The sequence below is a fragment of the Chryseobacterium herbae genome (assembly GCF_025154075.1).
Classification (GTDB): domain Bacteria; phylum Bacteroidota; class Bacteroidia; order Flavobacteriales; family Weeksellaceae; genus Chryseobacterium; species Chryseobacterium herbae.
Map to the genome: position 1 here is coordinate 1 of NZ_JAOAMU010000009.1, position 57,671 is coordinate 57,671.

46 protein-coding genes (1 of these 46 running past the window's edge) are annotated in these 57,671 nt (G+C 38.0%); 21 read left to right on the forward strand and 25 right to left on the reverse strand.

Going from position 1 to position 57,671, the window contains the following annotated elements; translation table 11 throughout:
* Positions 1 to 214: 214 nt before the first annotated feature.
* The 5 genes from N0B48_RS21950 to N0B48_RS21970 all read right to left on the reverse strand — a co-directional run bounded on the left by N0B48_RS21950 (position 215) and on the right by N0B48_RS21970 (position 6,142).
* Positions 215 to 733, reverse strand: coding sequence for a thioredoxin family protein (locus N0B48_RS21950; RefSeq protein WP_259841572.1), 519 nt, complete (start codon positions 731 to 733; stop codon positions 215 to 217).
* 200 nt (positions 734 to 933) lie between these two features.
* Positions 934 to 1,266: a hypothetical protein gene (locus tag N0B48_RS21955; RefSeq protein WP_259841573.1), complete on the reverse strand. Its 333-nt coding sequence runs from the start codon at positions 1,264 to 1,266 to the stop codon at positions 934 to 936.
* A gap of 153 nt (positions 1,267 to 1,419) precedes the next feature.
* On the reverse strand, positions 1,420 to 2,532 hold the full coding sequence (locus N0B48_RS21960) for a heparan-alpha-glucosaminide N-acetyltransferase domain-containing protein (protein WP_259841574.1): 1,113 nt from the start codon (positions 2,530 to 2,532) through the stop codon (positions 1,420 to 1,422).
* 326 nt (positions 2,533 to 2,858) lie between these two features.
* A complete protein-coding gene (gene dnaK / locus N0B48_RS21965) occupies positions 2,859 to 4,763 on the reverse strand; it encodes a molecular chaperone DnaK (RefSeq protein ID WP_259841575.1) in 1,905 nt (634 codons plus the stop codon).
* A 152-nt stretch (positions 4,764 to 4,915) separates the two neighbouring features.
* Positions 4,916 to 6,142, reverse strand: a complete 1,227-nt coding sequence (locus N0B48_RS21970; protein ID WP_259841576.1) for a T9SS type A sorting domain-containing protein — start codon at positions 6,140 to 6,142, stop codon at positions 4,916 to 4,918.
* Positions 6,143 to 6,440: 298 nt separating this feature from the next.
* Here N0B48_RS21970 and ppk1 point away from each other — a divergent pair, with 298 nt between their 5' ends.
* The 7 genes from ppk1 to N0B48_RS22005 all read left to right on the forward strand — a co-directional run bounded on the left by ppk1 (position 6,441) and on the right by N0B48_RS22005 (position 15,441).
* Positions 6,441 to 8,513: a polyphosphate kinase 1 gene (gene ppk1, locus N0B48_RS21975; RefSeq protein WP_259841577.1), complete on the forward strand. Its 2,073-nt coding sequence runs from the start codon at positions 6,441 to 6,443 to the stop codon at positions 8,511 to 8,513.
* A complete protein-coding gene (locus tag N0B48_RS21980; protein WP_047449612.1) occupies positions 8,510 to 9,394 on the forward strand; it encodes a Ppx/GppA phosphatase family protein in 885 nt (294 codons plus the stop codon). The genes ppk1 and N0B48_RS21980 overlap by 4 nt, the downstream gene beginning before the upstream one ends.
* A gap of 162 nt (positions 9,395 to 9,556) precedes the next feature.
* Complete coding sequence (locus N0B48_RS21985; RefSeq protein WP_259841578.1) at positions 9,557 to 10,210, forward strand: NAD-dependent epimerase/dehydratase family protein; 654 nt, start codon at positions 9,557 to 9,559, stop codon at positions 10,208 to 10,210.
* Positions 10,207 to 10,362 carry a hypothetical protein gene (locus N0B48_RS21990; protein WP_259841580.1) on the forward strand — a complete coding sequence of 52 codons (156 nt, stop codon included), beginning with the start codon at positions 10,207 to 10,209 and terminating at the stop codon, positions 10,360 to 10,362. Before N0B48_RS21985 ends, N0B48_RS21990 begins: the two co-directional genes overlap by 4 nt.
* A gap of 142 nt (positions 10,363 to 10,504) precedes the next feature.
* The gene (locus N0B48_RS21995; RefSeq protein ID WP_259841582.1) at positions 10,505 to 13,537 is read left to right on the forward strand and encodes a choice-of-anchor I family protein; all 3,033 of its coding nucleotides are present in this window, start codon (positions 10,505 to 10,507) and stop codon (positions 13,535 to 13,537) included.
* Positions 13,538 to 13,904: 367 nt separating this feature from the next.
* Positions 13,905 to 14,732, forward strand: a complete 828-nt coding sequence (locus tag N0B48_RS22000) for an SIR2 family NAD-dependent protein deacylase (protein ID WP_259841583.1) — start codon at positions 13,905 to 13,907, stop codon at positions 14,730 to 14,732.
* Between the two features lies 1 nt (position 14,733).
* Positions 14,734 to 15,441 carry a barstar family protein gene (locus tag N0B48_RS22005; RefSeq protein ID WP_259841585.1) on the forward strand — a complete coding sequence of 236 codons (708 nt, stop codon included), beginning with the start codon at positions 14,734 to 14,736 and terminating at the stop codon, positions 15,439 to 15,441.
* 61 nt (positions 15,442 to 15,502) lie between these two features.
* Here the strand turns inward: N0B48_RS22005 and N0B48_RS22010 are convergent, their stop codons facing one another.
* Both N0B48_RS22010 and N0B48_RS22015 read right to left on the reverse strand, forming a co-directional pair.
* Positions 15,503 to 17,071 carry a flotillin family protein gene (locus tag N0B48_RS22010; RefSeq protein ID WP_259841586.1) on the reverse strand — a complete coding sequence of 523 codons (1,569 nt, stop codon included), beginning with the start codon at positions 17,069 to 17,071 and terminating at the stop codon, positions 15,503 to 15,505.
* Positions 17,072 to 17,102: 31 nt separating this feature from the next.
* On the reverse strand, positions 17,103 to 17,669 hold the full coding sequence (locus N0B48_RS22015; RefSeq protein ID WP_259841588.1) for an NfeD family protein: 567 nt from the start codon (positions 17,667 to 17,669) through the stop codon (positions 17,103 to 17,105).
* A gap of 199 nt (positions 17,670 to 17,868) precedes the next feature.
* Between N0B48_RS22015 and N0B48_RS22020 the strand changes: the two genes are divergently transcribed.
* The 5 genes from N0B48_RS22020 to N0B48_RS22040 all read left to right on the forward strand — a co-directional run bounded on the left by N0B48_RS22020 (position 17,869) and on the right by N0B48_RS22040 (position 24,434).
* The gene (locus N0B48_RS22020; RefSeq protein WP_259841590.1) at positions 17,869 to 18,273 is read left to right on the forward strand and encodes an HYC_CC_PP family protein; all 405 of its coding nucleotides are present in this window, start codon (positions 17,869 to 17,871) and stop codon (positions 18,271 to 18,273) included.
* A gap of 67 nt (positions 18,274 to 18,340) precedes the next feature.
* Positions 18,341 to 19,726, forward strand: a complete 1,386-nt coding sequence (locus N0B48_RS22025; RefSeq protein WP_259841592.1) for a TolC family protein — start codon at positions 18,341 to 18,343, stop codon at positions 19,724 to 19,726.
* A 15-nt stretch (positions 19,727 to 19,741) separates the two neighbouring features.
* A complete protein-coding gene (locus tag N0B48_RS22030) occupies positions 19,742 to 22,894 on the forward strand; it encodes an efflux RND transporter permease subunit (RefSeq protein WP_259841594.1) in 3,153 nt (1,050 codons plus the stop codon).
* 11 nt (positions 22,895 to 22,905) lie between these two features.
* The gene (locus N0B48_RS22035) at positions 22,906 to 23,991 is read left to right on the forward strand and encodes an efflux RND transporter periplasmic adaptor subunit (RefSeq protein ID WP_259841596.1); all 1,086 of its coding nucleotides are present in this window, start codon (positions 22,906 to 22,908) and stop codon (positions 23,989 to 23,991) included.
* Positions 23,992 to 23,999: 8 nt separating this feature from the next.
* The gene (locus N0B48_RS22040; RefSeq protein ID WP_259841598.1) at positions 24,000 to 24,434 is read left to right on the forward strand and encodes a hypothetical protein; all 435 of its coding nucleotides are present in this window, start codon (positions 24,000 to 24,002) and stop codon (positions 24,432 to 24,434) included.
* A gap of 462 nt (positions 24,435 to 24,896) precedes the next feature.
* Here the strand turns inward: N0B48_RS22040 and N0B48_RS22045 are convergent, their stop codons facing one another.
* Both N0B48_RS22045 and N0B48_RS22050 read right to left on the reverse strand, forming a co-directional pair.
* Positions 24,897 to 25,145 (reverse strand): NifU family protein, encoded by a 249-nt coding sequence (locus N0B48_RS22045; protein WP_051890476.1) that lies wholly within the window; start codon positions 25,143 to 25,145, stop codon positions 24,897 to 24,899.
* Between the two features lie 46 nt (positions 25,146 to 25,191).
* Positions 25,192 to 26,301 carry an Mrp/NBP35 family ATP-binding protein gene (locus N0B48_RS22050; RefSeq protein ID WP_259841603.1) on the reverse strand — a complete coding sequence of 370 codons (1,110 nt, stop codon included), beginning with the start codon at positions 26,299 to 26,301 and terminating at the stop codon, positions 25,192 to 25,194.
* 159 nt (positions 26,302 to 26,460) lie between these two features.
* On the opposite strand from N0B48_RS22050, the gene N0B48_RS22055 reads away from it, so the two are divergent.
* Entirely contained in the window at positions 26,461 to 26,916 is a 456-nt protein-coding gene (locus N0B48_RS22055) for a hypothetical protein (RefSeq protein ID WP_259841604.1), read from the forward strand.
* Positions 26,917 to 27,221: 305 nt separating this feature from the next.
* Here the strand turns inward: N0B48_RS22055 and N0B48_RS22060 are convergent, their stop codons facing one another.
* Positions 27,222 to 29,564, reverse strand: coding sequence for a TonB-dependent receptor family protein (locus N0B48_RS22060; RefSeq protein WP_259841605.1), 2,343 nt, complete (start codon positions 29,562 to 29,564; stop codon positions 27,222 to 27,224).
* Between the two features lie 102 nt (positions 29,565 to 29,666).
* Here N0B48_RS22060 and N0B48_RS22065 point away from each other — a divergent pair, with 102 nt between their 5' ends.
* Both N0B48_RS22065 and N0B48_RS22070 read left to right on the forward strand, forming a co-directional pair.
* Positions 29,667 to 32,468 carry a GH92 family glycosyl hydrolase gene (locus tag N0B48_RS22065; protein WP_259841606.1) on the forward strand — a complete coding sequence of 934 codons (2,802 nt, stop codon included), beginning with the start codon at positions 29,667 to 29,669 and terminating at the stop codon, positions 32,466 to 32,468.
* A gap of 14 nt (positions 32,469 to 32,482) precedes the next feature.
* Positions 32,483 to 33,256: a hypothetical protein gene (locus N0B48_RS22070; protein ID WP_259841607.1), complete on the forward strand. Its 774-nt coding sequence runs from the start codon at positions 32,483 to 32,485 to the stop codon at positions 33,254 to 33,256.
* A gap of 57 nt (positions 33,257 to 33,313) precedes the next feature.
* Here the strand turns inward: N0B48_RS22070 and N0B48_RS22075 are convergent, their stop codons facing one another.
* Genes N0B48_RS22075 through N0B48_RS22085 form a run of 3 tightly spaced genes read right to left on the reverse strand, consistent with a single transcriptional unit; the run spans position 33,314 to position 35,900 of the window.
* Positions 33,314 to 33,907, reverse strand: coding sequence for a hypothetical protein (locus N0B48_RS22075; RefSeq protein WP_259841608.1), 594 nt, complete (start codon positions 33,905 to 33,907; stop codon positions 33,314 to 33,316).
* 14 nt (positions 33,908 to 33,921) lie between these two features.
* Entirely contained in the window at positions 33,922 to 34,644 is a 723-nt protein-coding gene (locus N0B48_RS22080) for a phytanoyl-CoA dioxygenase family protein (RefSeq protein ID WP_259841609.1), read from the reverse strand.
* A 5-nt stretch (positions 34,645 to 34,649) separates the two neighbouring features.
* Entirely contained in the window at positions 34,650 to 35,900 is a 1,251-nt protein-coding gene (locus tag N0B48_RS22085; RefSeq protein WP_259841610.1) for a dicarboxylate/amino acid:cation symporter, read from the reverse strand.
* A gap of 222 nt (positions 35,901 to 36,122) precedes the next feature.
* Here N0B48_RS22085 and N0B48_RS22090 point away from each other — a divergent pair, with 222 nt between their 5' ends.
* The 4 genes from N0B48_RS22090 to N0B48_RS22105 all read left to right on the forward strand — a co-directional run bounded on the left by N0B48_RS22090 (position 36,123) and on the right by N0B48_RS22105 (position 41,900).
* Complete coding sequence (locus tag N0B48_RS22090) at positions 36,123 to 36,611, forward strand: BON domain-containing protein (protein WP_259841611.1); 489 nt, start codon at positions 36,123 to 36,125, stop codon at positions 36,609 to 36,611.
* A 7-nt stretch (positions 36,612 to 36,618) separates the two neighbouring features.
* Entirely contained in the window at positions 36,619 to 37,038 is a 420-nt protein-coding gene (locus N0B48_RS22095; RefSeq protein ID WP_259841613.1) for an SH3 domain-containing protein, read from the forward strand.
* A 94-nt stretch (positions 37,039 to 37,132) separates the two neighbouring features.
* Complete coding sequence (locus N0B48_RS22100) at positions 37,133 to 39,862, forward strand: TonB-dependent receptor (RefSeq protein ID WP_259841615.1); 2,730 nt, start codon at positions 37,133 to 37,135, stop codon at positions 39,860 to 39,862.
* Between the two features lie 178 nt (positions 39,863 to 40,040).
* The gene (locus tag N0B48_RS22105) at positions 40,041 to 41,900 is read left to right on the forward strand and encodes a CocE/NonD family hydrolase (RefSeq protein WP_259841617.1); all 1,860 of its coding nucleotides are present in this window, start codon (positions 40,041 to 40,043) and stop codon (positions 41,898 to 41,900) included.
* 229 nt (positions 41,901 to 42,129) lie between these two features.
* On the opposite strand, the gene N0B48_RS22110 is transcribed toward N0B48_RS22105, so the two are convergent.
* The 4 genes from N0B48_RS22110 to N0B48_RS22125 all read right to left on the reverse strand — a co-directional run bounded on the left by N0B48_RS22110 (position 42,130) and on the right by N0B48_RS22125 (position 46,566).
* Complete coding sequence (locus N0B48_RS22110) at positions 42,130 to 42,741, reverse strand: alpha-ketoglutarate-dependent dioxygenase AlkB family protein (RefSeq protein ID WP_259841619.1); 612 nt, start codon at positions 42,739 to 42,741, stop codon at positions 42,130 to 42,132.
* A gap of 285 nt (positions 42,742 to 43,026) precedes the next feature.
* Complete coding sequence (locus N0B48_RS22115; RefSeq protein WP_259841621.1) at positions 43,027 to 43,887, reverse strand: bifunctional helix-turn-helix domain-containing protein/methylated-DNA--[protein]-cysteine S-methyltransferase; 861 nt, start codon at positions 43,885 to 43,887, stop codon at positions 43,027 to 43,029.
* Positions 43,888 to 43,956: 69 nt separating this feature from the next.
* Complete coding sequence (speB, locus tag N0B48_RS22120) at positions 43,957 to 44,814, reverse strand: agmatinase (protein ID WP_259841623.1); 858 nt, start codon at positions 44,812 to 44,814, stop codon at positions 43,957 to 43,959.
* Between the two features lie 66 nt (positions 44,815 to 44,880).
* The gene (locus N0B48_RS22125) at positions 44,881 to 46,566 is read right to left on the reverse strand and encodes a T9SS type A sorting domain-containing protein (protein ID WP_259841625.1); all 1,686 of its coding nucleotides are present in this window, start codon (positions 46,564 to 46,566) and stop codon (positions 44,881 to 44,883) included.
* Positions 46,567 to 46,893: 327 nt separating this feature from the next.
* On the opposite strand from N0B48_RS22125, the gene N0B48_RS22130 reads away from it, so the two are divergent.
* Positions 46,894 to 47,553 carry an HAD family hydrolase gene (locus N0B48_RS22130; RefSeq protein ID WP_259841626.1) on the forward strand — a complete coding sequence of 220 codons (660 nt, stop codon included), beginning with the start codon at positions 46,894 to 46,896 and terminating at the stop codon, positions 47,551 to 47,553.
* 165 nt (positions 47,554 to 47,718) lie between these two features.
* Here N0B48_RS22130 and N0B48_RS22135 read toward each other — a convergent pair whose 3' ends face one another.
* From N0B48_RS22135 to N0B48_RS22160, 6 genes are all read right to left on the reverse strand, one after another.
* Complete coding sequence (locus tag N0B48_RS22135) at positions 47,719 to 49,113, reverse strand: type III PLP-dependent enzyme domain-containing protein (RefSeq protein ID WP_034731926.1); 1,395 nt, start codon at positions 49,111 to 49,113, stop codon at positions 47,719 to 47,721.
* Between the two features lie 110 nt (positions 49,114 to 49,223).
* Complete coding sequence (locus tag N0B48_RS22140) at positions 49,224 to 50,099, reverse strand: tyrosine-protein phosphatase (protein ID WP_259841628.1); 876 nt, start codon at positions 50,097 to 50,099, stop codon at positions 49,224 to 49,226.
* Positions 50,096 to 50,743 (reverse strand): thiamine diphosphokinase, encoded by a 648-nt coding sequence (locus tag N0B48_RS22145; protein ID WP_259841630.1) that lies wholly within the window; start codon positions 50,741 to 50,743, stop codon positions 50,096 to 50,098. The genes N0B48_RS22140 and N0B48_RS22145 overlap by 4 nt, the downstream gene beginning before the upstream one ends.
* On the reverse strand, positions 50,733 to 51,302 hold the full coding sequence (locus tag N0B48_RS22150) for a cob(I)yrinic acid a,c-diamide adenosyltransferase (protein WP_034731935.1): 570 nt from the start codon (positions 51,300 to 51,302) through the stop codon (positions 50,733 to 50,735). Before N0B48_RS22150 ends, N0B48_RS22145 begins: the two co-directional genes overlap by 11 nt.
* Positions 51,303 to 51,495: 193 nt before the next feature.
* Positions 51,496 to 53,916, reverse strand: a complete 2,421-nt coding sequence (locus tag N0B48_RS22155; protein ID WP_259841631.1) for a TonB-dependent receptor plug domain-containing protein — start codon at positions 53,914 to 53,916, stop codon at positions 51,496 to 51,498.
* A 331-nt stretch (positions 53,917 to 54,247) separates the two neighbouring features.
* Positions 54,248 to 54,832: a hypothetical protein gene (locus N0B48_RS22160; protein ID WP_259841632.1), complete on the reverse strand. Its 585-nt coding sequence runs from the start codon at positions 54,830 to 54,832 to the stop codon at positions 54,248 to 54,250.
* A gap of 184 nt (positions 54,833 to 55,016) precedes the next feature.
* Here N0B48_RS22160 and N0B48_RS22165 point away from each other — a divergent pair, with 184 nt between their 5' ends.
* A complete protein-coding gene (locus N0B48_RS22165; protein ID WP_259841633.1) occupies positions 55,017 to 55,508 on the forward strand; it encodes a DinB family protein in 492 nt (163 codons plus the stop codon).
* Between the two features lie 228 nt (positions 55,509 to 55,736).
* Here the strand turns inward: N0B48_RS22165 and N0B48_RS22170 are convergent, their stop codons facing one another.
* Positions 55,737 to 56,837, reverse strand: a complete 1,101-nt coding sequence (locus N0B48_RS22170; RefSeq protein WP_259841634.1) for a linear amide C-N hydrolase — start codon at positions 56,835 to 56,837, stop codon at positions 55,737 to 55,739.
* 171 nt (positions 56,838 to 57,008) lie between these two features.
* Positions 57,009 to 57,671, reverse strand: partial view of a helix-turn-helix transcriptional regulator gene (locus tag N0B48_RS22175; RefSeq protein WP_259841635.1) — the 3' portion only. Its footprint extends 291 nt past the window's final position; the window shows 663 of its 954 coding nt (coding positions 292–954); its start codon lies off the right edge, out of view; the stop codon is at positions 57,009 to 57,011.

Below are 57,671 nucleotides of genomic sequence, written 5' to 3' on the forward strand. Positions count from 1 at the left end.
CCTCTTCCAATCAACTGCGAAATATTACGAATTATTTTGCTAAAAAACACCAACTATTTTTGACCACATTACCTTTTAAAAACGACTTCAATACATTTAAAAGGAATGGTTAAATACTTACTGGCCAATAGTAACTTCCATCCTCCAGCTTCCAATCTTTTAACCTTTTCATCTGAATAAAAACTCCCCGGACATCATATCCGGGGAGTTTCTTTTATTTATCTTTTTTCACAAATACTTTCTGAATGGTCAGAAGTTCTTCTTTATTCATTTTTGAGCTTTTCTCCAGCTTGGCCATGAATGTAGACACTTCATCAGGGGTTGCGGGAGATCCCAGATTATCACCTTTGCTATCGAAAGAATCGGCGAGCACCTCTCCTTTTGGATTTAGGATCAGCCAGAAAGGAAGTCCGGCATTTTCTCCTTTGTATTTATTCATCAGTTCCTGTCCGCCCGGATTTTCAAGTTTTTTCTTTTCTCCTCTTTCCTGCACATCGATGTAAGTGGTTACGAATTTCTTATCGAAGATCGGTTTTGTTTCAGGAAGGTTCATATTTTTCTCCATCAGTTTGCACCAGCCGCACCATGAAGCATGGAATACGAGCAAAACATTTTTCTTTTGAGCTTTAGCTTCTGTAAGCGCTTTGTTCAGTTCTGTATCTGCCTTTTCCTGCGCTGCATTCAGCTGAAACAGAAATAAAGAGGCAACAAGGATTACTTTAAAAAATTTCATTTAAATTTTGTTTTGGATTTACTGATACGAATTTAGCTATTTTTCTTGTGATATCTTTTACTTATCCTTCAATGTCTTACTCTTTTAAAGTACATAAAAGATATAAATCTCATGTCATTCTATTATTAATACTTTGAGCCTTTGTATAAAAAAAAACGACTTCTTTTGTTGAAGTCGTTTTTTATATTTTTCCTGAAAAATTATTTTTTCAAATCTGCTTTTACATCTTTATAACCATCTGCAACTGCATCTGCACCTTTTACAGCGGTCTTTTTAACGCTTTTCGCACCTTTGGTTGCTGTTTTACCAACCCATTTTGTGCCTTTTTTAACCCCTTTTTTTGTAGCTGTTGCTCCTTTTTTAGTTTTGTCTCCAACCCATTCTGCCCCATTTTTAACTCCTTTTTCTGTTGCTTTTGCCCCTTTTTCAATGGCAGTACCTACATTTTTTGCTTCCTGTTTTACCGTTTCCTGAGCATGAACAGCTGTTGCAAATAAACCGAACGCTAATAAGGTCAATACATTCTTTTTCATATTGTCTTTTTTTTTAAGTTAGTTTGATAAATATAACATAAAACAAGCCAAACCTGTATGACATGAAAATAATTTAATCCAATTGAAGAAAAACTATAACCTCGTTTTCCATTCCTTCTTTCTTTATCATCTCCTTCAATATGTTCAAATTGATCACTTCAGGACAGTTTCATCTACTAAAATAGGCTGTTCAAGAACGATCACCGGTTTTTTCTTTTTTAAGAGATCCAGTAATTTCTGAACTGAGAATGTAAGAATCATGTAAAGTAGGATCAACAGTAATACGGATCCGATGCCATGCTGTCTGTATCCGAAAATCCCTTTTCCCCATGAAATTAAGATCCACTGGATCATGTACATTGAAGTTAGATTTCTGCTGCAGTATTTTAAAAGACTTGTGAACTTATTATCTTTCATTTTTGCGGTGATTCTGAAAATAATCCATAGGAAAATCAATGTCCATCCGGCAAAGTAGATAACACCTCCGGGACCCATATGATAAAAACCATTGTAATTATAGGCATCAAATCCAAAAACCAAAGGAGCCCCAATAGCTACGAATATCAGTCCTACATACAGCATATTCCTGAATAACTTCCTGCTGTCATGATTAAGTTCCAGAAACCATTTTCCAAAAAACATCCCGATGATAATAAAAGACATCCACGGAAATACCGGAAAATAGATGTAAGCAGGATAATCATTGCTGAAAAAAAGATCTGTGATATAGTTGATAACGGGATAATCAATTATAGTTCCGCTGACTTCTCTGGATACCAATGCGATCAGCAATCCGATAGCCAGAATAGCATATTTATTTTTCACATATTCGCGGATAAAGCCTACAAACAGTAAAGAAATTCCGGCCAATTGTAAGATATCTCCCAGCATGACCAGATACATATACTGCTGTTCTATCGGGCCGTGCCATCCATATTTCTGAATAAAATTATCGGGAGCGAAACCCAGAACTGCAGGAACAATAAACTTCATAAAGTTCATGAAGAAAGCAGCTAATAAAAGTAAACCGCCCCGTTTAATTGAGCTTTTAAGACTCTGATGACTTGACGTCATAAAGGTGATCCCCATACAGATCAGGAAAATAGAAGTTCCTCTTCCCAGAAAGACAATAAAGCTACCGATAACGGTCTCCGACTGCGACTTTACGTTCGCATAAATAAGTAAAGTGTGAATGATAATCATGCCGATTACACTCATTCCTTTGATTAAATCCAGTGCTGCAATTCTTTTGCTAAGCTTTTCCATAGTTTTTTAAGTTTTTAATAAGGGCTACAAAACGGGTCGTGATTAATTGATTGAGATTATACGATTCCCGTTTTATAGTGTATACATTTTAATTATTAATTTCAATATTTATTTATTCTAAATAAAAACAAATATACATATTTAAAGTAAATTATAATTTATTCATTCTTAAATTATCATGAATATTTATTAATAATAATCAAACTATCATTCTATTACTCCCTATATATTCAGCTCAAATGACTAATATATTTCACAACAAAAAACCGCAGTAAACCAGGTTTACTGCGGTTGTATAATTAAAAGTAAGGTTTACTTACACTTATTTACTTTACTTCTTCGAAGTCTGCATCCTGTACATCATCTGCACTTCCTGCGTTAGCTCCAGCATTTTGAGCACCTGCTCCGGCGTCTCCACCCTGAGCTTGCTGTCCAGCTGCATACATTTCTTCTGAAGCGGCCATCCATGCTGCATCTAAAGCTTCTGTTTTAGCTTTTACATCGTCAACATTTTTAATTTCGAAAGCTGCTTTCAATTCTGTGTGAGCTGCTTCTACTGCTGCTTTTTTGTCAGCAGAAAGTTTATCACCGAATTCTTTCAACTGCTTTTCAGTCTGGAAGATCAATCCGTCAGCTTTGTTTAAGATTTCAACTTCTTCTTTTCTCTTAGCATCAGCTACGGAGTTTTCCTGAGCTTCTTTCTTCATTCTTTCGATTTCTTCGTCAGAAAGACCTGAAGAAGCCTGAATCTTGATCGTTTGCTCTTTTCCGGTTCCTTTATCTTTAGCAGAAACGTTCAAGATACCGTTAGCATCAATATCGAAAGTTACTTCGATCTGAGGAACTCCTCTTGGTGCAGGTGGAATATCAGAAAGATCAAATCTTCCGATTTCTTTGTTATCGTTGAACATTGCTCTTTCTCCCTGTCCTACTCTGATGCTTACAGCCGGCTGGTTGTCAGAAGCTGTAGAGAATACTTCAGATTTTTTAGTTGGGATCGTCGTGTTGGCATCAATCAATTTAGTAAATACTGAACCCATTGTTTCGATACCTAAAGAAAGCGGTGTAACGTCAAGAAGTAATACATCTGTTACGTCTCCTGTCAATACTCCTCCCTGAATAGCAGCTCCTACAGCAACTACCTCATCCGGGTTAACCCCTTTTGAAGGTTTTTTACCGAAGAATTTTTCTACTTCTTCCTGAATGATTGGAATTCTTGTAGAACCTCCTACCAATAATACTTCGTCGATATCAGAAGTGGAAAGACCTGCATCTTTCAACGCTTTTGCTACCGGCTCCATAGATCTTCTTACAAGATCAGCAGCTAACTGCTCGAATTTAGCTTTAGTTAAAGTCTTCACTAAGTGTTTAGGACCTGTAGCTGTAGCTGTGATATAAGGTAAGTTAATCTCAGTCTGAGGAGAAGAAGATAACTCGATTTTTGCTTTTTCAGCAGCTTCTTTTAATCTCTGAAGAGCAATAGCATCAGTTTTTAATTCTACCCCTTCTTCAGCTTTGAATTCATCTGCCATCCAGTTGATGATCACATCATCAAAGTCATCACCTCCTAAGTGGGTATCACCATTTGTAGACAATACTTCGAATACACCGTCTCCTAAATCAAGGATAGAGATATCGAAAGTACCACCTCCAAGGTCATAAACAGCGATCTTCTGATCTTTGTGGCTTTTATCCAAACCGTAAGCTAAAGCTGCAGCGGTAGGTTCGTTGATGATTCTTTCTACTATAAGACCTGCAATTTCTCCAGCTTCTTTAGTAGCTTGTCTCTGTGCATCGTTGAAATAAGCGGGAACAGTGATTACTGCTCTTGTTACTTCCTGACCAAGGTAATCTTCAGCAGTTTTCTTCATTTTCTGAAGTGTCATTGCAGAAATTTCCTGTGGTGTATATTCTCTGTCGTCGATTTTTACTTTTACGGTATCATTGGGTCCTGCTACTACTTCATAAGGTACTCTTGAAATTTCTTTAGCATCTTCCTTAAAATGAGTACCGATAAATCTCTTGATAGAGTATACAGTTTTCTTTGGATTCGTTACAGCCTGTCTTTTTGCAGGATCCCCTACTTTTCTTTCACCATCTTCTGTAAATGCTACAATAGACGGAGTTGTTCTTTTACCTTCAGCGTTAGGGATAACAACAGGGTCTTTCCCCTCCATTACAGCAACACAAGAGTTGGTTGTTCCTAAGTCAATTCCAATTATTTTACTCATAATATTTATATTTTTTCTATTTTTATATTTAATTTACAATCTCAATTTCTCAATATCTGTACCATCTCCTATTTTGTGACAAAATGACATATTAAAAATTAAACCCCGACTGAATCGGGGTTTAATTGAACTAATATTGGAAATATTTTCACTTATTTTTTGATAAACTTCATCGATTTGACAAAATCTTTTCCGTTGTAGGTTCTGACATAATATACTCCGCTGGCAAAATCTTTTACATCAATTTTATCAGTTTCGTTTTTAATGACCGCTTTTTTCATCAATCGTCCTTCAGCGTTGAAAATTTCAACTTCATTGATTTTTGCCAAAGGTGATGCTATCGAAATATACTGTGTAGTAGGGTTCGGGAATAAATTGATAGAATTTGCCTTTTCCACTTCATTCACCGCTAAAAATGCACATCCGTTTGAATTCAGAAGACTTGCTCGCGGGCCAGACATGGTATTGGTTTTAATTGTTTTCTGATCATTGCTGAAAAGTGCCATCTCTGTATCTGTAACATAATCCATAAAATTCATAAACATAGCACCATTATCTGAAGGTGTACATGTATTGGTATTGTCCGGGAAAACATTCCCCCCGAAATAAGGATTATTGGTAGCAGGAGTGTCCGCACATCCGTCATTATTATCAGCTGTTCCGCAAAGACTGTCGTCTTCCCCCCAAGGGTGCAGAAGTCCAAAATAATGACCTATTTCATGAGTCGCAGTTCTTCCTCCATTATATGGAAACTGTGCAGCACCGGTAGTTCCAAAATATTTGTACCCAATAGCTAAACCATCTTCAGGATATCCGGCAGCATCCGGCAAATAAGCCCATCCTAAATACGGATTTGGCATATCTCCTACCCATATATTCAGATATTTTGTAGGATCCCAGGCGGTAAGTCCCGAAGCCTGATAATAATTATCAGCAAAATTAAAATTGGAAGCCACAGATTTTCTTTCAATTCCGTTGGTAGAATTTCCGCTCGGATCTTTTGTAGCCATACAGAACGCAAGCTCCATATCTGCTGCCATAGGCTGAAATACGGCTGGAACTACCGTGTTAAAATCAGCATTCAGTTTTCTGAAGTCATTATTAAGTACGGCGATCTGTGATGCAATCTGAGCTTCAGAAATATTCTGTGTGCCATTTTTATACAAAACGTGCACTACAATAGGAATAGTAATAACGTTCTGTACATTCTTCCCTGTTGTATTTTTACTCGTCAGATAATTTCTCAGGTCCTGTTTCTTTGCCAGAGCCTGTGGATTTCTTGCAAAGAATTCATTCATCTTTTCGGTGGTTCCACATTCCCGCTGTCCGTACACATTAGCCATCAATAAGCCAACTGACAATAGTAAAAGTTTTTTCATGATTATTTAAATTTATATGAAACAAATATAAATATATTATTAAATCTGAATTCGAAATTTTTTCCCTTTTATGTGACTACTAAAGGTAAAACAACAGATTTCATATATGTTTATTGATAATTTTATAAAATTCAAATTTCGATGAAATATTAATAAAAAATTAACAATTAAAAATGACAATATCTTCATTAAAATACATTTTTTGATGATTCCGTTAAAAAATTAATCAAAGTTTAACCTTGAAAATAGAGACCGGAACTTCATGAATTGCTATTTTTGATAAAATATACACTTTAGAATGTCAGTACACTTTAATCCGCGAGATATTACATGGCTTGCTTTCAATGAAAGGGTTTTACAGGAAGCCATGGACGAAAATGTTCCTTTACATTTAAGAATACGTTTCCTTGGAATTTTCTCCAACAATTTAGATGAGTTTTTCAGGGTGCGTGTAGCCGGATTAAAGCGGGCAATGGATTTTAAAGAAAAAGTAATTGCAGAATCTTTCTATCAGCCACCTTCCAAAATTCTTCAGCGGATCAACGAAATCGTGATCAGACAGCAGCAGAATTTCGACAAGACCTGGAAAAACATTCAGGTTGAAATGGCCAGCCTTAAAGTGTCTATTAAAAATGCTAAAAACCTCACTGCCAAGCAAAAGGAATTTGTAAGACAGTATTTTGATGAAGTGGTAGAATCCAATGTGATTCCTATTCTGCTTCATGAAAATACACCGATGCCTTATTTAAGAGATAAAAGTCTCTACCTGGGAGTTGCCATGAGAAAAAAGGACTGGCAGTATTCCAGTAATTATGCGATTATTGAAATTCCATCCCGTTTTGTGGGAAGATTTGTCCTGTTGCCAACGGAAGATCCGGAAGAAAAAAATGTGATGCTGCTGGAAGATGTCATTACGTTCAACCTTCCGCATATTTTCTCCTATTTCGGCTATGACGAATTTGCCGCCAATGCTTTCAAAGTAACCAAAGATGCCGAACTGGAACTGGACAATGACATCCGGACCAACTTCGCAGAAAAAATAGAAAAAGGACTTAAAAACAGAAGAAAGGGAAAACCTACCCGTTTCGTTTTTGATAAAGATATGGATAAAGCTCTGCTGGAACTTCTTATCCGAAAATTAAATTTAACGAAAAAAGACAGTATCATTCCAGGCGGAAAAATCCACAATTTCAAACATTTTATGGATTTCCCGGACGTGTTCGAAACCTACGCAAGACCTGTGGAGAGATCTTCTTTTACCCATCAGGCTTTTGAACACGGCGAAAGAGTGACGGATGTTATCTTAAAACAAGACGTTCTCCTGTCCTTCCCTTACCATAAATACAATCCTGTGATTGATCTTCTCCGTGAAGCAGCCATGGATCCTGATGTAAAATCAATCCAAATTACAGCGTACCGTCTTGCCGGCAACTCAAAGATCAGTAATGCCCTGATTTACGCTGCAAGAAATGGTAAGGAAGTAACGGTTATGCTGGAACTTCAGGCAAGATTTGACGAAGAATCCAATCTGAAGTGGAAAGAAATGTTTGAACCTGAAGGAATTAATGTTCTTGTAGGTTTGCCGAATAAAAAAGTACACGCCAAACTTTGTATCATTAAAAAAAGAGCTCACAATAAAACGCTCCAATATGGTTTTGTAAGTACCGGAAACTTTAACGAAAAAACCGCAAGAATCTACGGCGACCATTTATTGATGACAGCCGACCGTGGCATCATGGCAGATATCAATAAAGTATTTAATGTCCTGAAAAAATCGAAAGAAGATTTTCTACCGGTTTTGAAAACCTGCAAAAACCTGATGATCTGTCCGCAATTTATGCGTGAAAAGATTGTTCACCACATCGATAAGGAGATTGAAGAAGCCAAAGCGGGAAGAAAAGCTGAGATCATCATCAAGGCCAATTCTATGAGTGACAGAGCCCTGATAGAAAAGCTTTACGAAGCTGCCTATGCCGGAGTCATTACAAAAACCATTGTAAGAGGAATCTATTGCCCGGTGAATCAAAAAGAATTTAAAGAAAAAATAAAAGCGATCAGCATCGTGGACGAATACCTGGAACACGCCAGGGTAATGTATTTCTACAATAAAGGCGCAGAAGACATGTACATCTCATCTGCCGACTGGATGACCCGAAATCTGGACTACAGAATTGAGGCTGCCGCGAGGATCACAGACAAGGAACTGAAGAAGGAATTGAAAGATATTCTGGACATTCAGTTGAGAGATAACGTAAAAGCTCGTATTTTAGACAAAAAATTGAGCAACGAGTATGTCAGGAATGATAAAAAGGAATGCCGTTCTCAAATAGAAACCTACAAATATTTAAAAGCTAAAACAAGCAAAAAATGAAGATCGCAGCGATAGATATAGGAAGCAACGCCGCCAGACTTCTGATCAATGAAGTAAAGATCAGCAACAGAAAACCTGAATTTATAAAACTTAATCTTTTAAGAATCCCTCTGAGACTGGGCATGGATGTATTTACCATGGGCATGATCGGTGAGGAAAGGGAAAAAATGGTCATCGATTCGATGAAAATTTTCAGCGACCTTATGAAGATTTATAAAGTGGAGCATTACCGTGCCTGTGCCACCAGCGCCATGCGAGATGCCTCGAACGGAAATGAAATCATCCGACAGGTTAAGGAAACCTCAGGAATCAATATAGAGATCATCTCCGGTGACGAAGAAGCAACACTGATCTATGAAAACCATGTAGCAGAAGGCCTTGATAAAGAATTCGCCTATTTATACATTGACGTTGGAGGAGGTTCTACAGAGCTTACTTTTTACGAAAACGGAAAGATGGTGTACGAAAAATCTTTCAATATCGGAACCATCCGACTTCTGAATAATCTCGTAACTCCTGAAAACTGGCAGGAAATGAAGGATGAGATTAAAGATAATATCGTCAGCAAAAGACCCATCGTGGCTATCGGTTCTGGAGGGAATATCAATAAGGTATTCTCGATGAGCAAAACCAAAGACGGAAAACCGATGACACTTGCCCATCTTAAAAAGGTCTACAAAGAATTCAATGAGCTTTCTGTAGAAGAAAGAATGACCAAGCATAACCTCAGAGAAGACAGGGCGGATGTTCTTGTTCACGCTTTGAGAATTTTCAATAATGTGATGTCATGGTCGGATATCAACAGGATTTTTGTTCCTAAAATCTCCGTAGCAGATGGATTGATCCACAATATTTTCAGTCAGCTGCACGAAAAAAAATAAATTTCTTACACAGTATATTCTAAAAACCGGTCATCATTTGGCTGGTTTTTGCTTTATGTAAAAAACTGTGCTTCAATATATCTTTTAAAATGTAATTTTTTTTCTGTAAATTTAAAGTAATACTATATCTTAGTACGTCTTGCATAATATCAACAATAGAAAATGAATCCGATCAAAATAATTCTTACAGGAGCAACCGGTATGGTAGGTGAAGGTGTTTTAATGGAATGCCTTGAAAATCCTAATGTTTCAGAAATATTAAGCGTAAGCAGAAAACCTTCCGGAAAAACACATCCAAAGCTCAAAGAATATTTAGTTCCTGATTTCCTCACGATAGATCTCAACGATGAAAACCTGAAAGGCTATGATGCCTGCTTTTTCTGTGCAGGAATCAGCAGTGTGGGAATGAGTGAAGAAGATTACACGAAGATCACTTACGATACCACCGTGTATTTTGCGAAGGCCGTTCTGAACCAGAATCCGGACATGGTTTTCAATTATGTCTCAGGAGCTCATACAGACAGTACCGAAAGCGGAAAACAGATGTGGGCAAGGGTAAAAGGCAGAACTGAAAATGCATTGAAAAAATTAGGCTTCAGAAATGCATTTAATTTCCGTCCGGGATTCATGAAACCCGTTGAAGGTCAAATACATGTAAAATGGTTCTTCAAACCCATTATTTGGATTTTTCCTGTTTTTTTACCGTCAAAATCATTAACTTTACACGAAGTGGGCAGAGCAATGATCAATGGCGTGCACAAAGGTTACCCCACATCAGTTTTGGAAATCAGGGACATTAAAAATTTAGCAATATGAGAGATATGGTAAAAAGAATTGTTCTGGTCGTTTTTGTACTTCTGGTCCTGACCGCGGTTTCAGGCTATTTTTATATGCAGAAACATCCGCTAGACGAAAAAACATCTGTAAATAAAACAATGAATATCACGGGAAGCAAAGTCAGCAAGTAAATTAACGAAAGGACGAGTTTTGCTGTTTTTCTTTTTGTTTCAACAGCAACCGTTACCTGTTTGTTAAACATTTATTAAAATTCCATTAAAATACTTGCGGGGTATAAAGTTCATTTTTGCATAAATCTAATGCAAGTAAAAAATGACCAACAACTATCTATTAAAAGGATCTGTCATCGCCGCATTCTTCCTTCAGGGCGGGCTTTTCGGACAGACACTGATCCATTACTGGAATTTTAACACCAATACATCAGCAGCATCCATCACGACACCCTCTTCCACTTTGGTAAGTGGATCTCTTGCTGCCATAGCCGGCGGAACCAGCGAAATAGACTTTGCAGGAGGTACCGGACAAAATTTCAATATTGATAATTTAAATACAAGAAACGGCGATCCGTCCGGAACCCACCTAAGATTCAACAATCCGATTGGGGGCGCTTTACAGTTCAATCTTCCTACGACAGGTTATCAGAATGCTGTTGTCAAATTTACGACAAGACGATCTGGACAGGGCGCAGGAACTCAATCATGGTCTTATTCAACGGATGGAAGTACTTTTGTTCCGTATCAGACCATCAATCCACAAGATGCCAATCCTCAGCTTATCACTTTTGATTTTTCTGCCGTTTCAGGTGTTTCCAATAACCCGAATTTTAAATTAAAAGTAGAATTCTCCGCTACAGGAGGTGGAACGGTTGGTAATAACCGTTTTGATAATTTTACAATGGACGCCACAGCCGCTGGAGGTACTGACACAACTCCTCCTACGACGACTTATCTTCCCGCTAACAACACAAATAATGCTTCTACCACTGTAAATCCAACGATTTCTTTCAATGAGAATGTAAGGCTTACAGACAATTCCGCGATCACCGATTCTAATGCACAAAACCTTGTAGACTTACGTGTAGGAAATTCATCAGGTACTTCAGTTCCCTTCACAACCACTTTCAGTAATAATAAAATAACAATAATTCCTACGGCTGTACTTATTCCGGGACAGACGTATTATCTGGCTCTTAAACCCAATACGGTTGAAGATTTAAGTGATAATGGGGTTACAGCAGTGACATCAACCACCTTTACAACAGCCGGAACAACGGTTTCTTTGGACAAAAACTTCATTAAGGTGAATGAAAATGCAGGAAGTCTGGCCTTCAAGATCAATGTGACCAATCCTTCGGCTGCTACGGTTAATCTTGTGGTAAAACCGGCACCATTCAGTACTGCCGACAACAATGATTTTACATTAGCCAATCAAACCATCAATATCACTCCTTCTACAACAACTTATACGGTTAATATTCCGATCATCGATGATACATTGGAAGAGCAGCAGGCAGAATATTTTGTAGTAAGCCTTGAAAATCCAACCGGGACAACGATTTCCGGAGATAATACAGCTACTGTTTATATTGTGGACAATGATAAACCTGCGCCGGTTCCTTCAGGACAGATTCAGCTGAACTATGTCGGAAGTTTTGATCCTTCCGGAAACAATAACAGTTCTACCGAAATTGTAGTTCATGATCCGGCCAGTCAGAAATTATTTACCATCAGTTCGATCACGGATGTTTTTGATATCATTGATTTCACTAATCCGAATGCTCTTTCTGTGGTTAAAACGGTGAATATGGCATCTTATGGCGGAATCACAAGTATCGCCATTAAAAACGGGATCATTGCAACGGCTTCCCCGAATGCTGATCCGCAGCAGAATGGCTCAGTGGTCTTTTTTGACACTAATGGAAACTTCCTGAAACAGGTGACTGTGGGAGCCCTTCCTGATATGATCACTTTCAGTCCGGACGGAACAAAAGTGATCACAGCCAATGAAGGTGAACCGAATGATGCCTATACGATAGATCCTGAAGGAACCATCAGCATTATTGATATCTCTGGTGGAATTGGAAATCTTACCCAAAGTAATGTCACGACGCTTAATTTTAACAGCTTCGATTCTCAGACCGCTGCTTTAATCGCCACAGGATTGAGAAAAGTAAGAACCAACAATACACTTTCTCAGGATCTTGAACCTGAATATGTGACGGTAAGCTCAGACAGTCAGAAAGCCTGGGTAACCCTTCAGGAAAACAATGCTGTGGCTGAAATCAATTTAGCCACAAAAACAATTTCCGGAATCTGGGGATTGGGCAAAAAAGATATGAGTCTTCCGGGTAATGGTTTTGATGCCTCAGATAACAATGGAGAAATACTGATTGCAAACTGGCCCGTGAAAGCCTACTACATTCCGGATGCCGTTCAGAATTACAAGATAGGAAACACCAATTATATCGTAACGGCTAATGAAGGTGATGAAAAAGATCTTTCAGGATACAGCGAGAGAACCACAGTGGGAGCGAATACCTATACTTTGGATCCTGCTCTCTTTCCTCAGGCGTCTGTTTTAAAGGCATCTTATAACTTAGGCAGATTCAGAGTTTCCAGTGCGACGGGAAATACAGATTCAGATTTTGAAGAAATTTCAGCTTTGGGAGCACGTTCATTCTCTATTTTTAATGCTGATACCAAACAATTGGTTTATGACAGCGGTGACCGGTTTGAAAGATATATCGCAGCCAATCATCCCCTGATCTTTAATGCAGACAATGAAGCCAACGGTGCCAAAAACAGAAGCCGCGCTAAAGGTCCTGAACCGGAAGGAGTAGCTTTGGCGACCATCAATGGGCAGACTTACGCGTTTATCACTTTGGAAAGAACCGGAGGGGTAATGGTTTATAATATTACCGATCCTAACAATCCTACGTTTACGGACTATAAACATTCACGTTCTACCTCAGCTTATGGTGGTGACAACGGTCCTGAAGGGATTACTTATATCGCCCCGGCAAATACGACAACCGGAAAAGGCTATGTCATTATTGCCAACGAGATCAGCGGAACATTATCCATGTATGAAGTGGCTTCTCCTCCAACATTGGGAACCGGTGAAATTAAGACTGAGAAAGCAACCTTCAATGTATTCCCTAACCCTGTCATGAAAGGAAATAAACTGTACTTCAACAGAGCGCAGGACTATGAACTTTATGACCTATCAGGAAAAATGCTTGGAAAAGAGAAAAATGCTTTAACCATAGATACGTCAAAACTTTCTGCGGGTGTTTATCTTGTGAAAACTTCGGAAGGACATGTGAAAAGAGTGATTGTAAAATAGTAGGAGGTTGCGGGATTCGGGGTACGGGTTTGAGAGTCGGAGCGTTTTAGGGTTTGAGAGTGTAAAAGTTAATTGGTATTTAACAGTTACTGATTGGTAGTAATGTCTGAAATCTTTGTTCTTGGCTCTTGTTTCTTGAATCTACCATTCACTTGTATAGCAAAATTGACCATTGACGTTTCTCAATCTCAGCCTTAACCTAAAGTCTCACGTCTCATATCTCGTGTCTGAAATCTGACATCTGACATCTTAATACACCAATAGAAATACTTTAAATATAATTCAGTTGATGAGGTCCCGGATTTTCCGGGGCTTTTTTTGTTTTTTGACCTGTAAATTCAGTAGATTTAGGCTTTTAATCATTTTCATGACAGAACAACTGGAAAGCATTATCGGAGAAGTTTATCACAAAGAAAGAAGAAATCTTTTTACTTTTCTTACCGGTGCCGGAATTTCATCCGACAGTGGAATTCCTACCTATCGGGGAATTGATGGAATCTGGGTGAAAGGAACTCAGTTTCATAAGCCTGAAGAATTCGGAACACTCAGGTATTTTAAAAAACATCCTGAAGAGGTTCTACAGTATTCTCTTTTCCGGAAGAAAATGTTTGAAAGTGCATCGCCTAATGAAAGTCATTTTGAATTATCTGAAATTGAGAATATCCTACAGGACCGTTTTCATCTGATTACTCAAAATATTGACAATCTTCACCATCGTGCCGGAAATCATAGGATTTATGAAATCCATGGAAATAACAGAGAAATCAAGTGCTCAAATGGTTGTAAGGAAATTATAGCTCTTCCTGAAGAAATAAAAGGCAAAAACCTTGAAGAAGATCTCACAGAAAATGATATTTCTCTTCTGACCTGCAAAACCTGTGGCCATTGGATGCGTCCCAATATTCTGTGGTTTGATGAATATTATGATGAAAAAACAAATAAGAGATTCGGTTCCCTGAAAGTAGCCAAAAACAGCGGTATTCTTTTTATTGTCGGAACTTCCGGCGCAACCAGTCTTCCCATAGCTATTGCTGAAACAGCTTTGAAATATGGAGCTTTCATTGTGGACATTAATACTGAAGACAATAATTTCACTGATCTGATCAGGGATAAAAAAAACGCAGTGATCATCAGAGAAAGGTCTACTGATGTCTTAAAAACCATTAAGCAGATTATTAAAAATATTGCCCATTAAAATGTTTGGATTTGCCTTTGATACTAGAACAGAACCTGAGATTATTGCTTATATGGATGATGTCAAAAATATTGAACATAAAGCAGGTATTATTTACCATACCCTACAACTTATTAATGTAGACAATGTTCCTAATTTAATATCAGCAATAGAAAATGCTGCAAGGATCTATGAAAACAATGGTTTCATTTGTTTTCTTGATGATAAATCTATTGTAACCAGAACTTTTATCGGCAATATCAGAGTAATAAAGTCCAAAAAGAATAATATTACTTTATTAGGGCAGGTATGGAGTAATCCTCCAGGCTACCACAAAGCAATGAAAATGAGATTAAATAATGAAATTATCGAAAAGAATATTTGGCAAAACTTTAGGAAAGAAGAATTACAAGGCTGGCTGGTCCATGCACTTCACACTACGAGAATAGATGAAGTGAAAGAAAATATCAGTATTGAGATCGATGGAAATAAATTTCACAATTTGGATGGCTTCTTCTGTACTTTAGGAGAAGAAGTTAATGGTATTGGAGGATACTTTGGAAGAGGGATTTATGCCTTGTCTGACTGCATGCGTGGTGATTTTGGGGTAAAATCTATATCAGAATTAAAATGGCTAAATCATCAGAGAAGCAAAAAATTATTTAAAACTAAATTTGATGAAATACTTCAGGTTTTTGCAGATTACAATATAAAAGTGATTCTGGAATAAAAAGACTCTGGCGGAAAGCTTCGCTTTCCGCCAGAGTCTAAATCTATATCTATAATTTCAATTATGCTTTCGGAGCTTCAGCTTCCGGATTCATATCATCAAAATTCTTTTTCTCTTTCTTTTCAGGAACCATAATAATTTCTTTCTGAACTTCTTCCGGTCTTCCTTTTAAATACTCCGGTAAATTAAGACCGGCCATATTAAACAGATCGTTCAATGGTGGTACTGTTTTCATCATTCCTGAAACAAAATTAGCGGTAGAACCGTTTCCGTCCTGTCCGTTTCCGCTGTCCCAAACCGTAATCTTATCGATTTTAATATTTTTGACAGCTTCCACCTGGGTTTTAACCAATTCAGGAAGTTTTTCAATTAACAGCAACTGGAAGGCACTGTTGGTATCACCACCGGCAGCCTGTACGATCTTATCGTAACCTTGAGCCTGTTTAGTCAGGATCTCATAAAGACCTTTTGCTTCCGCTTCCATTTTAGCGAAAATAGCATCTGCTTCTCCTTTTGCTTGTAGTCTGATTTTCTCAGCTTCTGCCTGTGCATCAATGATGGCTTTTTGTTTTGCAATTTCCGCGTGTACTACAATATTCGCCTGCTGGGTAGAACGTTCTCTTTCTCCCCTCGCAACTTCCGCTTTCTGTTCTGCAAGGTAAGATTCTTCCAAAGATCGTGCAGCCTGTACTTTTTCTGCAGCGGTTGCAATTCTCAATGCTTCCGCTTCTTTTTCTCTTCTTTCTGCATCAGAGTTGGCGATGGTAATTTTGGCTTCGTTTTCCCCTTTTACAGCGATAGAGTTCGCCAGAGAAGTCGCAATTCTTGATTCCTTTGCCGCTTCTGCCTTACCGATGGACTCATCCTTTATGGCTGAAGCAATACTTACTTCTCTATCTTTTTGCGTGATCGCAATTTTTACGTCTCTGTCTCTTTGCGTTTCGGCGATCTGCGTATCCTTTTCTCTGTCGGCAATTGCCTTTCCGGTTTCCCCGATCTTTGTTTGCTCGGCAACACTGATGATGGCTTCATTAATCGCTTTTGCTGCTGCTTCTTTACCTAAAGCTTCAATATATCCGGACTCATCTCTGATATCCGTAACGTTTACGTTGATCAGTTTTAAACCGATTTTCTTTAATTCCGTATCTACGTTTTTAGAAATATTATCTAAGAATTTATCTCTGTCAGAGTTGATCTCTTCAATCGTCATCGTAGCAATAACCAAACGAAGCTGACCGAAAAGGATATCTTTAGAAAGTTCCTGAATCTGCTCCTGAGCCAATCCCAATAATCTCTCTGCCGCATTTCCCATAGAATCCGGTTCTGTAGAAATGGCGATGGTAAATCTACACGGTACATCTACACGGATATTCTGCCTGGATAAGGCATTGGTAAGATTGGCCTCGATAGAAATAGGTTTCAGATCAAGGTACGCAAAATCCTGGATGACCGGCCATACGAAAGCACCGCCTCCATGGATACATTTTGCTGAGCTCCCACCCGTTTTACCGTAAATAACCAAAATTTTATCCGACGGACATCTTTTATACCTCGAAATAAGGGCCAAAAATGTGACGAATAGTACAAGTACAATAACTAATGTTAAAATAAGACTTCCTGGTATTGCCATAAATAGTTTTTATAAAATGGTTGATAATGAATTAAATTTTTGAAACGACAAGAATCTTGTCATAGATGTAAGTGACCCTCACAGAACCACCGGACGGAATACTTTCCTTTTCTTCCGTCATAGCGGGAAGTTCGTGGCTGGTTCCGTTCACAGAGATCGTGATCTTTCCTTTGCCACTCATATCTGCCGGAATGGTAAGATAAACTTCTCCTGCCCTGCCGATAAGGTTTTCCATCTTAAAGGTATTGTCTTCCGTAAGTTTCATGATCTGAAGGATCAGGATAAAAAATAAAAAGATAAATCCTGCCCCTACAAGTGCAGAAACAAAGATCAGCAGCGACTTATTTCCTATGGATCCATAGAATGCCACACCACTCCATCCGAACCCTAAAAGAAAATTAATAAGGTTTCTGAAAGAAAATAACTGAAAAGGACTGTCAGCATGACTGTCTCCGCTAAAATCAGCGTGAACCACATCTCCGTGGCTGCCTCCGACAAAAGTAAGAACCGTTTGAATCAGAAAGATAAAGCTGGCTGCGATGGCCGTATACCAGAACCCCTGCTGAAGCGGTTCGAGGTTTTGCAGAAATTCAAACATAAGATGCGTTTTTCACAAATATAATTAAAAAAAATCAATAAAACCAATAAAAAACGGCATAAAACACACCTATAAAACGTCAATTTGCACAATTCTCACAGAACTTTCAATCAGGATGATAAAATTCCTTTTAAGTATAAACTTCCGCCAGAATTCTATAACACCATATCCCGGATTACCTCTAATTTTATCCCGCGAAATGAAAAGAGTATTCCATTTGTTTTTCCTGCTTCTTTACGTAATAATTTCTTCGGGATTTACTACGAGCAAGCACGCATGTAAGGGAAATTCCAGTGAACTCCACGTGGGACTGAAAAACCTTTCCGATATGGACTGCCCGAAATGCAGTACCAATAAAGAGAAAAACCACGGAAAATGCTGCAAATTAGAAGTCAAGAAGGTTTACAGAGCAGATAACCTCACCTCTTCCCACAAAAACTTACCTGTTAAATTTTTGTCAGCTTCCATTCCCTATCACAATTTAGGAACGGTATTCGAGGTTTCAGCATTATACTCAGAAAAGACTTCCACCCTCTTTGATTTCACCGAAGATCACTTTAATTATCCCTCCCTCTACATTCTCCATTGCGTTTACAGAATTTAGAATCGTATTGAATTTTGTCATCCCGAATCCGGGATCCTATTTTCAATATTCATTCTAAATCAATCTTATGAATTCAAAATATAATACCCTCATCATACTGCTGGGCTGCCCCGCCATTTTCTTTGGGCAGCAGACCGGCTTAGAGGATGTACTGATGAAAGCCGGGAAAAATTATCAATCCATCAAAAAAAAGGAAGTGAATATCGCAGCTTCCCATGAACGGCTCAATCTTCAGAAAACCTATTACCTGCCTGAAGTCACCCTGATGGCGCAACAAAACTTCGGAACCATCAATGCACAGAACGGCCCGATGTACAGTCAGGGCGGTCTCGGGGTAGCTTCTACCTCAATGTCACTCGCAGAGCAGAACTGGAATGCTGCATTCGGAAGTTTATATTTGGCTAATATCAACTGGAATGTCTACACCTTCGGACGTCTGAAAACCAAAGAACGGCTGGAAACCGCTGATGTGGAAGTTCAGAAATCTGATCTCAGCCAGGAAATTTTTCAGCATCAGATCAAAGCAGCCGGTGCCTATTTTAACCTGTTGGTAAGCCAGCGGCTGGAAAATGTACAGCTGGAAAATCATAAACGCACCGAAGTAATCTATACCATTGCCAAGGCGAGGGCCGAAAGCGGATTAATTCCGGAAGTGGATGCCTCACTCGCAAAAGCGGAAATGTCCAATGCACAAACCTCGATTATTAATGCCAATGATCATGTTCTGGAGTACAATAAACAATTGGCAGAGCTTTTAGCTGAAAATTTCACAGATTACCAGCTGGACCATTATTTCAGTGAAAATATTCCTTTAACGACCTCTGAAAATTCTTCATTGGAACAACATCCGAATATGCTCTTCATCACCCAAAAATTGAATAAAAGCAAAGTCCAGGAAGCTCATTTGTTAACTACAGGACTTCCTTCACTTTCTCTTTTCGGGGTTTTTCAGGGACGCGGATCAGGCTTTGGATGGAATTATGTTCAGGATAATTCCGCCTATTCTCCATCTTATTTAAAAGGAGCCGGTGTAGACCGGATGAATTACATCCTCGGATTGAATGTAAGCTGGAACCTTACCGATTTTTACAGGAACAGTTCTAAGGTTAATGAACAAAAACTGATGACTAAAGCTCTGGATTTTGACCATCAGCTGCTTCAACAGGAGCTGACCAATCAACAGAGCCTTGCAGAATCGAAATTCAAAAATGCTTTGGCTAAAGTAATGGAAGCCAAAGTACAGATGGAAGCAGCAACAGATGCTTATCACCAGCAGAAAGCTTTATATGAGAACGGGCTCACCACCATTGTGGATTTTACGCAGGCTTTATACCTGCTGAACCGTGCTGAGATCAATTACGAAATTGCAAAAAACAATTCATGGCAGGTCACCGTACTCATTGCTGCTTCAAAAGGCGACATTTCGATCATCACCAAAGCCATTATTCACTAACCCAAAAACAGAAACATGAACCTTATAAAGTTTGCATTACGCAGACCGATATCTGTAATGGTATTGGTGCTCGGCCTGCTGTTCTTCGGAATCAAGGCAGCCAAAGATGTAAAAGTAGATATTCTTCCGGAAATGGACCTTCCGGTGGTGTATGTAGCCCATTCCTTTAACGGATATACGCCGCAACAGATGGAAGGCTATTTCACCAAAATGTACGTTAATATGCTTTTGTTCACAAACGGAATCAAAAGTATAGAATCTAAAAACACGCAGGGATTGACCCTGATGAAGGTTAATTTTTATGAAGGAACCAATATGGGAGAAGCCATTGCACAGATCAATGCCCTTTCTACCCGTTCCCAGGTATTTCTGCCACCGGGAGCACCGCCTCCTTTTATCATCCGTTTCGACTCGTCCTCGCAGCCTGTAGGACAACTGGTTTTCCGAAGCAGCACGCAAACCAATAACCAGCTTCAGGATATTGCGAATTTCAACGCGAGACCTTTTTTAATTAAAATTCCGGGGCTTACTACTGCTCCACCGTTTGGGGGAAGTCCGCGGACGATAGAGATCAATGTGGATCCTTACAAACTCCGCGCGCACAGCCTGTCCCCTGAACAGGTAGTAGAAGCTATCAGCCGAAACAATATTACATCTCCTTCCGGAAATGTGTACATCGGCGATACCAATTATTTAACCCCAACGAATAACACCGTAAAAAAGGTAGAGGAACTTGGTGACATTCCTCTTTTTAAAGGAACGGCAGATAACGTGTACATCCGGGATGTAGCCACGGTAAAAGACGGCGCCGATATTGCCACCGGATATGCCCTTATCGATGGAAAACGCTCCGTTTATATCAATATTGCAAAAGCCAGCAATGCTTCCACACTGGAAGTCGTGAACAAGCTGAAGGAAGCACTTCCGAAAATTCAGAGAAACATGCCTGAAGGTGTACAGATCTCTTATGAGTTTGACCAGTCGGTTTATATTTCCAATGCTTTAAAAAGTCTCATCATTGAAGGCGTTTTGGGTGCTTTGCTCACAGGATTGATGGTAATACTCTTTCTTAAAGACAGACGTGCAGCCTTGATTGTTATTCTGACCATTCCGATCTCCATTATTTCCGGCGTCCTGTTTTTAAAATTATTCGGACAGTCGATCAATATCATGTCATTATCCGGACTAGCGCTGGCCATTGGAATTCTGGTAGACGAAAGTACGGTCACTATCGAAAATATTCACCAGCATTTTGCGATGGGTAAAACCAGAGCTCAGTCGATTTGGGATGCGTGTAAAGAGATTGCTTTTCCAAAATTGCTGATCATGCTCTGTATTCTGGCGGTATTTGCTCCGGCATTGATGATGAGCGGAATCCCGGGATCTTTATTTATGCCTTTAGCCATGGCGATCGGTTTCTCGATGATTGCATCGTTTGTCCTTTCGCAGACATTTGTTCCGGTGATGGCCAACTGGATGATGAAACACGATCCAAAAACCTGTGAAAATCATAAGCCGGACTGGTTCAGTGGTTTCCGTGACAGGTTTGTCAGGTTTTTATCTTCATTGATGAAAAGCAGGAAAATCATTGTAAGCATAAGTCTTGCTGCTGCTTTATGTGCAGGATTTGGGCTTTATCAGATTACTGGAAAAGATGTCCTTCCATCAGTCAATTCGCGACAGTTTCAGGTTAGAATAAAAGCTGCCGAAGGAACCCGGATTGAAGTCACCGAAATAAAGGTGAAGAAATTTCTGGAACATCTTAAAAACAAAGTGGGAAAAGACAATATTGCGATCTCTTCTGTATTCATTGGTCAGCATCCATCGACGTTCGCAGTGAGTCCTATTTATTTATACAATGCCGGACCACATGAAGCACTAATGCAGGTTGCTTTAAAAGAATTTAAAGGAAATTCAGATGAGTTGAAGGATGAACTACGTGCGTATTACAAAGAAAAAATGCCTGATCTTCACATTTCTTTTGAACCTATAGAACTGACTGAAAAAATTCTTAGTCAGGGTGCCAATAATCCTATTGAAGTAAGGGTTTCAGGAATGATGAAAAAGATGAACCGGATGTATGCCGAAAAACTTTTAGTCACACTGAAAGAGATTAAATACCTGCGTGATCAGCAGATTCCACAATCCATGAACTATCCTGCCCTGCAGATCAATATAGACCGGGTTCGAGCGGCTCAATTGGGACTGGATGCTCAGGATATCGCAAAATCATTAGTGGCAGCCACAGCTTCAACCCGGTATACCAATAAAAATTTCTGGGTTGGAGGTATGATGAGTATTGCCTATGATGTACAGGTGCAGACCCCTCAAAATATCCTGAACAGCAAAGAGGAACTGGCCAACCTTCCTCTGTCTAAGAATTCAGACCGTCCGGTTTTGGGAGATGTCGCTTCCATCACCTCAACAAAAGAGTTGGGAGAAAGTTATAACCTTGGAACGATGGGTTACACAACAGTGACTGCCAATACACACAAAACAGATCTGGAACAGGCTTCCAAAGATGTAAAAAAAGCTATTGAATCATTGGGTGAACTTCCAAAAGGAGTCAATATCGAAGTGGCCGGAATGGCTCCCGTATTGGATGAAACGTTAAGCAGTCTGGCTTCCGGGCTTCTGATTGCTATTGTGGTGATCTTCCTGATGTTATCTGCTACGTTCCAGTCTTTCAGGGTGTCAATTGTTATTTTAACGACGGTTCCGTTTGTAGTCGTTGGCTCATTAGCCCTGCTTAATCTGACGGGTTCAACGCTGAATCTCCAGTCTTATATGGGACTGATTATGTCGATCGGGGTTTCCATTGCCAATGCTGTTCTATTAATCAGTAATGCTGAAACCATCCGGAAATCAACAGGTAATGCCTTGGAAGCCGGACTTGAAGCAGCTAAACTCCGGATACGTCCTATCATTATGACTACACTGGCCATGGCGGCGGGAATGCTTCCGATGGCTATTGGTTTCGGAGAAGGAAGTGACCAGGTTTCTCCTTTAGGCAGAGCGGTTATCGGAGGACTGATTTTCTCCACATTCTCTGTACTCGTTATCCTTCCGCTGGTTTACGGATGGATGCAGAAAAATGCGGGAATTATTTCGCCATCACTGGATCCTGAGGACGAAGAAAGCATTCATTATTTAAATCCTAACTCTTAATTTTTACTTCAATGAAAAACATTATATATACAGCCATTACAATAGGACTTATGAGTATCCCGGCTTCCTGTAAAGAAGAAAAGCCAATGAATATGTCCAAAGAGACCAAACCCATGATGATGCACAGCATGGAAACTGTGGAGATCAAAAAGAGCAATCCTAAAGTTGAATTAAAATTGGCCGGAGAACTGATTCCGGATCAGGAAACCGCTTTATTTGCCAAAATACCTGGATATGTTAAAAAGATCAATGCGGACATCGGTTCGTATGTGAGTGCAGGACAGATTATAATGGTTCTGGATGCTCCTGAGATCCAGTCACAAGCTGCCAACGCCAAATCGAAATGGCAGGCGCAGGAAGCTATTTATGCTGCTACAAGATCCAATTACGACAGAGTCTACCGGGCGAATGAAACCAAAGGGGCTATCGCTAAAGATGCTTTAGATCAGATCACTGCCCGAAAACTGTCAGATAAGGCGCAGGTTAATGCCGCAAAGTCAGCCTATCGGGAACTGCAGGACATCAATCAATATCTGGTTATCCGTGCGCCTTTCAGCGGAATTATTACGGAAAGAAATGTAGACCTTGGCGCTTATGTAGGTCCGAACGGCGGAGCACCATTGATGGTCATTCAAAATACATCCAAACTTCGCTTGAGTCTTTCTGTTCCGGAAGCAAGTGTTCAATACCTGAAAACAGGAGATACCATTGCATTTAGAATCCACGCGATGCCTGAGAAAAGTTTTAAAGCCAGGATTTCAAGGAAGTCGGGATCGTTGGATGTGAAACTGCGTTCGGAGAAAATTGAGGCTGATTTTATTAATCATGCAAGAGAATTAAAGCCTTTTATGATCGCAGAATCTGTCATTCCCCTGCAAAATCAGGAAGCCACTTTCTTTATTCCGAGATCGGCTTTGGTAGAAAGTAATATGGGAATTTACATCATCAGGAATGAAGCGGGCAAAACCAAGTTTGTTCCTGTAAAAAAGGGAAGAGTACTGAATGATATGATTGAAGTTTTCGGGGAACTCACCGAAGGAGATAAGATCATTAAAAAAGGAAATGAAGAAATTTTAGAAGGAAGTTTAATTAAATAACATCAACAATGAAAGCATTATTCAGAAACACAGTCATCATTATTTTCGGATCAGCCGTTTTATACTCGTGTGGTAATGAAAAACAAAAGAACACGCCGAAACCTGAACCTCAACCTGCACAAAAAGTGCAGCCAGTTGCCGCTACCGGAAAATATAAAAAGGGAGATCATGTCCCAAGTGAAACCGTCTGCATGGTGAACAATGCCTATATGGGCAAAAAGCAGATGGAAGTTCCCCACGGTGGAAAGATCTACTACGGCTGCTGCGAGATGTGTGTAGAAAGGATTCCGAATGATCAAAGCGTGAGAGAAGCTGTAGATCCGTTTACCGGAAAAAAAGTGGATAAGGCCAATGCATACATAGTGATGGTCAGCGATGAAGGAGAAGTGGCTTATTTCGAAAACGAGGAAAACTACAAACAGTTTTTAGCACAAAATTCATAATCTATATTTTTTTTATGTTGTTTTTAGGGCCTGGTAATTTATTATCAGGTCTTTTATTTGTGGGAATGTAGAGTGGATTAATTAGATGCGGAAAGTTGATTTCACGCAAAGGCGTAAAAATTCTTAAATTTAATGCTGCTTTAAGGTGCAAAGATTTTATCTCCGATAAAATTGTATACCGCTCTTATTGCACGAGAAAAAACGAAAATCTTTGATTTTCTTGCGTCCTAAATATCCTGCCAAGGAAAACCTTTGCGTCTTTGCGTTTAAAACATACCAGTTCATTTTAGTCTATAATTTATATTAATTGATCATAGACTACCTATTTCCATCATCAAACAACATAAAAATCTGTGAAATTTGTGAGATCTGCGGGAGATTTTCACTCCCAACCATCTGAAATCAGAACAAAAAAAAGACAGGCTGAAAAACCTGTCTTTAAAAAATATTTCGTGTAATTTTTTACTCTACATTGATTACTTTTTGAATCTCCGGAGCATGTTGCTTGATGGTATTTTCTACGCCTAATTTTAGGGTTGAGAAATTCAGCGAACATCCGGAACAGTTACCCAAAAGTTTCACAAAAACCTGGTTATCCTTCACGTCAATAAGCTCGATATCACCTCCATCCTTATTCAGGAACGGCCTGATGCTTTCCAGAGCTTCCATTACTCTCGTTACTGTATCTTCGTGTGTTATATTTGTTTCCATATTTCTTTAGTTCAATTCGGCTTTTTTCAAACTTAATTGAAAATAATTATTTTTTAGCTTTCGGCGAGCAACCCGCCATGGTTGAAATCTTTACAGCTTCTGTAGGCGGAAGATTTTTATTTCTTTCCAGTAGACTTTCTACCATTTTTCTTGCCGTTTCGATGTAGATCTCTTCAATTTTGGAGCCTTCCTGAAGCGCAGCAGGTCTTCCGACATCTCCGGCTTCTCTGATACTCTGAATCAACGGAATCTCTCCAAGTACCGGAATCCCCAGATCTTCAGCAAGATACTGAGCCCCCTGTCTTCCAAAGATGTAGTACTTGTTATCAGGAAGTTCTTCCGGCGAAAAATACGCCATATTTTCGATTAATCCAAGAACCGGAATGTTAATACTTTCCATCTGGAACATCGCGATTCCTTTTCTTACGTCTGCCAAAGCTACGTGTTGAGGGGTACTTACAATCACAGCCCCTGTTACAGGTACTTCCTGAATGATAGATAAGTGAATATCCCCAGTTCCCGGAGGAAGGTCGATTAATAAGAAATCAAGTTCTCCCCACGCTGCATCTCTGATCATCTGGTTCAAAGCTTTTGAAGCCATTGGGCCTCTCCAGACTACTGCCTGATTGGCTCCTGAGAAATAACCGATTGAAAGCATTTTTACCCCGTAGTTTTCAACAGGTTTCATTTTACTTTTTCCATCAACGTCTACAGAAATCGGTTTTTCACCTTCCGTATCGAACATGGTAGGAACAGACGGTCCGTAAATATCAGCATCCAGTAATCCTACTTTGAAACCCATTTTCGCTAAGGTAACTGCCATATTTGCAGCAATCGTAGATTTTCCTACACCACCTTTTCCTGATGCAATAGCAATAATATTCTGAATTCCCGGGATCTGTTTACCTTTGATCTGGCTTTGCTGGATCTCAGTCGGTTCCGGAGAAACAATTTTAAGTTTTAAGTGAACATCCTCTCCAAATTCACTGGCAAAAGCCTGCTTCATCGCTGCTTCGAGCTTTTTCTTTTCGTGCATTGCCGGTGAATGAGCGGTCATGTCTATATACACATCGTTACCCATAACTTGAAAGTTACTCACCAAATCATCTACTTCTATCTCTTTAAGGAAATCTTGAACCTGTTCTTTCGTCAACATACTAAATATAAATTGTTCACAAATTTACGGTTTTTTTTAATAATTTAGAATCAATAAAATCTATAACCCGATGTGATAAATAAGATGATAAAATAGACGTCTTTCATATTTCTTATCTTCATCTTTACCAGACCAATTCACCATTATAAAATATCATCTATGAATTCTACCGCTTATCCTTCTAAATATGCTTCTCCGAAAGGAATTTTCACCGTCGGAAAGACCCGATTCAAATGGTATAACCTCGCAGAAGATCCTGCTGCTGTTTCACCTCAGGATATCAACAATGCCCAATTATGTATTGAAAATGCTGTCGAAAATTTCCAGAACAAAGAAGATCTCGGATTTGTCATCATGCACAGATGCGGTGAAAAATATTTACTTCTGGTCTGTACCTGGAGAAGCGAAAACGAACTTTGGGAAAGTGTTTATTATGATGGTTCCGGAACTTTTGAAGTCTGGGACAGAAATACAATTCATCTTCCAACCTATTGTGTCTGGGAAATGGGTATTGTCTACCACGAATCCCAATCCTGGAAAAAATTCTTAGGAACAGACCGTACAGAAACTCATCAGCAAGATTATTTAAATGATATTTTCGAAGGAGAAGTTTAAGTTTTCTACCACAAAAGGTGCAATAGTTTTTTACACTTAAGTTACTTAAAGCTTAAATACCTTATAAATAATAAGATCACATCAATTTTTAAGAAAAAATCAAAGATTTTATTCAGAATATGATCCATAAACATCCGTGCAAATCTGTGTAATCCATGGTTAAAAAATCATATAAACATTTTCCTTATTAAATCATACAAACCTATCATATTCAATAGGAACGGGCTTTAGCCCGTTTAACAAATACATGATCATTCATCCGGCTTTAGCCAAAACCTAGCTTCATGCCCAAAATATTTTGTAATTTAATTCGCCCTGCTTTTCTCATCAAATTTCACATTACGATCCGCCCCTTTCACTTTTTTATTTCCAAACGTATACGTCGCTGATAAAGTAAGCCTTCTGGCATCATAATAATTATTGTAATAGTGGGTACCTGTTGTATAATAGATTTCTCCTCGGCTTCTCCCTTGTTTGAAGATATCTGAAACCAATAGATTCATCTGCAGAGTTTTCTCCATAAGGCTCAATTTAAGCCCGGCAGTAACAAGTCCTGCGTAATTCATGTAGGAATTTCCTGAATTGGATGGTAATCTGAACCAGTAATTCAAGATCAGTTGCACTGTTTTAGTTTTATTAAGTGAAAGGTTGTTCTGAAAATCAAAACTATAGCTATTCCCTTTTCTCGAAGCGGCATCAGTATCAAAAACTTTCGTTTCCATATAAGAAATGTCTGTAGAATAATTGGCTTCCCAGAATTTAAAGAACGTATCAGAATAATTGACCGTAATTCCCATACTGTTCTGGTTGTAATAATTAGCAAACGTACTGATCCTGTTTTCGCCCTGAAGATTGGCCAGCTGACCAAATGCTTCTACCGTCCTCTGGAAATATGCAGATGTTGAAAGCTTCCCTTTATAAACATGTGAAATTTCAAAATTATGATTGATAGAAGGTGTCAGTAATGGATTTCCGGTAAAGTAAGAATTCACATTGATATACCATCGGTAGGGATTGATCGCGCGAAATCCTGGCCTGTTGATTCTTTTAGAGTAATTTAAATTGAAAGTATTGTTTTCATTGCTTTTATAGCTGATATAAGCGGTAGGAAAGAATTTTCCATAAGAGTTTTCCGTCTGCTGTCCTGAGGTTAAGGAATTACCATTTACCGTGGAATATTCATAGCGTAGTCCTGCTTTTGCCGACCATTTTTCGTTGAATTCTTTTTCAAAGCTGACATACGCTGCGTAGTTTTTTTCATTGTACTCAAATACATTGCTTTTTAAAGGATCTGTGGTAAAATTTCCATTCGTTAGATTCTGGTAAGAAATATCTGAATTGTTATCAAAATTGGTGAACTTAACTCCGGTTTCCATCTTTGCAAACTGGTAGGGCAATGTAAGATCTGCCTGGCCTGAGTAAATTTTATAATCAACAGTAGAAGGTGTTCTCACGACAAAATCGTCTCCAGAGCTTTCCGTGGTGGTAAAATCAATCAGACTTTCCGGGATATTGGAAAAATAATTTCCGGTAATGCTCAGCTTATGAGCCTGCTTTCCAAACTTAAGATCGTAGTAAGCACTTATCGTCTGTTGTTGATTTTTAGCACGGTGTTCTGCATAAGTAGTCAGCGTATTCGTATACATCTCGTTCTGGAAATATCTTGACGTATTCTGAACATCCATATTTGAGTGCCCGAAACCATAATCGTAAATAAATCCTACATTGGATTTAGCATTAATCTGATAATCAACACTTAAATTAGCACCTAGCCCATTTCCGAAATCTCGTCTCTCATCCGAACTTTTAAGACCGTCTGCGCCTTCAATGGTATAGTTTTCATAAGAACGCTTTTGATAATCATAATGCCTTAATTTCAGTGAAGACCTTAGTTTTTCATTTTGATAATTGATCGTTGCATTGTTGGAAAACCCGGTGTAAGTCTGCTGCTGAAGGCTCGTAGTAAGACTTCCACTCCAGCCCAGGTTCTGATTTTTCTTTAAAACGATATTGATAAGCCCGCTGTTTCCCTGCGCTTCATATTTTGCCGGAGGAGTCGTGATCACCTCAATCTTTTCTATATTTTCGGATCTTAAACTTTTAAGATAAGTCACCAGTTCACTTCCTGAAAGGTTCAGCATTCTATCATTGATCATCACAGCGACTCCGCTTTTTCCAACGATTGAAATTCCTGCATTGTCATCCACTTTAATCAATGGGGTCGTTGATAATGCTTCTGCTCCATCCATTCCCTGTGAAGCCACGGAATTGGACACATTAAAGATCAGGCGGTCAGCCTTTCTTTCAATTAATTTTTTCCGTGCGGTAAGTGTGACGCCTTCAATTTGTTTTTCCTGTTTTTTCTCAATGAAAAAATCCTGCTTCGTCTCTCCGTTAACGCTAATCTCTGTGGTGGATACTTCTGCTCCGTCCTGAATCAGTTTTACATTGTAATTTCCGTTATCGGGAAGTTTTAAAGAATAATTTCCTTTTTCATCTGAAATAGCCGTCTGTCTGGTTTTGTCCTTTACTGCTACGATTTCTATGTATGAAACTGAATTCCCCGTCTGCGTTATTTTCCCTGTGATGCGTTGCGAAAAGGCGAGAACCGGCAGTAGCAGGACCACAGAAATTAATGTTTTCTTCATGTATTTTGTAGTAATAGTTTTTAACAAGACAATTCCTCACTTTCTTTTATTACATTCCGTTCTGCTGTTTTTTCAATATATTCGTGGACATAAATTGATGATATGAAAAAAAGACTGGCAGTTTTCTCTTTATGCATTGCCCAGATCATATATTCCCAGAATTATTCCCAGTATGTCAACCCTTTTATAGGAACCGGAGGCCACGGTCACACCTTTCCGGGAGCTATTGTTCCTTTCGGGATGGTACAGCTTTCACCGGATACAAGGATAGACGGAAGCTGGGATGGATGCAGCGGATATCATTATTCAGATTCGGTGATCTATGGTTTTTCACATACGCATCTCAATGGAACCGGAGTTTCGGATTATGGAGATATCATGCTGATGCCTACGATGGGAAATGCAAGCTTAAATCCCAAAGATTACTCTTCTAAGTTTTCACATAAAAATGAAAAAGCTTCAGCCGGATTTTATTCTGTTAAGCTGGACAAAAACAATATCGATGTCCGTCTGACCACCACTCAAAGAGTCGGCTATCACGAATATACTTTTAACAAGTCAGGAACAGCCAATATCGTTCTTGACCTCAACCACAGAGACAAACTCCTGGAAGGTGAAGTCAAGATCATTGATGATAAAACCATTGAGGTTTTCAGAAGAAGTGAAGCATGGGCTACCAATCAACATATCTATGCCAGAATTGAGTTTTCAAAACCGATGAAAATCTCCAAAAAAGAGGTCAACGGAAAACAGGAAGACAGGCTTTTCACCGGAACCAAATTAGCTCTGGCTTTTTCATCCGATGTTAAAAAGGGAGAAAAGATCAGCGTAAAAGTCGCCATTTCTCCAACAGGTTATGAGGGAACGGAAAAAAATATGCTGGCAGAAGGAAAATCCAATGATTTTGAAGCGGTAAGAAAACAGGCCGAAACCGATTGGAATAAAGAGCTTTCAAAAATTGAAGTGAAATCTGATGATAAGGATAAACTTTCTGTTTTTTATACCGCGTTATACCACGTTTTCACCCAGCCGAACATCAATATGGATGTGGATGGAAGATATAGAGGCCGCGATAATAAGCTTTATACCACAAAAGGATTTGACTATTATTCCGTATTCTCGCTTTGGGATACTTTCAGGGCTGCACATCCGCTGATGACTCTGATCGACAGAAAAAGGACGGCAGATTTCATCAATACTTTTATCAGACAGTATGAACAGGGCGGAAAACTTCCGGTGTGGGAACTGGCTTCCAATGAAACAGAATGTATGATCGGCTACCACTCTGTTTCCGTGATTGCGGATGCGATGGCTAAAGGAATTAAAGGCTTTGATTATGAAAAAGCTTTTGAAGCCTCTAAAAACTCTGCCATGCTGGATATTTTCGGTTTAAATGCTTACAAACAGAACAATTACATAAGCATTGACGATGAACATGAAAGTGTTTCCAAAACCGTAGAATATGCCTACGACGACTGGTGTATTGCTCAAATGGCTAAGATTTTAGGCAAAAAAGAAGATTATCAGTATTTCATGAAACGTTCCCAGAACTGGAAAAACCTATATAATCCTAACAGTGGCTTTATGCAGCCGAGAAAGAACGGAAACTGGTATGAACCTTTTGATGCAAGGGAAGTGAACAATAACTATACGGAAGGAAATTCATGGCATTATTCCTATTCTGTACAGCAGGATATTCCAGGACTGATCGCTGCTCACGGTGGAAAGGAAAAATTTGAACAGTTCATTGATGCTATTTTCGCAGCACCGGATAAAACAACCGGCAGAGAGCAGGTAGATATTACGGGTCTGATGGGACAATATGCCCAAGGAAATGAGCCTAGCCATCACATCGCCTATCTGTACGATTATGTAGGAAAACCGGAAAAGACAGATGCCAAGATCAAATATATTCTTGATAACTTTTATAAAAATACACCGGACGGACTTATTGGAAATGAAGACTGCGGGCAGATGAGCGCATGGTATATTCTGAGCTCGATGGGAATTTATTCCGTGACTCCCGGGCTTCCGGAGTGGCAAACAACTACGCCTTACTTTGATGAGGTTAAAATTCATCTGGAAGACGGCACCACAAAAGTGATCACAAAAAATACAAGCAGATCTGAGCTTCAAAAATTAGGATTTGAAAACAGCCAACCGGCAAAAGATTTCAAATATACACAGCTCACGGCATCACCAGTGATTGCCTCCGACAGGATTTTCGATTTTTCAGCCAAAGTACAGATCACTCCACTGAATCCTAGTGATAAAGTCTATTATATGACCATGAATTCGGATGATGCGAATGTAAGAAAGACGTTCACAACATATAAAGGACCTTTTACCATTAGTAAAACGACTCAGGTGCATGCTTATTCGGAAAGAAATGGTGAAAAGAGTTCTGTGACGGTTGCTAGTTTTAACAGAAGACCGAATTACTGGGATATTACCATCCATTCAAAAGTAACTCCGCAATATACCGCTAATGGAAAACTGACACTTATCGATGGGATCAATGGTGATGTGAACTGGAGAAAAGGGGAATGGCATGGTTATCAGGGACAAAATTTTGAAGCTGTGATTGATTTAAAATCACCTCAGCAGATTACAAAATTATCTTCTACCTATCTTCAGGACAGCAGAGCGTGGATTTTAATGCCTAAAAAAGTGGAATACTATGCTTCAATGAATGGGAAAGACTTTATCCTTCTGAAAAGCGTTGACAATACGATTGACGCTAAAGATGAAAAAGTACAGATTCAGGATTTCGGAACAGAAATTCTTCCAACTGAAGCCCGCTACATCAAGGTAAAAGCATATTATTACGGTAAACTTCCGGAATGGCATCAGGGTGCCGGTGGTGAGGCGTATATCTTTATTGATGAGATTTCTGTGAAATAAAAACCTCCTTATAAATGAAAAAACTATTATTACTATTCTTCTTTCTCTCAAGTATCATAAAAGTATCAGCCTGTAAATGTGTAAGAGATCCTTTACCACAGGATTATTTAAATGCCAATGTTGTAGGTGTTATCAAAATTTTAAGAGTTTATGATGAAAATGTTAAACAAAGAACATATAAAGCAGATGTTGAGTTTGAAAGATTATACAAAGGGACAAAATTTAAAACATTAACTGTAAGAGGATTAATCGGGAATTCATCCTCTGGCGCCTGTGAAATAGATATACAGCCCAACGAAAGATATTTGATTTTATTAAGTGGGTCAAGTGGCAACGGCTACACTATTTCTTCTTGCACTCCAAAATCTAATTTAAGCGCTACGTCTTCAAAAGATGAGAATTCAGAGCTTGAAACTTTAAAGGAAACTTTTTCTTATTTAGATCAAAATAGATACAAATTTACAGGCCTTACATTTACCTTTTGTGAAGACGGAACAAGCGACGGTGGTCAAACAGATTTATCAAAAATTGAAGGGTTTCAACCGAAACACTCCTTTGCCATTTACAAAGTAAAGATCAATGAATCGTCTAAAATTGAAAAAATTGTCACCATTACTGGTTTTGGTAGTCAGGACAAGATAATTGAGGATGTCATAAAAAGTAAAATGATCGTTGACAGACCAATGTTTTCAAATAGCTCGGATAAAAAAGAATTTCTCATCTTACTTTTTTATCATAAAGAAAATTCAAAAAACCAATATAAAAATATCATTTCCAATTATTGGTAAACAAATAAACAAAGCCCTTCGAAAAATTCGAAGGGCTTTGTTTATTATTGATGTTTATCAATCTCTCTTTATCTTATACAAATCCAAAACACCGGGGGAAATTTTCAGATCGGGTCTAAAAAAAGCGATTCCTTTTATGAAATGTTTTCTTAATGAATTTCCATTAGTAATTACAGATTGTGCTTCTATGGATAATGCTTTTATCATTACTTTATCTGACTCTTCATCGGATACGTAATAACACAAGTCCATATTGGTATCGGTCTGATCAAGATTGATAAAAACGTCATATTTTCCGTTCTCCGGATGCGGCATCAGTTGGCTGTACTGTACTGATTTTACTAGACCCTGATTGCTGTAATAATGAATTCCTGCTCTGTCCACCATCGTCCGAATTATTTTCGCACTTGGTTTTTCTTTTATTTTTACGATCAGAAGCCATACAAATAATGCTGTAACGAGTATCGCCAATAGAACCATTAAAATTTTCAGTTCAATCTTGATTTTTGAATCTACAGTAAGCCATGCCATTATAATCGTCATCAGAGGTGTCAATACGGCGAATATTGAAAAAACAGTTTTAAAAGCCAAAGTCCAGCCTTTAGAAATTTTTGATTCAATAGCCGGAAATTGATCTTTGTCTGATTCCATTTTAATGCTGGATTTTAATTCAATTTTTCAGACCATTTCAGCTCCTGTGGCAGTTCCATATCAGAAAACTCTATATGGATTACTCTCCTCCTCCTTCCGTCTGTTGTTCTGTTCGAACCGTGAAGTGTTAAAGGCTTCATGATCATAATCCCTCCTTTTTCCACATTACAGATTTCTTCAGTTTCCGTATTCCAATCGATGGTTTCCGGTCTGTAGATTCCTTTGGCATGAGATCCCGGAACTACTTTTAATGCTCCGTTATTTTCATCGGTATCATCCAGATGAATTCTGATGGTCCAGATATTTTCAAGGATGGGCAAAGGTGGCTGTACGGCAAACTGATTTTTCTTGGTTGTCCACGGTCCGAAACCTTGCATTTCCAGTTTTTTATCGACTGAAATGGTCAGATCCTGATGATAGGCGACATACCAGTTTGACGTTTCCGGTTTATCAAAATAAATGCTTTTGACCGCAAAATATCGTTCTCCGAAAAGTTCTTTGACAATGGTTTTAACAGCATCATTGAACACCAGATCTTTCACTTCCGGAACTTCTTTTAAGAACTGTCTTACCGCAAAAAGATCATCAGATTTTCTGAAGTTTTCCTTTGAGGTGTCCACGTTTTGAATAACCTCAGCGATCTGCTCAATCTCTTCATCAGAAAAAACCGAATGAATGACCGTGAAGCCTTTTTCGAAAACATTTTCTTTATGATTCTGCAAAAACTCCTGTGTCATGACTCTTAAACTTCCTGAGGTGTATTTTCAAGTTGCCCTTCCCATTTGGAAACCGCAGAAGTAGCCAGTGCATTTCCTAACACATTCGTCATACTTCTTCCCATATCACAGAAATGGTCGATCGGCAGGATCAATGCGATACCTTCCGGTGGAATTCCAAACATAGAACAAGTTGCCACGATGATCACCAGTGAAGCTCTCGGAACTCCGGCAATCCCTTTCGACGTAAGCATTAACACCAAAAGCATAGTGATCTGCTGACCCAATGACATTTCGATACCGTAGATCTGGGCAATAAAGATGGACGCAAATGTCATGTACATCATACTTCCGTCCAGGTTAAATGAATATCCTAAAGGCAGGATAAAAGAAACCACTCTGTTGTTACAACCGAATTTTTCCAGCTCTTCTACCAGTTTAGGGAAAACAGCTTCTGAACTCGTTGTAGAGAAAGCGATCAGTAACGGTGCTTTAATTCTTCTCAACAATTCGAAAAGACGGTTTCCTAAAATCAGGTAACCTACCAGTAGAAGCACAAGCCAAAGAACGGCTAAAGCAAAGAAAAAGTCTCTCAGATAAACAGCGTAGACTTCAAATATTTTAAACCCATTCATGGCTACTACTGCAGCAATAGATCCTAAAACGCCAAACGGAGCGAACCACATGATGTAGCCTACCATTTTAAGAATCGCATGGGCAATGATGTCAAAAAGTTTAACCACCGGCTTTGAATACTCCTCGCCTAAATTAGCAAGAGCCACTCCAAACATAATGGAAAAAACCACGATCTGAAGTACCTCGTTGGTGGCAAAAGCTTCAAATAAACTTTTAGGGATCATGTGTTTTACAAAGTCTTCCAGAGAAAAACCTTTACTGCTTTTCAGAAGATCTTCTGCAGCAGCGGCATCCTGGATAGGCAGTTTGGTCACATGCCCGGGCTCCAGCCAGTTAACCAGCATCAGTCCTATAAAGAGAGAAACCAGTGAAGCGGAGATAAACCATAACATGGCTTTGGTCCCTACCCTTCCAATCATTTTGATATCACTCATTTTGGCTATTCCTACGACAAGCGTGGTGAAAACCAATGGTGCGATAATCATCTGTACCAGTCTGATAAAAACAGTTCCGAGCAGTTTGATGTTTTTGGAAAAGGGTTCCGCACTTTCAGGATATTGGGTGTGTATCACCCCTCCAATTCCTACTCCCAGGATAAGCGCAACGATAATGGCTATAAAAAGTTTATTTTGTCCTTTCATATATGTAGTTCAATTCCCACAAATATAATAGTTTTTCAATTGGTACAAGATTTTGTATGAATCCGGGTTAAGTTTAGATTAAGTTTATAATACATTAAAATTAAATCGCTGATTCCGAAAATATTGCAAAAAATTTAAGAAACATTTATTGAGTTTTTATTCTTTTGGTACAAATTTTATTATTACATTTGATTGTATTAACAACATTAATAAATATACAATATGAAAAAAACTATCGCAATGGCTGCCTTAGCTGTAGCTGTATCTTTCGGAGCGGTTTCTTGTAAAAAGAAGATTTCTGATGCCGATCTTCAGACTCAGGCTACAACTGTCGTAACTTCTAATCCCAATGCTTCCGTAGAAGTAAAAGAAGGAGTTGCTCATTTAAGCGGAACTTTCGCAGACCAGCAGTCTAAGGATGCTATGATCACTAAATTAAAAGCTATTACCGGAGTAAAAGAAGTAATGGATATGTCTACTGTAGCAGCACCAGTTGCTGTAGCACCAGTAGAAACAACATCTGCTGTAGATCCTGCGGTTCAGAAAAAAGTTCAGGATGCGGTTAAAGATTTCCCTTCTGTAAAAGTTGAGGTTGTGAACGGACAGCTAACGCTTACAGGAAATGTTTCTGGTCTTCAGGCTAGAAAAATCAAAGAATCTGTAGATGCTTTGAAAATCGGAAAGTATAACAATAACCTAGTGGTAAAATAATTTTAAGATGAGTACATTACAAGATAAATATTCAAGTGTAGTTTCAGCGGCTCAGTCTGCAGGAATTTCTAATCTTCAGGTTCAGGAGCAGGACGGTATCCTTTATGTTTCAGGAAGTGCTTCCAACACGGCTGCAAAAGACGCAGTATGGAATGCTTTGGGAACCATCGATTCCACGTATTCAGCTTCAGACATCAATATTGATGTACAGGTTGCAGGATTAACTTCAGGTGCTACTTTAACGGTAGCTACGGAAGATTCTAACCTTAACATCAGACAGGAGCCTTCTACTGAAGCTGCTGTAGTAGGAAAAGCTGCTAAAGGTTCATCGGTAACTTTAATCGAGCAGACTTCTGATGACTGGTGGAAAGTAAAGACTGACGATGGTCAGGAAGGCTATGCTTATTCAAGATATTTAAGAGCATAATTTTTCGGAAATTAATTTTTTGAAAAAAATCAATACAGACATCCCCAAACGGGGATGTTTTTTTATAATTTTGCGCTTTTAAAGAAAGCACTGAATGAAGAAAATCTTATGGCTGCTGGTATTAGCATTCAATAGTATGGTCCTGTACGGGCAAAATTTATACATTAACGGAAAGGTGTCTGATTCTGATAAAAAACCGGTGGAAAACGCCACCATTTATCTTCTTAAAGAAAAAGATTCATCCATTATCAATTATACCGCCACGAATAAAGAAGGTAAATTCTCTCTGAAAACAGACGCTGTGAACGAGCCTTCCATTTTAAGGATCAGTGCTGAAAAACTTTCTCCCTATTCCAAAAAGCTAGAAAAGATAAACCAGTCTCTTACTTTGGAAGACATTGAACTTGGAAAAAGCAATGTTCAGAATATTGACGAAATCAAGATCACGGTATCTCCTGTCAAAATCAAAAAAGACACGATAGAATTTAATGCTTCTTCGATCAAAGTAAGTCCGGACAGCAAAATTGAAGAGCTTCTGAAAAAAATTCCGGGTGTAGAAATCGACAACGACAAAAAGATCACAGTCAACGGAAAGGAAGTGGATCAGATCATGATCAACGGAAAACCTTTCTTTGATAAAGACGGGAAAATTGCGCTTCAGAATCTTCCGGCAGATATCATTAAAAATATCCAGTTCACCACAACCAAGACGAAAGAAGAAGAATTAAGCGGAAAGAAACCTAAGTCTAAGAATACGACCATCAATTTCAATATTGACGAGAAAAAAAATAAAGGACTGTTGTCCCGCTTGATGCTTGGATACGGCTCAGACAAGCGCTATGAAGGCAGCGCATTGTTGAGTTACTTTAAAAATAATACCAAAATCAGCCTTATCGCTTCATCGAATAATATCAATTCTCAGGGTTTCTCCAACGATGATGTATTTGACAGTATGGGAGAAGGCAGGAATTCATCGGGAATGCAGGGCGGAATGTCTTCAGGCAGAGGAAAGGGAATTCAGAAATCCACAACTATCGGAATCAATTATAATGATAAAATCGGGAAAGAAATGGATCTGGACAATTTCAGTTTAAATCATTCCAATTCTGAGACGGAAACGGCCTCCAAATCATCCAGAACGACCCTCCTTCCGGAATACACCCTTACGACGAATTCTGAGAGTAAAGGAGAAAGTGAAACCCGGCAGAATACTGTAGATGCCTCTGCAAAAATTACACTGGATTCTCTGAGTACGATCTATATTTCACCGAGATTTAACAACAGTCAAAGCTCCAGTTTTAGCCGTTCAAAATCTTCTACCTTGAGAGATAACGGACTGCTGAACGAAAGTGATTCTTACACGAGTAATGAGTCTGATAGCAATACCTTTAATCCATATATCTATTTTACTAAACAATTCAAAAAGGAAAGACGTGCCCTGAATGCTAAAATAAACAGTACGATTTCTCAATCTAACCAGAATAACCTTAACAAATCTCAGACTCAATTTTATCAGGGACCTGATCAGAATGACAACAGAAACCAGCTGTCGAGAAGCAGGAACCAAAACAGCATGTATAATTTCAGTGCCGGATATACAGAACCGATCTCTGATTCGGCTTCGGTAAGTTTCGAGATAGCTTATAATTCAAATATTTCGAGTAATTCCAGAGATGCGAATGATTTCAATGCTGCCACAGGACAATATTCTGATTACAATTCACCTTTGTCCAACAGCCTGAGACAAAAGATCAACCAAATTTCTCCCCAGCTTTCTTTTGAACTGAATAAAAAGAAATTCAGCCTGTGGGGAACGATGAATATTGATATTTCGGATATGAGTGTGAATTCTGTGTATAATGGTCAGCAGTATGGTCTTCAGAAAAATTTTGCACTTCCTGCCTATAATTTAAGCTTCAGGTATCAGTTCTCTGAAAATAAAATGCTGAGCCTTTACAATTATTCGGACTTCACTATTCCCGGCGCAGAACAGCTTACGCCTTATGAGGACACTTCAAATCCTTTGGTGACGTCTACCGGAAATCCCAATTTAAGAAATACATGGAGCAACAACTCTTCCTTGTTTTTCAATAATTATAATCTGGTGAAAAATATGAATTATTATGTGAGTCTTAATTTTATGTACAGAAATAATGATGTCGTTAATTATTCAAGATATGATGATGCAGGAAAGCAGCTTGTAACATATGACAACATAAGTGGAAATAAGAATATGAGTCTAGGCGCCGGCTTCAACAAAACTTTTAAATGGAAAGACAATAAATTGACAGTAAGCCCGAGGTTCAATATGCAGTACAGCTATAATAAAGGTTTTATTAATGGACAGTTTTTCACAAATGCCTCTTACAACCTTACTCCCGGGTTGAATGTGATGTATGAACTTAAAGATAAATTCAGCATAAAACCATCCTACCGACTTGGCTATAATTTTTCAAAATACACCAATTATAGCATTGATAATGTGCACACAGCCAATCAGACCCTGAAACTGGAGCTCACCAATTATGTGTTTAAAAGCAGACTGATTTTCGGAAATGATTTTGAATACAATACGAATTCCAATATTGCGCCCGGTTTCAAAAAGGATTTCTATTTCTGGAATACGAGTTTGGGCTATTCATTCTATAAAAAGCAATTCACGGCCAAGATGAAGATTTATGATGTTTTAAACCAAAACCAAAGTGTCAGAAGAACGATCTCGAATTCATATATTGAAGACCGTGAAGATCTTATCCTGAAACGATACATCATGTTCTCCCTGAGTATGAAGCTGAACAAATTTGCAGGAAAAAAAATGCAGTAAGAGAATTCCTTTAATCTATAAAATCGGCAAGCGTAAAAAATCTCCCGCAGATCACACAGATCAAGCAGATGGAAAATAAAGCTGCTTTTTTGGATTCTTCTGTATTTTCAACTGAAAGATTGAGCATAGGTAGTATATCGGAGCTATTTTATTTTTAAATTAGCTGCAAATTTTATTTATGAAGATCCATATTTCAATTTTGTTTATTTTCTTTTTCATCCTTGGAAGTGCGCAGAGTACTGAGCAGAAGGATACTTTTGTAAAAGATAATTTCACCAAAAAGGAATTCTACATTCCGATGCGTGACGGAGTAAAGCTTTTCACAGCGATATACGTTCCGAAAGATATTTCAAACAAAAACAAATATCCTTTCCTGATGCAGAGAACCTGCTACAGCATTGCTCCTTATGGTGAAACTGAGTACAGAGCGAAACTGGGACCTAACAAGTTCCTGATGAAGGATAAATATATTTTTGTATTCCAGGATGTACGCGGAAGGTATATGAGTGAAGGGACTTTCACCAATATGACGCCTCAGGTGGACCGCAAAACAAAAAAAGATGTAGATGAAAGCACGGATACTTATGACACAATAGAATGGCTTTTAAAGAATGTTAAAGACAACAATGGTAAAGCAGGACAATATGGAACTTCGTACCCTGGATTCTATACAGCAGTAGGCATACTGGCACAACACCCTGCTTTGGTAGCTTCCTCTCCTCAGGCTCCTATTTCTGATTTCTGGAATGATGACTTTCTTCACAACGGACGATTTATGCTGGGATATTTCAGAACTTTCCCGGTTTTTGGAATTCAAAAGACAAAACCTGAGAATAAGGCGTGGTATATGGATACTTTCGTAAAGCAGACTTCAGAAGACGGTCTTAAGTTTTACAGAGATATGGGAACTTTAAAGGATGGCTATGAAAAATATTACAAGGATAATTTCTTCATGACCGAGATTATGAATCACCCTAATTATGATGAATATTGGCAGAAAAGAAACCTTCTTCCTCATTTAAAAAATGTAAACCACGCGGTAATGACCGTTGGAGGCTGGTTTGACGCAGAGGATCTTTCAGGTCCACTAAATATTTACAAAACCATAGAAAAGACAAGCCCTAAAGCTAAAAACACAATTGTCATGGGACCTTTCTCTCACGGCGCATGGGCACAGGAGCAAGGAAAACATTTCCATAATCAGATTTATTTCGGGGACAGTATTGCAACGTATTACCAGAAGAATGTTGAAACTAAATTTTTCAATCATTATTTAAAAGGAAATACGAAAGAAGATGCCGGACTTCCGGAAGCGCTTATGTATGACACAGGATCAAAAGAATGGAGAGAATTTGCTTCTTATCCTCCTAAAAATGCTCAGAAGGTTAATTTCTATCTAACGGACGGAACTTTGAAGAACGCAGCAGGCCAAGGTTTCTCAGAATATTACAGCGACCCGAACAATCCGGTTTTAAGCTCTGACAATCTGAAAGATTTCAACGGATTTACGCCTAAAAATTACATGTCGGAAGACCAGAGATTTGCTGTGGGAAGACCGGATGTTTTGACATTTACTACAGATGTTTTAACGGAAGATATGAGTTTCGCGGGAGAGATCATGGCTAAACTGAATATCGCATCCACTTCTACCGATGCAGATTTTGCAGTAAAACTGATCGATGTTTATCCTGAAGATTTTAAACCTCAGGAAAAGAAAGACGGTGTCATCTACCCTAATTACCACCAAATGGTAAGAAGCGAGATCATGCCGGCGAGATTCAGAAATTCAAGAGAAAAAGGGGAAGCATTGGTCCCTAACCAGAAAACAGCCGTGAATTTCAGACTGCAGGATGTAATGCATACCTTCAAAAAAGGACACAAAATCCAGATTCAGATCAGCAGCACATGGTGGCCATTATTTGCGATCAATCCTCAGAAATTCATGGAGAATCAAAACTTTGCTACGAAGGCAGATTATACAAAAGCTTTTATCAAAGTGTATAATGACAGTTCTATTGAAGCTGAGGTATTGAAATAAAAATAATGATGGTGGCTTCGAGAAACCTCAGTCACCACTGGTAATATTCATACCGGTTTATAAAATCTAAAATCCGGTCGCTGCGAGAAATCAGCGACCGGATTTTTTTATAGGCGCTGGTGGCTTCGAGTGCCTCAGCCACCAGTTGTACTATTTCCCTTAAGAAAAAAGGTGATAACCTCATCCTTAACATAAAAAAGGTGGCTGAGGCACTCGAAGCCACCTTTTTTTACTCCTCAATCGTTCTGAAAGTAAGATTCACCCGTGGCATTTTCACTTTCGTGGTGGGTGGCAGCCTATGGAGCCAGTTTTCCTGCGTGGTTCCCTTCATAATCAATAAACTTCCGTCTTCCAGGAATATTTCTACTTTCTCTTTAGTAGTTTTATGTTTAAATAAAAATTTTCTTTCTGCTCCGAATGTTAGGGAAGCTATTGCTCCATGCTTTTTGAGATCCTTTTCACCATCGCTGTGATAAGCCATTCCTTCGCTTCCATCATGGTATAAATTCAGAAGGCAGGAATTGTATGTTTCTCCGGAGACTTCTTCACATTTTTTCTTTAACTCCAATAATTCCGGAGTCCAGAATTTCGCATATTTTGTCCGTTTTGAATAGGTATATTCAAAGGCTTTTTCACCAAACCAGGCTACTTTTCTTTTCGTTAAAATTAATTTCCCAAAAATAACGGCTTCATCGTTTTCCCACGGAATCTGATGGAGCAGATAATCATAAAAGAAATCTGATCTTTCTTTGTCAAAGACTTTTCCGTAATAATGGACCGTTCCGTCATTCGGAAGAATATTTAAAGGATATTCTGATATTTCTTCAAAGAGGCTGTTCATGATTTTGAATTTTTAGAAAATACAGTGTAAAATGTATTGACGACTTTTTATATAGTTTTTTAATCACAAAAGTCGCAAAAGTTTTTAACACTTAAGTTTTTTCAAGATATTATTAAAACGTTGAATAAAGTACACTTAAGTTTTTGAAAAATCGGAGATTTTTATTGGGTAACTATTTCTAAATATACGTATTTGCTGTGTTTACATCAATAGGAACGGACTTTAGTCCGTTTTTTTATAAATAAAAACATTCAATCGGCTTTAGCCAAAACTTAAATCTGATAATTAAAGTAGAATAGAATTTTCAGAGTAAACGTGTGAACTTTCCCAGCCCACCATCATCTGTTTTCTTTCGCTCCCCCATCGGTAACCTCCAATATTTCCCGTCGATTGAATCACACGGTGACATGGAATAAGAAATGCCACAGGATTGCTGCCAATTGCAGTTCCTACTGCTCTTGATGCATTCGGATTTCCGATCTTTCCAGCCAGACTGCCATAAGTAGACAATTTTCCCATTGGGATAGAAAGCAGACTTTCCCAGACTTTAAGCTGAAAATCTGTTCCTTTTAAATGTAACTTTATAGTGCTGAGTTTCGTCCAGTCTTTATCAAATATGGACAGAGCATTTTTCTGAAGAGCATCCTGCCTTTCAAAAAAAGAAGCATTGGGAAATGTATGTTTCAGATTTCCCAATGCTGTTTCTTTATCGTCTTCAAAAGCCATATAGCAGATCCCTTTTTCAGTAGACGCTGCCATTACATATCCAAAAGGACTTTTGGAAAAACTGTAATTGATGATCAGGCTTCTTCCGCCGTTTTTATATTCCGCCGGAGACATTCCTTCTATTTTCACAAAGAGGTCATGAAGCCTGCTTGTGCTGGAAAATCCCGTCTCATAGGCGGTATCAAATAAAGTCGCTTTTTCCTCCTTCAGTAAATTTTTAGCATGTTCAAGACTGATGAACTGCAAAAATTTCTTCGGACTTGTTCCTGCCCAATCCGTAAATATTTTCTGAAAATGAGCGGGACTCAAGTGAATATTCTCTGCCACTTCCTCCAAACTTGGCTGAAGCCTGAAATTGCTTTGGATATATGCTATCGCTTTAGCAATTCTGTTATAATCTATCTGACTTTGTGCGGACATAATATTAGTGTTTTACCTCACAAATTTCCAAAGAATATACGGCAGAAAAAATCTGATTCTTGCGGAATTTTAGTTGTTGTTATAAATATGGTTGTAAGCAAGCATTTTGTAATATAACTTGGCTGCTAAGAAAGCGGTTGGCTTAGCCATTGGAGAATCCATTAATTCTACAATATCAAATGCCACCACATTACATTTTTCAAATACTTTTTTCAATAATTCCAATGTAGGATACCACTGAAGTCCACCTGGCTCTGGAGTCCCTGTAGAAGGTGCAATAGACGGGTCAAAAGCATCAAGGTCAATGGTGATATATACGTTTCCTGAAACTTTTTCCAGAACATCGTTGATCCAGTTGTCATTTACAGCAATTTCATGAGCAAAAAACACTCTCCCTTCTGGTAAATATTCAGCTTCTTCAGCATCCATAGAACGGATTCCCACCTGAACTAAGTTATGCTTCTGATTCGCTTCAAATACTGCACATGCGTGATTGGAAGTAGAACCATGGAATTCAGGACGTAAGTCTGTGTGAGCATCCAGCTGAAGAACAGTAAGATTTTCAAACTTCTCTCCTACCGCACGGATAGAACCGATAGACACAGAGTGTTCCCCTCCGAAAAGGGTAAAAACTTTTCCCTCGTTCTTCAAAAGCTCTTTAGTTTTTTGATAAACCGCTTCCGTCATGGCTTCAGGACTTGAGTTTTCAGAAATTTCTCCTGCCAGATATACACCATCAAGGAAAGGTTCAGTTCCTGTTTCAATATCATAAAGCTCCATGTTTTCTGAAGCATCAAGGAATAATTCCGGACCTTTATCAGCTCCTTTTCCCCATGTTGAAGTTCCATCGTAAGGAACGGTTACCAGCATTACTTTAGCGTTTTCTAACGTTGCATTTTCTTCAGGAATTCCTGCGTATGTTCTCATGTTTTATTTAAAAATTTAAATGATATATTGATCGGGCAAAGATAATAAGATTTTATTTTCTGTATTTTATTGTTTTGTAATTGTTTTGTTGTAGGCAGACCCATCAGAAAATTCTATCTGTAGGATATAATTTCCTGGAGAAAGGTATCTCACATCAGTTTTATTGTTATTTATTTTAAGGTCATTGAGCTTCCGTCCGGAAAAATCAATAACACTAATTCTCTTAATATCCTTTTTCGATTCTACAAAAACATAATCCTTAGAAGGTATCGGGAATACATTAATATCTTTTGACTTTTCTGACACCTCATCTACAGCCAGGACAGCACCTCCTGTTGTAAAGGGATACTTATAACAGTTTGTAACTGCTGGAAATGCATTATAGGCTGTTACAGCCCATTTATAGACTGTGTATGGGGTTAGAGGATTCGTCAATTTGTACTGCAAAGTAAGCCCGACATCTACATTATTTAAAACATTGTTGCCTGCATCATTTGATCCTAAGCTTATTCTATATCCTAATGCACTCGGAATTCCTTCCCAGCTAAAATTTGGCTTTACTGAAACTCCGGAAATACCTTGTTGAGGATAAGACCATGGAGAGCAGCCAGAGTACGTGCTAAAACTTGTTGTTCCACAAGATTGTGTAGCACCAAAGTTATTATATGCCGTTACACTAAAATAATATTGAGTAGAATATGCCAGACCTCCCGGCTGCGTATAATATCTTATATTACCCAAATCTACATTATTTAAAATTTCCCCTCCTGTGGGTGTTGTACCCAAAGTTATTCTGTATCCGGTGGCCCCCACAACTTCATTCCAGGAGAATTGAGCATTGGGGTCAGCAATATTATTCGGAGATGTAATGTATGCACATTGTAATGGCGTTATTTGAAAAGACACATCCATTGAACAAGCTGCATTACCAAATGAATTATAGGGAGTAATAGTGACAAAATACTGACCAAAAAATTCAAAATTTTGCGGTGGTTTATAGTATGTAACGTTTCCAATGTCTAGATTGTCAATTACATTTGTTCCTCCAGGGCTAGTTCCAATACTTAACAAATATCCTGTTGCACCAGCGGAAGGCTGCCATTTTATATTAGTCGCAAAAAACACATCAGTTTGTCCATTGGTTGGCTTGTAAATACCTGAACAAGAGGGAATACTTGTTGGATTTTGTTCAAGCTTAAAATCATCAATACCTATTGAAAAACCATTTGAGGTAGCTGATGATACTCTTTCCATTTTAATTCTAAATTTAAAACTAGTTCCTGAAGGTACCGCTCCTGCTGGTATTACTCCCGATACATCGGTACAAAGAATAATTAAAGAAGGTGATCCTGATATATTAATTAAGTTAGGTAAAGTATTCCAAGTAACCCCATTATCAGTAGAATAATCAGTAGTAATAGTCCCTGCTACACCTGAATCCTGAAACGATGAAGTATATTTAAATGAATAATGAAGATCCGTATTATTAGATTGATTGGTGGAATAAATCAAATACCAACTGGGTTTTGCAACTGTAATATCTTTTTTAACATATCTACTTCCCAAGCAGGCTGGTGCACCATAGAAATTAGAAAAATCCGTACTTTCCAACATTGGATACACGGCACCTGAAGATGTTGTGCTTGACCATCCGTATGGAAATGTACTGTCCTCAAAACTCTCACGAATATTAATCTGTGCTGATATATTCCGGCCCAATATTACCAACAGAATTAGTAAAACACTTCTCATTTTTTTTTAGTTTTTTAATTAAAATTCTCTATATCACAAAGTTAATCAAATTCTAGCATCTTAAAATAAAAGGAGATGAAATAAAGTTACTAGTTGCTAGTAATTAAGTTAATAAGATTATTGTCTGATATTTAGTATCTCGAATCTACGATTCACATTTCACTTGCGGAGCAAAATTCACGATTGACATTTTCTAAACCTTACAAAAAAAAAGTCTCATGTCTCATGTCTCGTGTCTGATGTCTGATGTCTGATGTCTGATGTCTGATGTCTGAAATCTAGCTTCCTCCTTTCAAACCAATTCCCTATTTTTGTAAAAAACAAAATATGTCCTTAAAAGCTGTTCTTTTCGATATGGACGGGGTTATTGTAGATACGGAACCACTTCACAGAAAAGCTTATTTCACAACATTTGACGAACTGGGAATTACTGTTTCCGAAGAATTATACACCTCTTTCACAGGAGCTTCCACGAAAAGAGTTTTTGAAACACTCATTGGGAAATACAATCTGTCTCAGACCTACGAAGCTCTTTCTGCCATCAAAAGAGCTCATTTCAAAGATTATTTCGATAATGATGAAGAGTTTGACCTGATTCCGGGAGTAAAGGAACTCATTAAGCATTACCATGAGAATGGTGTTAAGCTTATTCTGGCCTCTTCAGCAACGATGATCACCATCAATATGGTTTTTGAAAAGTTCGGGCTTGAGCAGTATTTTAGCGGGAAAATAAGCGGTGCAGCTCTGAAAGAATCCAAACCTCACCCTGAGGTATTTCTTTTGGCAGCAGAAATGGCAGAAGAGCCTGGAGCCAACTGTATGGTGATTGAAGATTCTACCAACGGTATTCTTGCCGCACACAGAGCTGAGATTTTCTGTGCTGCCTACAGAAGTCCGCATTCAAAAAATCAGGATTATACTTTAGCGGATATCGTAGTTTCAGATTATGAAGAACTGAAACTGGATAAGCTTTCAAAATATTTTTAAATGAAAAAAGCTCTCAAAATTTGAGAGCTTTACTTTTATATTTTCCTTATCATCTGAAACGAAGAGAAGATTCTTAACTGTTCTTAATTCTTAACAAAAATCTTAATGGTTAAAAATTAAGATGAGATTGCTTCGTCACTTTCGTTCCTCGCAATGACAATAAGTTTATTTGTAGCCTAAGATTTTCAAGATATCTTCCGGTTCCTGTTTTTCACGGAAAACTTCATACTGAAGCTCACCATTTTCATCTTTCTGGATCAGGACGTGTCTCGGCTGAGGCATCAGACAGTGGTGAACACCACCGTATCCTCCGATCGTTTCCTGATATGCTCCTGTATGGAAAAATCCGATGTACAGAGGTTTTGTATCGCTGAAAACCGGCAGGTAGATGGCATTGGTATGCTGCTCAGAATTATAATAATCATCTGAATCACAAGTCAGTCCACCCAGAAATACTCTTTCATAGGTATCTTCCCATCTGTTTAATGGAAGCATGATAAAGTGTCTTGAGATCGCCCATGTATCAGGAAGCGTAGTCATGAATGAAGAATCAATCATATTCCACTTTTCTCTGTCGTTCTGACGTTTCTGAGAGATGATTTTGTAAAGGTTTGCACCACTTTCTCCAACCGTAAAGCTTCCGAATTCCGTATAGATATTAGGTTCTTCCACGCCTTCCTCTTCACAGAATTTTTTGATCTGAGAAACAATTTCCTCTACCATATACTGATAGTCGTATTCGAAGTTTAAAGAAGTCTTGATCGGGAAACCTCCACCGATGTTCAGTGAATCCACTTCCGGAGCTATTTTCTTCAAACGTGCGTATACACGAAGACATTTGTACAATTCGTTCCAGTAATAAGCCGTGTCTTTGATCCCGGTATTAATGAAAAAGTGAAGCATTTTCAGTCTTGCATTCGGATGTTCTGCGATTTTCTGGCTGTAGTAAGGAATGATATCTCTATATCCGATCCCTAACCTTGAGGTATAGAATTCGAATTTAGGTTCTTCCTCCGAAGCAATTCTGATCCCGATATCGAACGTGGTATCAATACTTTCTGTTAGCTTATCCAGCTCACGGTAATTATCCAGGATCGGAGTAATATTTTCAAAACCACTGTTGATCATCTCGGAAATTTTCGCCAGATAATCATCGGTCTTGAATCCATTACAGATGACCTCGATATTTTTATCTACTTTACCTTTCCCATAAAGAGATTTTACAATATCCATGTCGTACGCTGAAGAAGTTTCGATAGAAATATCATTCTTAAGAGCTTCTTCAAGCACAAAATTGAAATGACTGGATTTTGTACAGTAACAGTAGGTATAATTCTTTTTATATTCGGCTTTCTCAAAAGCTTCCCTAAACCAGCTCTTGGCCTTTTGGATATTTTGAGAAATTCTCGGCAGGTAGCTAATTTTTAGCGGGGTGCCAAATTTTTCAACGACTTCCATTAAAGGAACATCGTGAAATAACAAATTGTTCTCAGAAACATTAAATTCCTCTGTAGGAAAGTACAATGTCTGATCAATAAGTTCCGAGTACTTTATTTTCATTTCTTGACAAGTGAATTACGAAATGCAAAATTGCTAAAAAAGTTTGATTTTTAAGCGTTAAATTTATTATAAATTTAAAAATGACCCCGTTTAAAAAGCCTTACAGATTATTAATTTGTGAACTTCTTAACATATTCCTCTCGCTTATTTCCCGAAATACCCAGAACCTTTTGAATATAAGCATCAATTGAACCGTATTTCTTATTGATTTCATCAAAAGCCGCATCGAGGTAAGCGGTTTCCACCCAGCTCAGTTTTTCGAGAACTTTCACGTCCATTTTAGGATACAGAAAATGTAGATTATCAGCAAGATTCAGTCTTTTGAGAACTAATTTTTTACGATAATTATTGGACAGGATATAATCGTTATAAATCGTTTCTTTATCAAATTTTAAAATCGTTAAAATTAAAGCCGTTGTAATTCCGGTTCTGTCCTTTCCCGCGGTACAGTGATAGAGAACCGGCTGGTCTGATTCCAGAATATCCGTAATGATTTTTTTTATGACTTCGGGATTTTCTGTTACATAATCGCGGTAGAAATCGAGCATTCTTTTATCTGCATCGGAACCGTTTACTTTTCCTTTTAAAACAAGCTTTTTTGCTTGGGTTAATTGGTCTCCCTCATCTTCAAAAGCAGAATATTTTTTATAAATAATATCAGTGGGAAGGTTATCCGGCTTATCTGCAATTTCTTTAGAATTTCTAAGATCAATTATCTCTTTTATTCCTAAGCTTTCCAATTCTTTGAACGATTTTTTCTTCAGTTTATGAAGATGTCCGCTTCTGTAGAATTTTCCTTCTTTTAAAGTTCTTCCTTCAGAATTTTTAATATTTCCTACCGTCCTGAAATTGTATACTTTTTTGATTTCAATCGTTTTCCCGGTTTCATTTTTACTGTATTGCGGCGGCGTAAAATCCTGTGTCTTGCATGAAAAAACACAAAATGAAGCGACAAGCAGAACTGATATGTGTATAAATTGTTTCAATATATTGGTGGATATTCTATTTCATTAATGCCAACAAAAAACAACAGATCTCCAGATTCGTATTGAATGGAAATCTCATCTTCAACCGCAAAATTCCTGGTTCCGATTCTCGAAGTGATGCTTAAACTTCCGTTAGTCAATGGCCAGTTCAATCCTGTGGTGGTTATATTTTCAACTGAAGGAAAGGGATACAATGAGATCATTTTATTTTTAACGCCTTTCAGCTTAAAACTTTTCGGGACAAAATAATATTCAGAAAATTCATCATAAAATTTCAGTTTCATTTTATCTTTAAAAGCAAAAGCTACCGTCAGATTTCCTAAAAAATGATCCTGTTCACCGCCACTTCCCCCGAAAACATCAATTTCTGTAAACCCTTTTTCCAGAATAATTTCCAAAGCTTTATGAAAATCTGTCTTATCCTGATCCAGCGTTAAAATAAATTTGTCCTGATAAACACTTTCATCCGATCCTGAATGAGAATCAAAATCACCGGAAATAAAATCCAGTTTATCTAAAGGAAAACCTAATTGCTTCAAATAATGAAAAGCACCGTCTGTACAGGCAATCAAGCTGTATTGATCAGGATTTGGAAAAGCTTTTGGATGATCTCCGTTAATGAAAAGTAATGCTTTATCTTTCATTCGGGTTCCAGTATTCTTCCGGTTCGTTATTGATTTTTGAAATATATCTTGCCAAAACAAAAAGATAATCTGAAAGTCTGTTCAGGTATTTGATCAGTTCAGGACGTACTTCTTCAGATTCATTTAAAAATACCAGAGAACGTTCCGCTCTTCTGCAAATGGTTCTAGCCGCATGTAAAAATGTCGCCGATTTTCCTCCACCGGGAAGAATAAAATACTGAAGTGGCTCCAGTTTATCTTCAAAAGCATCCATCCAATTTTCCAGTTCTTCAATCTCTGTATCTGAAATAATCAATGGCAGACGTGATTTTCCGTTGGCCAACATTAATTTATCAACCGGGGTCGCAGCTTCTGAACCTACTGTAAACAGATCAAACTGAATTTTCTTCAACTGCTTCAAAACCTCTTCATCCTCAATATGACTTTTAGAAATACCAATGAATGAATTAAGCTCGTCTATATTTCCGTAGCTGTCGACTCTTGCACTGGCTTTGGAAACTCTTGTACCGCCGTATAAAGCGGTCTGTCCTTTATCTCCTGTTTTCGTATAAATTTTCATACTACTAAAATACTTTATTTTGTACAATGTGAAAAGTAAAATATGGGAATAGCTTCCTATTCGATCTGAAAAAATAAAACTGACATTAGAAATTAATGTCAGTGAATATTTACGTAGACGGTTTTTTATATCTTTTGGATTACTTTCCCTTTGGTAAGCATGATAAAGCACTGCTAATTTTTTTATTTATAGATTAAAAAGTATAATTAACATTTAGCTGGAAAGTTGTTCCGTTAAATCCGAACTGGTTTACCTCCCAAGGATATTTGAACCTTCCTCCAAGATCTGTTACTACATCTCCTTTACTGTCTATTACATCCGGATAAATATTAAATAAATTATTTACGACTCCGGAAACTTTAAGATCTTTGGTGATTTTATATGTTAAAACGATGTCCGTAATTACCTTACCGGAAAATGTCTGATCTTTGATAGGATCAGTTGCATGTTGCCACGTAACAGAACCAAAATAAGTATTATTAAGATTAAAGTTAAACTTTGAAATGTCATACGAAAGACTAAGAATAGTTTTTGTTTTTGGCCTTGCAGAGGTAATTCTGGATTGTTCTTTTCTATCAAAAAAGTTTTCTGAGTAACCATTTTCAGCCAAAATAGGCGGAACGGCAATATTATCTACTATTTTAGTTTTGTTATAATTGAAAGCAGCAATAACTCCCAATCTTCCTTTGCCAATAGCGGAAGTATAATAATTAGCTACGAAATCTACCCCTTCAGTAACTGTATTTACGGCATTCGTGAAAAACTTCAGAGAGGTAATTTTATTATTGTCTAATATTACTTCCACAGGGTTTGTAATATCCGGACTACCCGGAGCACCAGTCTTGTAACCAATATCTCCTGAGAAAAGCACCCGGTCCTTAATTTTTATTCTATAATAGTCTGCTGTAATCGTCAGGTTCTTAAAAGGTTTTATGGCAAATCCCCCGGTAATGTTAAAGGCTTTTTCAGCATTTAATTTTTGTACCCCAAGATCAGATCTTACAATTTGAGAGTCATTGTTAAAAGTACCCTGATTAGCTACAGTATTCCCTGTAATTTTGGTTTGAACATTGGAATAATAAATTTGATGTAATGAAGGTGCCCGAAATCCTGTAGAAACAGACCCGCGGAAAACTAATTTATCATCTAGCAATTTATATCTTGCATTTCCTTTCCAGGAAACATTATTTCCAAAATCACTAAAGTTTTCATACCTCACAGTTCCTCCAAGTAACAAGTTTTTCGTAACATCCCATTCAGAATTAATATAAGCTCCAATATTCTGACGATTTTTATTGATTTCATTTTGAGGCTGCAGTCCTGGAAATGATTCTGCACCACTTCCTATATAAGATGCCTCTTCTCCTGCCTTTGCCTGATAATTCTCATTACGTACTTCAACGCCAGCCCCTAAAACAAACACACCAAAATTTCGATTGACATCTATGTTTCCTATAATATTACTAAACTGATGACCACCCGCTTTAAAACGGGTTGGTGAATTTCCACCCAAAGATGTATTAATAGTGTTTCCTACAACATAATCTACCGCATTAGAGCCAAAGGCAGCACTACCATCAAAACTCCATTTTCCAAACATACCCTTCCACCCGGAGGTTAAATTATAATCATAAACATCTGTTTTAAATTCCGGTTGAAATCCATTGTAAGGTTGTCCTTTTGGAGTTAATAAACCAAAATCTGAACTTACCCAATACGGTGTTCTATACAAACCATAACTAGTCCCATTCCTGTAAGTTGTACCACCAAAAGCATAAAACTTGCCTGCTTCACCTGTTGGCAATTCAAAATTTACAAACATATTAGCAACTTTTGTCTCCGGTTGTCCTATAATCATTCCTAAACCAGGATTAGCCTGCGTCCAGGCATTATCAACACCAAAAAGTTCATCTTTTGTAACAGAACCAGCACGGTTGGTTTTATTTTGGGAAGAATATCCCAATGTAAGGTTCAAACTTCCATTTTTTGCAACTCTGATTCCTGTATTAAAATCTGCTCCGATATTAAAGCCGTCTCCTTTTGAAGTAATACCTGAAAAAAGATTGACTGTACTTTTTCCAACGCTGTTCTTAAGAATAATATTGATCACTCCTGCAATAGCATCAGAGCCATATTGTGCAGATGCACCATCTCTTAAAACCTCTACATTCTGTAAGGCAGCAGATGGAATACTCTTCAGATCCGTACCTACCTCACCTTTTCCCGGCGTATCATTTACATAAATTAAAGCACTTTGATTTTTTCTTTTACCATTAACCAAAACTAATGTTCTGGAAGGCCCTAATCCCCTTAAATCTGCCGGATCAAAATGAGCCGTTGCATCAGAAACGGTTTGTTGTGATGAATTAAAAGATGGTACCGAGTACGTCAAAGCTTTATCAAAAGTAATTTGTCCTGTGGATTTTAGCTGCGCTGCCGAAATATTATCAATAGGAATTGCTGATGTAATGATGGTTCTAGGCTTAGTTCTACCTGTAGTAACCACCACTTCATCTATATTGTTTTCTTTTACAGTTTCCTGAGCATATACCATAGTACCCGCTCCGCTCAATACTAATACATAGATTTTTTTATTGAATGATTTTCTTTTCATATGTTGTTAATAATTCAATAAATCTAGTAAAAATATAAATATTAAACACAATAAATAAAAATATAATAAAAATCCCTTTCCCATCTTATGCAATGAATATTATTATTATTCTATAAAAAATAAGACTTGATTTATAAAACATGAAGTGGCTTATTAATAATCTGAAAAGAAATAGTAATAACGTCCTATTTTGTCTGACAAAGTGAATAGCAGACAGTAGAATAAAATGATTTCATCCGTTCTAAAACGTATTTTTCAACAGAACTGCTTCACGAATGGTTCTCAATGACTGTGTATAAAAAATGGCCGGATAAATCCGGCCACTCACAAATTATTTATTTACCTCTACATATTGTATGATGGTCTGGGTTTTTGGGTTATAGATTATTGTACTGTTGTTTGGGAACCTTTTCAGTTTGTAATATTCTATATTTTTATCTGTTTTGATATCTTCAAGAAAACTGGTATCTAAAGTATTTTCGGGAAGAAATTTCGAGACAAAACTTATTTTATCGATGATGCTTTGTCCGTCTATTTTACGGGCTGTCTTTTCTGATTTATTTTCGTCGGAAGTAGGCTGCTTTTCAAGGAAAGGAAGCAATACTGCGATGTCTGATTTATATTTAAAGATATAACCTTCGGAACCGTTTGGGAATTTAAATTTCTTTCCGGTTTCTTCTGAAACCACAGACTTTCCTCCATCAGGAAATACCTGATTAAATTTTACATCCTGGGAATTGGTTAAAGAATTAAGGGATTCACTTACGGTCTTCTTGACAGTCTCTTCTACCGCCTGCTGGGCTTTCTGTTGCACAGTTTCAGTGGTTTTCTGAACAGTCTCGTCTATTTTCTCTTCAATTTTATTACATGAGAGGAATAAAAAAAGAGAAACAACAGGCAAAATATACTTCTTCATTTCGAGATTTTAATAACGTGGCATTTATTTATTCATGCAATTTACATCTAAACGGTAAAACATACCCATATATTTTAGTAAAGAAATAAAATATTTTTTTACATTCAAAAATCCTACTGACAAACTGTTGTCATAACCCTATCTTACCTTTGTATCAACAATAACAAACTAAAACAATACAATTATGACAACTACAGCAACAGCCACAAAACAGTTTATGACTTCCGACCAATTATTAGAGCACTGGCAAGGACACAGAAATCTGACAAGAAGAGTCATTGAATCTTTCCCGGAAAAAGAATTATTCGAATTTTCTGTAGGTGGTATGAGACCTTTCGCTAAACTGGCAGTAGAATTGATCAGCATCGGAGGACCTGCTTTAAAGGGAATCATTAACAAAAATATGGAAGCTTACAATGAAGAAGGATTCAACCCAAAAACAAAAGAAGAACTTTTAAACAAATGGGATGAAGAGACCGGAGTGATCAATGAATATTTTAGCCAGATTACGGAAGAGCGTCTTCAGGAAACTTTTAATTTATTCGGACAATACGAATTTCCGGTGTTCCAGAACATTCTTTACTTCGTAGACAATGAAATACACCACAGAGGTCAGGGATACACGTATCTGAGAGCTTTAGGAATTGAGCCCCCTTTTTTTTGGGAGAGATTCTAGGATCATTAATGCCTTTGCTTAAACTAAAATTGATGATTCAATTCAGACAGAAAGATGAAACGGCAGAATCGCCCAACCCATCAATCAGATTATCCATTCATTAAATATAGACACATAGATTTTGTGGTTTCTGATTTTTGTCTTTTAGTTAAAGTAAAAGTTTCTTTTATTCAAATTATATAAATTTCTAAAACCGCGGCTTCACTTTCGTGAAGCCGCGGTTTATTTTTATTCAGATAAAATATTTTTAAAAAATCTTATGATGTTTTCCTTGAGTTTGACAAAGGTTGGTGAAGTCCCGAATTCCTTGTTATCATATCCTATGGGAAATCCTTTCTCTACATATTCATTATTCTTATTCAGTGTCAGCACCTGAAACTGATCATTCACTTTCCCCAGGCTTTCCGTGTGGATATCTAAAAACTTAACCTCAGCATTTTTCGAGAAATCCAGCTTACGAATATCAATGGTTTTAATTTCTTTTTTCAGATCCGAACGGAAATACAGATTCATACTTTTCACGTCGATCACGGTCTGCCATTCTCCTGCATAAATTGAGTTCAGAATATTCCATGCATAATCTACCGGTTTTTTGTCATACTTATAGTTGTTAAGCATATAATAAGCTCTGTTGTAGCGGTCTTCCCATTTTCCGTCTTTTGCAAAATCAAACTTTTCCTGTCCGCCTAGAAAATCAAACTTTTTAGCATTCTCGAAATCTTTTTTATACTGATTGTTGCACAAAAGCGGCATCGGCATGTCTTTATCTGTCAATACTTTATACTTTCCATTGAGCAAAGCGATGGTGGCGGTATTTCCTTTGGCATCACTCAGGAAGAAATGACTTCCCGCAGCATTGGGCCACCAGTCTATATTGGGTCCGTCATTCAGATGATCTACCACGTCCTGCACCGATTGATAATTATCCAGCTGGTATTGAATCCATTGGGCCCAGAACATATTGGCCTGTTTTGGATTGGTTACTTTTGTCGTTTCTTCAAGGTATAATTCAACCAGAAAAAGTCCTTTCTCATTCACTCCATAACATGGAAAGTCGTATCCGAGAAGATTGAAAGTCACCGATCCATATCTGGAAGTCCACTCTTTTGCGGATTTTGAATCATCAGTTGTAAGGTTTTCCCAGCTGATATTTCTTTTCTGAATATCACGCTTGTTCACCACGATCATTCCGGGCATGGTTTTCCAGTTTTCGTTAAAACCTACTACACAATGGTCCTTCCCTTTCAGCAAAAACACCGAGCAGGCAGAAAGAATACCGGAATATATGAGTGCAGCCAGCACAAAACCGCGTAAGAATATAGTTTTCATAATTTTATATTTATTAAAAGTAAGGAAATCTGAGGCTGGAAGATGGAAGCTATTGAAATCAAAAAACAGCTACAGAACGTTTTTTATTATTATTCGTTTAAAAATTATTTCATTAAATTTTATGATGCCCAAAAATTGCAAGACCAATAGTAACTTCGATCATCCCTCCTATTATTCTAGGTTTTTTGAAATACTTTCCGTTAAATGTCTGAGCTTTATTTTCAAAGATTCCGGTTCCAAAACTGTCGCATAATCCGCAAAAGTGATGAGCCAACGTGGAAAACCTTCATCAATCCATTCCGTATCAAAGGTCATTTCAACACCATTTTCGGTTTCTGTTTCTTCAATAAATCCGTAATATCTTTTTGAATTAACGATATGCCCGATTATTTTTTTCTCCACTAAAAGTCTTACTCTTGTTTTCTCCCCATTGGAATACCTTCTGTAATCATTGATCTGCCCATATTCCTGTGAAAAAGGATTTTGAGTTTTGAAAATCTGTAAGATCCTGTCAACCCGAAACTGTCTGAAATCTTTTCTCAACGTACAGAATGCCATAATGTACCAGTAATTGAATTCAAAGAAAACACCAACCGCTTCCACTGTTCTGTTGGTTACCCTTGAATCCACGGTTTTATACTCAATGATCAACTGTGTTTTATCTGCAATACTTTCCAGAATCGTTGGGATCACATTTTTCAGTTCACTGCCGGGCTGGGTATGATGATTAAAAACATCAATCTGTTTTTCAATATTCCGGATCAGGTTTTTATCTGAATGCCGAAGTACCGACCGAACTTTTTCCATCGCGGTCTGGTAATGATCTCCAAGACT

What these genes read in the sequence shown, in the direction of transcription:
- N0B48_RS21950 (WP_259841572.1), bottom strand. Translation starts at nt 733, where the DNA reads ATGAAATTTTTTAAAGTAATCCTTGTTGCCTCTTTATTTCTGTTTCAG.
- N0B48_RS21955 (WP_259841573.1), bottom strand. Translation starts at nt 1,266, where the DNA reads ATGAAAAAGAATGTATTGACCTTATTAGCGTTCGGTTTATTTGCAACA.
- N0B48_RS21960 (WP_259841574.1), bottom strand. Translation starts at nt 2,532, where the DNA reads ATGGAAAAGCTTAGCAAAAGAATTGCAGCACTGGATTTAATCAAAGGA.
- dnaK (WP_259841575.1), bottom strand. Translation starts at nt 4,763, where the DNA reads ATGAGTAAAATAATTGGAATTGACTTAGGAACAACCAACTCTTGTGTT.
- N0B48_RS21970 (WP_259841576.1), bottom strand. Translation starts at nt 6,142, where the DNA reads ATGAAAAAACTTTTACTATTGTCAGTTGGCTTATTGATGGCTAATGTG.
- ppk1 (WP_259841577.1), top strand. Translation starts at nt 6,441, where the DNA reads ATGTCAGTACACTTTAATCCGCGAGATATTACATGGCTTGCTTTCAAT.
- N0B48_RS21980 (WP_047449612.1), top strand. Translation starts at nt 8,510, where the DNA reads ATGAAGATCGCAGCGATAGATATAGGAAGCAACGCCGCCAGACTTCTG.
- N0B48_RS21985 (WP_259841578.1), top strand. Translation starts at nt 9,557, where the DNA reads ATGAATCCGATCAAAATAATTCTTACAGGAGCAACCGGTATGGTAGGT.
- N0B48_RS21990 (WP_259841580.1), top strand. Translation starts at nt 10,207, where the DNA reads ATGAGAGATATGGTAAAAAGAATTGTTCTGGTCGTTTTTGTACTTCTG.
- N0B48_RS21995 (WP_259841582.1), top strand. Translation starts at nt 10,505, where the DNA reads ATGACCAACAACTATCTATTAAAAGGATCTGTCATCGCCGCATTCTTC.
- N0B48_RS22000 (WP_259841583.1), top strand. Translation starts at nt 13,905, where the DNA reads ATGACAGAACAACTGGAAAGCATTATCGGAGAAGTTTATCACAAAGAA.
- N0B48_RS22005 (WP_259841585.1), top strand. Translation starts at nt 14,734, where the DNA reads ATGTTTGGATTTGCCTTTGATACTAGAACAGAACCTGAGATTATTGCT.
- N0B48_RS22010 (WP_259841586.1), bottom strand. Translation starts at nt 17,071, where the DNA reads ATGGCAATACCAGGAAGTCTTATTTTAACATTAGTTATTGTACTTGTA.
- N0B48_RS22015 (WP_259841588.1), bottom strand. Translation starts at nt 17,669, where the DNA reads ATGTTTGAATTTCTGCAAAACCTCGAACCGCTTCAGCAGGGGTTCTGG.
- N0B48_RS22020 (WP_259841590.1), top strand. Translation starts at nt 17,869, where the DNA reads ATGAAAAGAGTATTCCATTTGTTTTTCCTGCTTCTTTACGTAATAATT.
- N0B48_RS22025 (WP_259841592.1), top strand. Translation starts at nt 18,341, where the DNA reads ATGAATTCAAAATATAATACCCTCATCATACTGCTGGGCTGCCCCGCC.
- N0B48_RS22030 (WP_259841594.1), top strand. Translation starts at nt 19,742, where the DNA reads ATGAACCTTATAAAGTTTGCATTACGCAGACCGATATCTGTAATGGTA.
- N0B48_RS22035 (WP_259841596.1), top strand. Translation starts at nt 22,906, where the DNA reads ATGAAAAACATTATATATACAGCCATTACAATAGGACTTATGAGTATC.
- N0B48_RS22040 (WP_259841598.1), top strand. Translation starts at nt 24,000, where the DNA reads ATGAAAGCATTATTCAGAAACACAGTCATCATTATTTTCGGATCAGCC.
- N0B48_RS22045 (WP_051890476.1), bottom strand. Translation starts at nt 25,145, where the DNA reads ATGGAAACAAATATAACACACGAAGATACAGTAACGAGAGTAATGGAA.
- N0B48_RS22050 (WP_259841603.1), bottom strand. Translation starts at nt 26,301, where the DNA reads ATGTTGACGAAAGAACAGGTTCAAGATTTCCTTAAAGAGATAGAAGTA.
- N0B48_RS22055 (WP_259841604.1), top strand. Translation starts at nt 26,461, where the DNA reads ATGAATTCTACCGCTTATCCTTCTAAATATGCTTCTCCGAAAGGAATT.
- N0B48_RS22060 (WP_259841605.1), bottom strand. Translation starts at nt 29,564, where the DNA reads ATGAAGAAAACATTAATTTCTGTGGTCCTGCTACTGCCGGTTCTCGCC.
- N0B48_RS22065 (WP_259841606.1), top strand. Translation starts at nt 29,667, where the DNA reads ATGAAAAAAAGACTGGCAGTTTTCTCTTTATGCATTGCCCAGATCATA.
- N0B48_RS22070 (WP_259841607.1), top strand. Translation starts at nt 32,483, where the DNA reads ATGAAAAAACTATTATTACTATTCTTCTTTCTCTCAAGTATCATAAAA.
- N0B48_RS22075 (WP_259841608.1), bottom strand. Translation starts at nt 33,907, where the DNA reads ATGGAATCAGACAAAGATCAATTTCCGGCTATTGAATCAAAAATTTCT.
- N0B48_RS22080 (WP_259841609.1), bottom strand. Translation starts at nt 34,644, where the DNA reads ATGACACAGGAGTTTTTGCAGAATCATAAAGAAAATGTTTTCGAAAAA.
- N0B48_RS22085 (WP_259841610.1), bottom strand. Translation starts at nt 35,900, where the DNA reads ATGAAAGGACAAAATAAACTTTTTATAGCCATTATCGTTGCGCTTATC.
- N0B48_RS22090 (WP_259841611.1), top strand. Translation starts at nt 36,123, where the DNA reads ATGAAAAAAACTATCGCAATGGCTGCCTTAGCTGTAGCTGTATCTTTC.
- N0B48_RS22095 (WP_259841613.1), top strand. Translation starts at nt 36,619, where the DNA reads ATGAGTACATTACAAGATAAATATTCAAGTGTAGTTTCAGCGGCTCAG.
- N0B48_RS22100 (WP_259841615.1), top strand. Translation starts at nt 37,133, where the DNA reads ATGAAGAAAATCTTATGGCTGCTGGTATTAGCATTCAATAGTATGGTC.
- N0B48_RS22105 (WP_259841617.1), top strand. Translation starts at nt 40,041, where the DNA reads ATGAAGATCCATATTTCAATTTTGTTTATTTTCTTTTTCATCCTTGGA.
- N0B48_RS22110 (WP_259841619.1), bottom strand. Translation starts at nt 42,741, where the DNA reads ATGAACAGCCTCTTTGAAGAAATATCAGAATATCCTTTAAATATTCTT.
- N0B48_RS22115 (WP_259841621.1), bottom strand. Translation starts at nt 43,887, where the DNA reads ATGTCCGCACAAAGTCAGATAGATTATAACAGAATTGCTAAAGCGATA.
- speB (WP_259841623.1), bottom strand. Translation starts at nt 44,814, where the DNA reads ATGAGAACATACGCAGGAATTCCTGAAGAAAATGCAACGTTAGAAAAC.
- N0B48_RS22125 (WP_259841625.1), bottom strand. Translation starts at nt 46,566, where the DNA reads ATGAGAAGTGTTTTACTAATTCTGTTGGTAATATTGGGCCGGAATATA.
- N0B48_RS22130 (WP_259841626.1), top strand. Translation starts at nt 46,894, where the DNA reads ATGTCCTTAAAAGCTGTTCTTTTCGATATGGACGGGGTTATTGTAGAT.
- N0B48_RS22135 (WP_034731926.1), bottom strand. Translation starts at nt 49,113, where the DNA reads ATGAAAATAAAGTACTCGGAACTTATTGATCAGACATTGTACTTTCCT.
- N0B48_RS22145 (WP_259841630.1), bottom strand. Translation starts at nt 50,743, where the DNA reads ATGAAAGATAAAGCATTACTTTTCATTAACGGAGATCATCCAAAAGCT.
- N0B48_RS22150 (WP_034731935.1), bottom strand. Translation starts at nt 51,302, where the DNA reads ATGAAAATTTATACGAAAACAGGAGATAAAGGACAGACCGCTTTATAC.
- N0B48_RS22155 (WP_259841631.1), bottom strand. Translation starts at nt 53,916, where the DNA reads ATGAAAAGAAAATCATTCAATAAAAAAATCTATGTATTAGTATTGAGC.
- N0B48_RS22160 (WP_259841632.1), bottom strand. Translation starts at nt 54,832, where the DNA reads ATGAAGAAGTATATTTTGCCTGTTGTTTCTCTTTTTTTATTCCTCTCA.
- N0B48_RS22165 (WP_259841633.1), top strand. Translation starts at nt 55,017, where the DNA reads ATGACAACTACAGCAACAGCCACAAAACAGTTTATGACTTCCGACCAA.
- N0B48_RS22170 (WP_259841634.1), bottom strand. Translation starts at nt 56,837, where the DNA reads ATGAAAACTATATTCTTACGCGGTTTTGTGCTGGCTGCACTCATATAT.